The 42867-nt window shown below is 45.5% G+C and carries 31 protein-coding genes and 4 tRNA genes (1 of these 35 cut by a window edge); 11 read left to right on the forward strand and 24 right to left on the reverse strand.

Annotated elements, in window-relative coordinates:
• The 15 genes from rpoB to rpsU all read right to left on the reverse strand — a co-directional run.
• Positions 1-2939, reverse strand: the 5' portion of a protein-coding gene (gene rpoB / locus DW039_RS09775; RefSeq protein WP_120381894.1) for a DNA-directed RNA polymerase subunit beta. It extends 874 nt beyond the left edge of the window; 2939 of the gene's 3813 nt are visible here — the first part of the coding sequence; the start codon lies at positions 2937-2939; its stop codon lies beyond the left edge, outside the window.
• Between the two features lie 105 nt (positions 2940-3044).
• Entirely contained in the window at positions 3045-3422 is a 378-nt protein-coding gene (gene rplL / locus DW039_RS09780; RefSeq protein WP_004291279.1) for a 50S ribosomal protein L7/L12, read from the reverse strand.
• A gap of 61 nt (positions 3423-3483) precedes the next feature.
• Entirely contained in the window at positions 3484-4005 is a 522-nt protein-coding gene (gene rplJ / locus DW039_RS09785; RefSeq protein WP_005825719.1) for a 50S ribosomal protein L10, read from the reverse strand.
• A gap of 15 nt (positions 4006-4020) precedes the next feature.
• Positions 4021-4719, reverse strand: coding sequence for a 50S ribosomal protein L1 (gene rplA, locus DW039_RS09790; RefSeq protein WP_005825721.1), 699 nt, complete (start codon positions 4717-4719; stop codon positions 4021-4023).
• Between the two features lie 15 nt (positions 4720-4734).
• Positions 4735-5178 (reverse strand): 50S ribosomal protein L11, encoded by a 444-nt coding sequence (gene rplK, locus DW039_RS09795; protein WP_005825722.1) that lies wholly within the window; start codon positions 5176-5178, stop codon positions 4735-4737.
• 59 nt (positions 5179-5237) lie between these two features.
• The gene (nusG, locus tag DW039_RS09800) at positions 5238-5780 is read right to left on the reverse strand and encodes a transcription termination/antitermination protein NusG (RefSeq protein ID WP_005825724.1); all 543 of its coding nucleotides are present in this window, start codon (positions 5778-5780) and stop codon (positions 5238-5240) included.
• Between the two features lie 12 nt (positions 5781-5792).
• Positions 5793-5981 (reverse strand): preprotein translocase subunit SecE, encoded by a 189-nt coding sequence (gene secE, locus DW039_RS21470; RefSeq protein ID WP_005825726.1) that lies wholly within the window; start codon positions 5979-5981, stop codon positions 5793-5795.
• Positions 5982-5995: 14 nt separating this feature from the next.
• Positions 5996-6068, reverse strand: a tRNA-Trp gene (locus tag DW039_RS09810).
• A gap of 56 nt (positions 6069-6124) precedes the next feature.
• Positions 6125-7309, reverse strand: coding sequence for an elongation factor Tu (gene tuf / locus DW039_RS09815; RefSeq protein WP_005825727.1), 1185 nt, complete (start codon positions 7307-7309; stop codon positions 6125-6127).
• A gap of 50 nt (positions 7310-7359) precedes the next feature.
• Positions 7360-7431, reverse strand: a tRNA-Thr gene (locus DW039_RS09820).
• 17 nt (positions 7432-7448) lie between these two features.
• A tRNA-Tyr gene (locus tag DW039_RS09825) sits at positions 7449-7531 on the reverse strand.
• A gap of 124 nt (positions 7532-7655) precedes the next feature.
• Positions 7656-7729 (reverse strand) — tRNA-Thr (locus tag DW039_RS09830).
• A gap of 93 nt (positions 7730-7822) precedes the next feature.
• Positions 7823-8122: a ribosome hibernation-promoting factor, HPF/YfiA family gene (hpf, locus tag DW039_RS09835; protein WP_005825731.1), complete on the reverse strand. Its 300-nt coding sequence runs from the start codon at positions 8120-8122 to the stop codon at positions 7823-7825.
• Positions 8123-8140: 18 nt separating this feature from the next.
• The gene (xerC, locus tag DW039_RS09840) at positions 8141-9025 is read right to left on the reverse strand and encodes a tyrosine recombinase XerC (RefSeq protein ID WP_016271996.1); all 885 of its coding nucleotides are present in this window, start codon (positions 9023-9025) and stop codon (positions 8141-8143) included.
• Positions 9026-9098: 73 nt separating this feature from the next.
• Positions 9099-9290 (reverse strand): 30S ribosomal protein S21, encoded by a 192-nt coding sequence (gene rpsU, locus DW039_RS09845; RefSeq protein ID WP_005825735.1) that lies wholly within the window; start codon positions 9288-9290, stop codon positions 9099-9101.
• A gap of 279 nt (positions 9291-9569) precedes the next feature.
• Here rpsU and DW039_RS09850 point away from each other — a divergent pair, with 279 nt between their 5' ends.
• Positions 9570-11363, forward strand: coding sequence for an aminopeptidase P family protein (locus DW039_RS09850; RefSeq protein ID WP_117704072.1), 1794 nt, complete (start codon positions 9570-9572; stop codon positions 11361-11363).
• Between the two features lie 4 nt (positions 11364-11367).
• Positions 11368-11880: a gamma carbonic anhydrase family protein gene (locus tag DW039_RS09855; protein ID WP_009037306.1), complete on the forward strand. Its 513-nt coding sequence runs from the start codon at positions 11368-11370 to the stop codon at positions 11878-11880.
• 92 nt (positions 11881-11972) lie between these two features.
• On the opposite strand, the gene DW039_RS09860 is transcribed toward DW039_RS09855, so the two are convergent.
• Both DW039_RS09860 and gltX read right to left on the reverse strand, forming a co-directional pair.
• On the reverse strand, positions 11973-13193 hold the full coding sequence (locus DW039_RS09860; protein WP_005825739.1) for a 3-deoxy-D-manno-octulosonic acid transferase: 1221 nt from the start codon (positions 13191-13193) through the stop codon (positions 11973-11975).
• Between the two features lie 31 nt (positions 13194-13224).
• Positions 13225-14751 carry a glutamate--tRNA ligase gene (gene gltX, locus DW039_RS09865; RefSeq protein ID WP_016271998.1) on the reverse strand — a complete coding sequence of 509 codons (1527 nt, stop codon included), beginning with the start codon at positions 14749-14751 and terminating at the stop codon, positions 13225-13227.
• Positions 14752-14848: 97 nt separating this feature from the next.
• On the opposite strand from gltX, the gene DW039_RS09870 reads away from it, so the two are divergent.
• From DW039_RS09870 to DW039_RS09895, 6 genes are all read left to right on the forward strand, one after another.
• Positions 14849-16909 carry an HD family phosphohydrolase gene (locus tag DW039_RS09870; RefSeq protein WP_009037308.1) on the forward strand — a complete coding sequence of 687 codons (2061 nt, stop codon included), beginning with the start codon at positions 14849-14851 and terminating at the stop codon, positions 16907-16909.
• 5 nt (positions 16910-16914) lie between these two features.
• A complete protein-coding gene (locus DW039_RS09875) occupies positions 16915-17688 on the forward strand; it encodes a hypothetical protein (protein ID WP_117689231.1) in 774 nt (257 codons plus the stop codon).
• A 133-nt stretch (positions 17689-17821) separates the two neighbouring features.
• Positions 17822-18775: a site-specific integrase gene (locus DW039_RS09880; protein ID WP_117704071.1), complete on the forward strand. Its 954-nt coding sequence runs from the start codon at positions 17822-17824 to the stop codon at positions 18773-18775.
• Between the two features lie 435 nt (positions 18776-19210).
• On the forward strand, positions 19211-21715 hold the full coding sequence (locus DW039_RS09885) for a PL29 family lyase N-terminal domain-containing protein (RefSeq protein ID WP_120381895.1): 2505 nt from the start codon (positions 19211-19213) through the stop codon (positions 21713-21715).
• Positions 21716-22196: 481 nt separating this feature from the next.
• Positions 22197-24662: a primosomal protein N' gene (gene priA / locus DW039_RS09890; protein ID WP_119957675.1), complete on the forward strand. Its 2466-nt coding sequence runs from the start codon at positions 22197-22199 to the stop codon at positions 24660-24662.
• A gap of 21 nt (positions 24663-24683) precedes the next feature.
• Positions 24684-25145, forward strand: a complete 462-nt coding sequence (locus DW039_RS09895; RefSeq protein WP_061411691.1) for a low molecular weight protein-tyrosine-phosphatase — start codon at positions 24684-24686, stop codon at positions 25143-25145.
• Here DW039_RS09895 and DW039_RS09900 read toward each other — a convergent pair.
• Entirely contained in the window at positions 25142-27232 is a 2091-nt protein-coding gene (locus tag DW039_RS09900) for a BT4734/BF3469 family protein (protein WP_119957732.1), read from the reverse strand. The two genes, DW039_RS09895 and DW039_RS09900, sit on opposite strands and share 4 nt — an antisense overlap.
• A 400-nt stretch (positions 27233-27632) precedes the next feature.
• Between DW039_RS09900 and DW039_RS09905 the strand changes: the two genes are divergently transcribed.
• Positions 27633-28256 carry an HU family DNA-binding protein gene (locus DW039_RS09905; protein WP_120381896.1) on the forward strand — a complete coding sequence of 208 codons (624 nt, stop codon included), beginning with the start codon at positions 27633-27635 and terminating at the stop codon, positions 28254-28256.
• A 217-nt stretch (positions 28257-28473) separates the two neighbouring features.
• Here DW039_RS09905 and DW039_RS09910 read toward each other — a convergent pair whose 3' ends face one another.
• Positions 28474-31167 (reverse strand): hypothetical protein, encoded by a 2694-nt coding sequence (locus DW039_RS09910; protein ID WP_227980277.1) that lies wholly within the window; start codon positions 31165-31167, stop codon positions 28474-28476.
• 364 nt (positions 31168-31531) lie between these two features.
• A complete protein-coding gene (locus DW039_RS09920) occupies positions 31532-32485 on the reverse strand; it encodes a site-specific integrase (RefSeq protein ID WP_044469077.1) in 954 nt (317 codons plus the stop codon).
• Positions 32486-32647: 162 nt separating this feature from the next.
• On the opposite strand from DW039_RS09920, the gene DW039_RS09925 reads away from it, so the two are divergent.
• Positions 32648-33751, forward strand: coding sequence for an ATP-binding protein (locus tag DW039_RS09925; RefSeq protein ID WP_044469078.1), 1104 nt, complete (start codon positions 32648-32650; stop codon positions 33749-33751).
• Positions 33752-33995: 244 nt separating this feature from the next.
• Here DW039_RS09925 and DW039_RS09930 read toward each other — a convergent pair whose 3' ends face one another.
• The 3 genes from DW039_RS09930 to DW039_RS09945 form a co-directional block, all read right to left on the reverse strand.
• Positions 33996-34337, reverse strand: a complete 342-nt coding sequence (locus DW039_RS09930; RefSeq protein ID WP_117704066.1) for a hypothetical protein — start codon at positions 34335-34337, stop codon at positions 33996-33998.
• Between the two features lie 85 nt (positions 34338-34422).
• Positions 34423-37764, reverse strand: a complete 3342-nt coding sequence (locus DW039_RS09935; protein WP_117704067.1) for a hypothetical protein — start codon at positions 37762-37764, stop codon at positions 34423-34425.
• A 436-nt stretch (positions 37765-38200) separates the two neighbouring features.
• A complete protein-coding gene (locus DW039_RS09945; RefSeq protein ID WP_117703771.1) occupies positions 38201-39154 on the reverse strand; it encodes a site-specific integrase in 954 nt (317 codons plus the stop codon).
• A gap of 167 nt (positions 39155-39321) precedes the next feature.
• Here DW039_RS09945 and DW039_RS09950 point away from each other — a divergent pair, with 167 nt between their 5' ends.
• Positions 39322-39825: a winged helix-turn-helix transcriptional regulator gene (locus DW039_RS09950; RefSeq protein WP_120381897.1), complete on the forward strand. Its 504-nt coding sequence runs from the start codon at positions 39322-39324 to the stop codon at positions 39823-39825.
• 123 nt (positions 39826-39948) lie between these two features.
• On the opposite strand, the gene DW039_RS09955 is transcribed toward DW039_RS09950, so the two are convergent.
• Positions 39949-42789, reverse strand: coding sequence for a DUF4988 domain-containing protein (locus tag DW039_RS09955; protein ID WP_243635021.1), 2841 nt, complete (start codon positions 42787-42789; stop codon positions 39949-39951).
• Between the last annotated feature and the right edge of the window lie 78 nt (positions 42790-42867).

Raw genomic sequence — 42867 nt, forward strand, 5'->3', positions numbered from 1 at the left:
ACAGCGGTGAAGTCCAAATCGCTGAAGTCGGAAGCAGAGAATCTGGCGCCTTTGGAAATAATGTCGGCACCCATGTAATCCTTCACACCTTCCGATGTATAATTTTCTGTAAGCTTCAACAGCTTGTTTATCAACACTTTCTTGAGGTCACCAATCTTAGCGTCGAACTCATCGTCAATCTTCGGTAACAGAGCCTTGTCGGCCAGCTTGGAGCTGCGGGTCTTGACAACACGGGAGAACAGACGCTTACCGATAACAACACCCTTCAAAGAAGGAGAGGCTTTCAAAGAAGCATCCTTCACATCACCGGCCTTGTCACCGAAGATGGCACGGAGCAGTTTCTCTTCCGGAGAAGGATCCGATTCACCCTTCGGAGTAATCTTACCGATAAGGATATCACCCGGTTCGATGCGGGCACCCACACGAACAATACCGTTTTCGTCAAGGTCTTTAGTCGCTTCCTCACTTACGTTAGGAATGTCAGAGGTCAACTCTTCCATACCACGCTTCGTTTCACGAACTTCCAAAGAATATTCTTCTACGTGTACAGAGGTCAAAAGATCCTCACGAACCACACGTTCGTTCAGTACGATAGCATCCTCATAGTTATAGCCCTTCCACGGCATGTAAGCAACCAGCAGGTTCTTACCCAGTGCAAGCTCTCCGTCTTCGGTTGAATAACCTTCCGTCAGGATTTGACCTACAGTCACGCGCTGACCCTTCTCGCAAATCGGACGGAGGTCAATCGTCATGTTCTGGTTGGTACGGCGCCACTTCGGGATATTATATTCTTTCAATGCAGGCTCGAAGCTTACGAACTCTTCCTCCTCCGTACGGTCGTACAGAATACGGATAGTCGTTGCATCCACGAATTCAACCACACCGTCACCCTCGGCAGTAATCTGCGTACGGGAATCGCGTGCCAGCTGGCGTTCGATACCGGTACCTACAATCGGAGCTTCGCTCTTCAATAAAGGAACAGCCTGGCGCATCATGTTTGATCCCATCAATGCACGGTTGGCGTCATCATGCTCCAAGAACGGAATCAAAGAAGCCGCAATAGAAGCAATCTGCTGGGGAGATACGTCCATCAATTCCACCTCGGAAGGAGGAACCACCGGATAGTCGGCATCCTGACGGGATTTTACTTTATCACGTACAAAAGTACCGTCATCGTTCAAAGGAGCATTACCCTGAGCAATAATCTTGGCTTCCTCTTCTTCTGCGGTGAGGTAAACCAAACCTTCGTCAGAAAGATCAACCTTACCCTCTGCCACCTTGCGGTACGGAGTTTCAATGAAGCCAAGCTCGTTGATTTTCGCGAACACACAGAGTGAAGAAATCAAACCGATGTTCGGACCTTCAGGAGTCTCGATAGGACAAAGACGTCCGTAGTGAGTATAGTGTACGTCACGAACCTCGAAGCCTGCACGCTCGCGTGACAGACCGCCGGGACCCAGGGCAGACATACGGCGCTTGTGAGTAATCTCGGCCAGCGGGTTGGTCTGGTCCATGAACTGTGACAAAGCATTCGTTCCAAAGAATGAATTGATAACGGAAGAGATTGTCTTGGCGTTAATCAGGTCAATCGGAGTAAAGACTTCATTGTCACGGACGTTCATACGCTCGCGGATAGTACGCGACATACGTGCCAGACCGATGGCAAACTGATTGGACAACTGTTCGCCCACTGTACGCACACGACGGTTGCTCAAGTGGTCGATATCGTCCACATCCGCTTTCGAGTTAATCAACTCGATGAGATATTTGATAATTTCGATAATATCTTCCTTGGTAAGGACACGCACGTCCATATCGGTCGTCAAGTTCAACTTTCTGTTGATACGATAACGGCCTACATCACCCAGGTCATATCTCTTCTCTGAGAAGAACAGGTTATTGATAACCTCGCGTGCACTGGCATCATCGGCAGGGTCTGCATTACGCAACTGGCGGTAGATGTAGAGTACAGCTTCTTTTTCCGAGTTACTCGGATCCTTCTGCAGAGTATTATATATGATAGAATAGTCAGACTGGTTCGGTTCTTCCTTGTGTACGAGGATATTCTGAACGCCCGACTCTAATATAATGTCAACATGTTCCGGCTCGATTACAGTTTCACGGTCAATAACGACTTCGTTACGCTCGATGGAAACAACTTCACCGGTATCTTCGTCTACAAAATCCTCAATCCATGTTTTCAACACACGTGCGGCCAACTTACGTCCCACCATCTTCTTGAGGTTCGTCTTGTTCACCTTCACGTCTTCCGCCAAATTAAAAATCTCGAGAATGTCCTTGTCATTCTCAAATCCGATGGCTCTCAGCAAAGTGGTAACCGGCAATTTCTTCTTACGGTCAATGTACGCATACATGACGTTGTTGATGTCGGTGGCAAACTCAATCCACGAACCCTTGAACGGGATGATACGGGCTGAGTACAACTTGGTACCGTTGGCATGTACGCTCTGTCCGAAGAATACGCCCGGTGAACGGTGAAGCTGGGATACAACCACACGTTCCGCACCGTTGATGACGAATGTTGCCTTATCCGTCATGTAAGGAATAGGACCGAGGAACACGTCCTGAATGACCGTGTCAAAATCTTCGTGGTCGGGGTCGGTACAATATAATTTCAATTTTGCCTTCAAAGGCACGCTATATGTAAGCCCTCGCTCTATACATTCATCAATGGTATAGCGCGGCGGATCAATATAGTAGTCCAAAAACTCAAGAACAAAATTATTTCTTGTATCGGCAATGGGGAAGTTTTCAGCAAATACTTTATACAGTCCCTCGTTCTTACGTTTCTCGGGTGGGGTGTCCAGTTGTAGAAAGTCTTTGAATGACTTCAATTGTACTTCCAGAAAATCCGGATATTCAAGCGGATTCTTAGTCGAAGCAAAATTAACTCTTTGATTTACAGTATTTGAAGACATCTGTTAATGGATTTGTAGAACTTAATTTTAAATATATACACAAAAAGGTTAAGAACCCTTTTCACGAAGGGTTCCTAACCGAATTACCTGATTTACAGGCTAATGTTATTTAAGTTCAACTTCAGCTCCAGCTTCTTCCAATGTTTTCTTCAATGATTCTGCTTCGTCCTTAGCCAAACCTTCTTTTACTACGCTAGGAGCACCGTCTACCATGTCCTTAGCTTCCTTCAAGCCAAGACCGCAAGCTTCCTTAACGGCTTTAACTACCTGAAGTTTAGCTGAGCCAGCGCTCTTCAATACTACGTCGAAAGAAGTCTTTTCTTCTGCGGCAGCAGCACCACCGGCTGCAGGACCAGCAGCAACAGCTACAGCTGCAGCAGCAGGTTCAATACCATATTCTTCTTTCAAGATTGTTGCAAGTTCATTAACTTCTTTTACTGTCAAGTTAACTAATTGTTCTGCAAAAGCTTTCAAATCTGCCATTTTTGTATGATTTTTAATTGTTTAAATACTAAATAAATTGATATAATTCTTTTTCCGAAATTTACGCTTCGGGACGTTCACCAAGAGTCTTGAGAACTCCGTGGAGGGTGTTACCACCTGATTGCAGAGCAGAAATAACATTCTTGGCCGGTGACTGCAGCAATGCAACGATATCGGCAATAACTTCATTCTTACTCTTGATACTTACGAGAGCATCCAACTGGTCAGCACCAACATAGAAGCTTTCTTCTGCATATGCAGCCTTCAGTCCGGGAATACCGTTCTTAGCCTTATCTTTAATCAACTTGGCCGGAGCGTTAGCAACGTTGCTGAACATTACGGCAGTTGTACCTTTCAGAGAACCATAAAGCGGAGAAAAGTCTTCTTCCAGGCTCTCCAATGCCTTGTGAAGCAATGTATTCTTAACTACCATCAATTTGATGTCAGCCTTGAAACATTCTCTTCTCAACATGCTGGTTGTAGCAGCATTCATGGCAGTGGTATCCACCAAATAGAAGTGACCGTATTCCTTCACTGTAGCAGCAATCTGCTCAATAATCGTACTTTTATCTTCCTTTCTCATTATTACTCCGTTTTATTAGATTTCTTCTACTGTTTTCGGGTCAATCTTGATGCCCGCACTCATCGTGCTAGAAAGATAAATACTCTTAATATATGTACCCTTGGCTGCAGTCGGTTTCAATTTATTCAAAGTAGAGATGAATTCTTTCGCATTGTCGCGAATTTGCTCAGCGCTAAATGAAACTTTACCGATAGAAGTATGAACAATACCGCTCTTGTCAACCTTAAAGTCGATTTTGCCTTGTTTTACTTCTCTTACAGCTTTAGCAACATCCATAGTTACAGTGCCACTCTTGGGGTTAGGCATCAATCCACGAGGACCGAGCACACGACCGAGTGCACCAATCTTACCCATGATGGACGGCATAGTGATAATCACATCAATATCAGTCCATCCACCTTTGATCTTTTCAATATATTCGTCAAGACCAACATAGTCAGCTCCGGCTTCTTTTGCAGCAGCTTCAGCATCTGGTGTACAAAGCACCAAAACGCGTACAACCTTACCAGTACCGTGAGGAAGTGATACAACACCTCTCACCATCTGGTTGGCCTTACGCGGGTCAACGCCCAAACGTACGTCGATATCCAGAGAAGCGTCAAACTTGGTATAAGTGATTTCCTTTACCAACTGAGCAGCTTCCTTGAGAGAGTATGCTTTCCCTGCTTCAATTTTTTCTGCAGCCAACTTTTGATTTTTTGTCAGTTTACCCATTCTAATTGAAGTTTATTAATTATTAACCGGGAACTCCCCTTTTACAGCGATACCCATACTTCTAGCTGTACCGGCAACCATTTTCATGGCAGCTTCTACAGTGAAACAGTTCAAGTCAACCATTTTGTCCTGAGCAATCGTACGAACCTGTTCCCAAGTAATCTCGGCAACTTTCTTACGGTTAGGCTCAGCAGAACCACTCTTTTGCTTCGTCACTTCCAACAACTGGATAGCCACGGGAGGAGTCTTGATTACAAAATCGAAAGACTTGTCTGCGTAGTAAGTGATAATCACAGGAAGAATCTTTCCTGCTTTGTCTTGGGTTCTGGCGTTGAATTGCTTGCAAAACTCCATGATATTGATACCCTTGGAACCCAATGCAGGTCCTACTGGGGGTGATGGATTTGCCGCGCCTCCTTTAATCTGTAATTTGATTAGTCCAGCAACTTCTTTAGCCATTTTCTAATTGATTTATATATATAAACATTAATGAAGAATACTACAGCGTAACACCTGCACTATTCTTTTTCAACTTGCATAAAGCCCAATTCGAGCGGAGTCTTCCGTCCGAATATCTTGACCATGACCTTCAGTTTCTTCTTCTCGGTGTTCACTTCTTCAATGATTCCACTGAATCCACTGAACGGACCGTAATTCACCTTTACAGTCTCGCCGACTACATACGGGATACTCAAGTCTTCACCTGATTCCTGCAATTCGTCGACCGTACCAAGTATGCGATTCACTTCCGACTGTCTCAGAGGTACGGGTTTTTCCGAACCACCCAAGAACCCTATCACATTAGGAGTATTTCTCAGATGATGAGCAACCTCACCCACCAGAGCAGCCTCCACCAAAACGTAACCAGGGAGATAACTTCTCTCTTTCACAATTTTCTTACCATTGCGAACCTGATATACCTTTTCGGTAGGAATCAATACCTGAGATACGTAATCACCAAGGTCGCTGTTTTTAATATCAGCTTCAAGGTATTCCTTTACCTTAGCTTCTTTTCCGCTAATAGCACGCAAAACGTACCATTTCTTTTCAATCTCAGACATTTCTCCTTACTTTTAATGTGGATAAACAAATTCCATCAGATGCTGGAAACAGAAGTCCATCGCAAATACTACCACTGCAATTAGTAGGGAAGCATATAAAACAACTACTGCACTGTTAGTAAGTTCAGAATACGTAGGCCACGACACTTTATGAACAAGTTCGTCGTAAGTTTCTTTAAAATAAGCTACAATCTTCTTCATTTCAAAAATATTAGCACGGGAGGAGAGGCTCGAACTCCCGACACCCGGTTTTGGAGACCGGTGCTCTACCAACTGAGCTACTCCCGTTTGTACATAATCAGTTCCCGATGTATACCGGGAACTGATTAAGATTATATTGGTTATTAGTCAAGAATTTCAGTAATCTGACCAGAACCTACTGTACGACCACCTTCACGGATAGCGAAACGCAAACCTACGTTCAATGCTACCGGGTAGATCAGTTCTACAGTGATTTCTACGTTATCACCAGGCATTACCATTTCAGTTCCTTCCGGAAGAGTGATTTCACCTGTACAGTCCATAGTACGCAGATAGAACTGAGGACGGTATTTGTTGTGGAACGGAGTGTGACGACCACCTTCTTCTTTCTTCAAAACGTAGATAGAAGCTTTGAACTTAGAGTGAGGTTTAATCTGACCGGGCTTACAAAGAACCATACCACGTTTGATTTCGTTCTTGTCAATACCACGGAGCAACAGACCTACGTTGTCACCAGCTTCACCTTGATCCAGCAACTTGCGGAACATTTCAACACCAGTTACAACAGACTTCTTGTCTTCACCCAAACCGAGGATTTCAACTTCGTCACCTACATGGATAACACCAGCTTCGATACGACCAGTAGCTACAGTACCACGACCAGTGATTGAGAATACGTCTTCAACCGGCATCAAGAACGGTTTGTCAATATCACGTGGAGGCAGAGGAATCCAAGTGTCGCAAGCATCCATCAGCTCCATAACCTTCTCTTCCCACTTTTCAACGCCATTCAACGCACCAAGAGCAGAACCCTGGATGAACGGAGTGTTGTCGCCGTCGAATTCGTAAGCTGAAAGCAGTTCACGCATTTCCATTTCAACGAGTTCCAACATTTCAGCGTCGTCTACCATGTCACACTTGTTCATGAATACAACCAGTCTCGGTACGTTTACCTGACGAGCCAGCAAGATATGCTCACGAGTCTGAGGCATCGGACCATCAGTAGCAGCAACTACGATGATAGCACCGTCCATCTGAGCAGCACCAGTTACCATGTTCTTTACGTAGTCGGCGTGACCCGGGCAGTCTACGTGAGCGTAGTGACGGTTAGCTGTTTCATACTCTACGTGAGAAGTGTTGATAGTGATACCTCTTTCCTTTTCTTCAGGAGCGTTATCGATAGAATCGAAAGAACGCAATTCAGAAAGACCTTTCTTTGCCAACACTGTAGTGATAGCAGCTGTCAACGTGGTTTTACCGTGGTCAACGTGACCAATTGTACCAATGTTTACATGCGGTTTGGTACGTTCGAATTTCTCTTTAGCCATAGCTTTACTTGTTATTTATTTGATTAATAATCAGCTTTTACATCTTTGTGAGCTGTTACCGGGACTTGAACCCGGGACCTCTTCCTTACCAAGGAAGTGCTCTACCGCTGAGCTATAACAGCAAGGAGAATAAGAGTTGTGGGCAAAGATGGATTCGAACCACCGAAGGCGTAAGCCAGCAGATTTACAGTCTGCCCCATTTGGCCACTCTGGTATTTGCCCCTACATTACAAAAAGAACTCTTTTCCTTACTAAATCATCGCAGAGTGAACTTTACCCGGACGATTTCCGTTCTCATATCATCTCCACCTCGTGAAGAAAGACTCATTCCACTCATCCTTGAGCGAGCCTCTTGTCGGATTCGAACCAACGACCCCGAGATTACAAATCACGTGCTCTGGCCAACTGAGCTAAAGAGGCAAGCTAAAAAATGCAACCGTAACGTTCATAGTGTGAGCGAAACGGCTGCAAATTTAGGCATTTATTTTTTACCCGCAAAATTTTAGCGGAAAATTATTTGCTCCGTTGCTTTTCCTTGTACTTAACCAGCTGTTTTTCCAAAGCTTCCAGGCATAAATCCACTGCTTCTTCAAACGTATCACAAACCTTGTTTGCATAAAACTCGCCATTGGGAACCAATACTTTCACTCCGGCTTCTTTATTTTCGGCTGTTTCTGGTTTTACTACCTTTAATGACACCTCTACTTTCTTTATATCGTCGTAAAATTTCTCCAACTTAGCAACTTTCTTTTGAACGAAAGACTGCAATTGCTCTGACGCATCAAAGTGAATCGATTGAATTCTTACTTCCATACTTACCTCCTTTTTACTTTAGGCTCGGGGATGAGCCTGATTATACACTTTTTTAAGCTCTTCAAAAGTAGTATGCGTATAAACTTCCGTTGTCGCCAGACTCTCGTGTCCGAGGAGTTCTTTTATCGAGCCTAAATCAGCACCATTGTTCAGCATAGCCGTTGCAAAGGTGTGCCTCAGCACGTGGGGACTTCTTTTTTTTACAGTCACTACCTTCGAAAGGTTTCGTTTCACAAGGCATGCTACGATACTGCGGTAAAGCCTCTTTCCATTCTTCCGGACAAAAAAAGCATCCGAGCGAACCGGGACAGCTTCATTCCGCACATTGACATATTCTCGCATCGAGCGTCCCAGCTCCTCATCGAAAGGTATAAGACGTTGTTTATTCCGTTTTCCCGTCACTTTAACGAGAGAAGCCGAAAAATCGACATCCTTATCATCCAACCCTATCAATTCTGAAAGTCGCATGCCGGTAGCATAAAACATTTCAATAATCATATGGTCGCGACACCCTTCAAAACCTTCACCAAAGTCCATATCATCCAGTAACCTATTCATCTCACCCTCTCTCAGAAATACCGGAAGCGGCTTTTTCTTCTTGGGCCCCGTCACTTTCCGCAACGGATCTACCGCGACCTCGCCTCTCCTCAAAAGGAATTTATAGTATGTCCGGATAGAACTCAGCTTTCGGTTTATCGTATTAGAAGCAAGTCCTTTGTCCATCAAGGAAGCAATCCATTCACGAACAAGTTCCGCATCTACATCCGATGGAGTCAAGTCTCCCAACATTTCTTCTCCAAACCTCTGCAGTTCAAGAATATCTGCCCGATAGTACTCAACCGTACCTTTGGAATAGTTCCGCTCGTGCAGAAGATAGTCAAGAAAAGAATCTGTCAACAACATATCGCTACATATCTAAAATCATGCAACGAATGTATGAAAAAGAATTCAATAATTCAAAGGAATTTACGAATTATTAATCTTCTACTTGCTGAAGTTGTTGAACGTAAACAGCACGTTCTTTCTTAAGTCTTTTAGTCACAGACGGTTTATCAAACTGTTGTCTGCGTCTCAATTCCTTAACTGTGCCAGTTTTTTCAAACTTTCTTTTGAATTTCTTCAGCGCTTTTTCAATGTTTTCGCCTTCTTTTACAGGTACTACAATCATTTTCTTTTAATTAAATGTTAATGGTTTAAAAATCTCACGATTAAATTGAGCGGCAAAATTACACATACTTTCTTTATTCACAAAACTTTCTGCAAAAAAATTACCCATGATTCCTAATTATCAAACGAATGAGCAAAGGGAAAGATGTTTTTATTGAGCCAATCCGCTAAAATCCGTGAAGCATAGCAAATTTTTAAAAGAGAATGTGTAACTTTGAAAGCAGAGAATGAAGAGATTATAAACTCATTTACACGCCTACTTAATTACATTTATAAAAATATGGCTCAGACAATCAATCAACGTATAGATGCTCTACGGGCATTGTTAAAAAGAGAAGGCATAGACGCTTTCATTATCCCCAGTACCGACCCGCACCTAAGCGAGTACGTAGCACCGTACTGGAAATCAAGAGAATGGATATCAGGCTTCACCGGTTCGGCAGGCACGGCGGTGATTACCACCGACAAGGCGGGACTGTGGACAGATTCCCGCTATTTTCTCCAAGCCGAGCAGCAGCTGGAAGGCAGCGGCATCGACTTATACAAGGAAATGCTGCCCGAAACGCCCAGCATCCTCGATTTCCTGCGGGAGAACCTTACAGCGAATTCAGTTGTAGGTATAGACGGAAAGGTATTTTCCACCACACAAGCCATAGCCCTGCAAGAGGATCTGGCAAAAAACGGCATCACCGTAAAGAGCATTGCCGACCCGATGAATGAGATATGGACAGACCGCCCTCCCATGCCCGAAGCACCCGCCTTTATCCACGAGATGAAATACGCCGGGAAAAGCTGTCCGGACAAACTGGCTGCTATCCGCCGGGAGATGAAGAAGAGTGAAGCGGACGTATTATTGGTGTCGGCATTGGACGAGATAGCATGGACACTCAATATACGCGGCAACGATGTGCATTGCAACCCCGTAGTAGTAAGCTACCTGATAATCAACGAACAAGAAACACACTTTTTCATCCAGCCCGAGAAAGTAACGGAAGAGCTTTCAGCCCATCTGGAAGAAGCCGGCGTCACCATCCATGCTTATGGGGACACCGAATCCTTTGTGACAAGAATACCGGACGGCAGCATCATGCTCGACATGGGAAAGACGAATTATGCCGTTTATTCCGCCCTCCCCCCTTCCTGCCGGGTACTTGACGAGCGCTCACCGATAGCCTTGCTGAAAGCGGTCCGCAATGACCGGGAAATAGCCGGCATCCACGCAGCCATGCAACGCGACGGAGTGGCACTGGTGAAGTTCCTGAAATGGCTGGAGGAGGCCGTTTCCGCAGGCAACGAGACAGAAATCAGCGTAGACAAGAAACTGCACGAATTCCGTGCCGCACAGCCACTCTACATGGGAGAAAGCTTCGACACCATTGCCGGGTACAAGGAACATGGAGCCATCGTACACTACGAAGCCACTCCGGCAACGGACGTGCCACTGAAACCCGAGGGATTCCTGCTGCTGGACTCGGGTGCGCAATACCTGGACGGCACTACCGACATCACCCGCACCATCGCACTGGGGAAACTGACCGAAGAAGAGAAGACGGACTACACCCTGATACTGAAAGGACATATCGACCTCGCCATGGCTGTCTTCCCGGAAGGTACGCGAGGAGCGCAACTGGATGTACTGGCCCGCATGCCGATATGGCAACACCACATGAACTTCCTGCATGGTACCGGGCACGGCGTAGGCCATTTCCTCAATGTGCACGAAGGTCCGCAAAGCATCCGCATGAATGAGAATCCGGTAACCCTACGGCCGGGAATGGTCACTTCCAACGAACCGGGCGTTTATAAAGCCGGAAGCCATGGAATACGCACGGAAAACCTGGTGCTGACCGTGAAGGACGGTGAAGGCATGTTCGGAAATTACCTGAAGTTCGAAACCATTACCCTCTGCCCCATCTGCAAGAAAGGTATCATCAAAGAGATGCTGACGGCAGAGGAAACGGCATGGCTGGACAACTATCACCAGCATGTATACGAGACACTTTCGCCAAGCCTGAACGAAGGAGAACGGGAATGGCTGAAGGAAGCATGCAGTAACCTAACCACTAATCACTAAAAAAATGGCATTAATAAAATCAGTAAGAGGATTCACTCCCGAAATCGGGGAGAATTGTTTTTTGGCGGACAATGCGGTTGTCATTGGCGACGTCAAGATGGGACGGGATTGCAGCATCTGGTTCAGCACCGTGCTGCGGGGTGACGTAAACTCAATCCGCATAGGGAACGGAGTAAACATCCAGGATGGAAGCGTGCTCCACACCTTGTACGAGAAATCGACCATAGAGATAGGAGACCACGTATCCGTGGGGCACAACGTGACCATCCACGGAGCCACTATCAAGGACTATGCTTTGGTAGGGATGGGTTCCACCATCCTTGACCACGCAGTAGTGGGCGAAGGGGCTATTGTCGCCGCTGGTTCCCTGGTATTGAGCAATACGGTCATCGAGCCGGGAAGCATCTGGGGAGGAGTCCCCGCCAAGTTCATCAAGAAAGTAGATCCGGAGCAGGCCAAGGAGCTGAACCAGAAGATTGCACACAACTATCTGATGTATTCCGACTGGTACAAATAAAGGGAGACAAGGCGCCCCAAAAAGGCAGGGCGATAAAGGGATGCCATTCCATCACCTTTACCGCCCTATCGCTTTTATCACTCTTTACTTTTCTAAAAGTTTATCATACTCATTATCTTATCCGTCGCACCGGCGTTGCCGGTCACATAATTGCTTGCATTCATGCCTGATTCTCGCAAAAAGACTTCATCTGTCAGCATACGGTCGAGCAAAGTTTTCAGTTCCTCATAATCCTTCACCGAGAAAGCGCCTTTTGCCTCCAGCAACTGGATGGCCTCCTGGAATTTCTGATACTTCGGTCCGAAAATCACCGGAATGCCATAAACTGCAGCCTCAAGGGTATTGTGGATTCCCACCCCGAAACCACCTCCGATATAGGCAATCTCGCCATAGCGGTAGATGGAAGAGAGCAACCCGAAGCAGTCGATAATCAGGCAGTCGGCCTTACGGACATTCTTCTCGTCGGCACGGGTATAGCGCACGTAGGGGCGTTTCAGTTTACGGATAATCTCTACCAGATGGTTTTCGTCGATAACGTGCGGAGCGATAACCAACTTCACCTCCGGATGCTGGTTAAAGTATTCAATAAACAAATCCTCGTCCGGCTGCCAGGAGCTTCCTGCCACGAAAGTCATCGTGTTGTTCTTGAAAAGCTCCACCAAAGGCAGATGTTTGGCCTCCTCACGAATCTGCAGCACACGGTCAAAACGGGTATCCCCCACCACCGTGACACGGCTGATACCTATCTTCGCCAGATAGCGTTTGGAGCGTTCATTCTGCACAAACAAATGGTCGAAGTCGCGCAGCACATGTCTGTACGTACCGCCATACCACTTGAAGAATACTTGTCCGCGGCGGAAAATGGAAGAAATGCTGTACACCGGAATACGGCGCTTGTGCAGTTCGTCCAGATAGTTCTTCCAGAACTCGTACTTGATAAAGAATGCCATGCAGGGATTCACGATATCCAGGAACTTCTTCACATTGCGGGACTTGTCGAAAGGCAAGTAACAGACAACGTCTGCCCCCCTATAATTCTTGCGGACCTCATAGCCCGACGGCGAGAAGAAAGTCAGCAGAATACCGTAATCCGGATATTTGGCACGAATTTTCTCAATCAACGGCCGTCCCTGCTCGAACTCCCCCAAAGAAGCGGCATGGAACCATATATAGCGCACGTCCTTCTCCAACTGCTGCCGGAGAAGTTCATAGACCACCCAGTGTCCCTTCATCATTTTTCGGGGCTTACGGCTAAATGGAGCAGCCAAATGCACCAGAATATCGTAGATGGCTATTGCCAAGTCATATAGCATACTATATGGATTAAGGATGAAGAAGATTTATTCACTTTAAAGCATCAACAGCACGCTGTATACGGGCCAACGTCTCTTCCTTGCCAATCAGCTCGGTAATGTCGAACATGTGCGGGCCTTTACACTCGCCCACCACTGACAAGCGGAAGGCATTCATCACATTTCCCATGTGATAGCCACGCTCAGTAATCCAACCAATCACAATATCTTCGGAAGGCTTGGAGGAGAAATCCCCGATGCCGCGCAACACATCCATCAATTCGGTCATGATGCGGGGAGTATCTTCCGACCAACGCTTCTTCACATCCTTTGCCGCATATTCCGTGGGGGCTACGAAGAAAAAACGGGTCTGGTCCCACAGTTCCTTTACGAAGTTGACGCGTCCCTTCACCAGTGAAACCACTTTCGTAAGGAACTCGTCGCTATAGTTGGAGGCGTCTATGCCGTTGGACTCCAGCACCGGTCTGAAAAGACAAGCTATCTCCGCATCCGGTTTCATCATGATGTACTCATGGTTGAACCAGATACCTTTCTTATAGTCGAATTTGGCACCCGACTTGCTGCAATGGCTCAAATCAAACAATTTCACCAATTCATCCATAGACATCAGTTCCTGGTCATTGCCCGGATTCCAGCCCAGCAGAGCCAGGAAATTAATGACCGCTTCGGGCAGATAACCAGATTCCCGGTAGCCTGAAGAAACATCTCCCGACTTGGGGTCATGCCACTCCAACGGGAAAACCGGGAAGCCCAGACGGTCGCCGTCACGCTTACTCAATTTGCCGTTACCCTCGGGCTTCAGCAACAAGGGCAAATGCGCAAAGGCAGGCATGGTATCCTCCCACCCAAAGGCACGGTAGAGCAATACATGCAACGGCGCGGAAGGCAACCATTCCTCACCGCGTATCACATGGGACACTTCCATCAAATGGTCGTCCACAATATTGGCCAGATGGTAAGTAGGAAGTTCATCTGCCGATTTATAAAGAACCTTGTCATCAAGAATGGAAGAGTTTATCACTACTTCCCCACGAATCAGGTCGTTCACATGCACATCTTCGTTCGGCTCTATCTTGAAACGCACCACGTACTGCTTACCGGCAGCAATCAGCGCGTCTACCTCTTCTTTAGGAAGGGTCAGTGAATTGCGCATCTGCAAGCGGGTAGAAGCATCGTACTGGAAATTCGCAATCTCCGCACGCTTTGCTTCCAGCTCCTCAGGAGTATCGAAAGCGATGTAGGCTTTTCCGGCCTCCAGCAGAATCTGAACATACTTCTTGTATATTTCCCGACGTTCCGACTGACGGTACGGGCCATGGTCTCCACCGAAACTCACGCCCTCGTCAAACGGGATGCCCAACCACTTGAAAGATTCCAGGATATATTCTTCCGCACCCGGCACAAACCGGTTGGAATCAGTATCTTCAATACGAAATATCAAATCTCCTCCATGCTGACGCGCAAAGAGATAATTGTATAAAGCTGTACGCACACCGCCGATGTGCAACGCCCCCGTAGGACTCGGGGCAAAACGGACTCTGACCTTTCTTTCTGTCATAATCTACCTTACTTATGAATATTTTAGACGGCAAAATTAAACCTTTTTTTCCACACTAATGTTTTTTTTTGTACTTTTCGCAAAAATTTCAGCCGATATGAGTTATTTCAATACCAAAAAAGAGTTCTCGCTCAGAGATTTGCTATACAGAGCACTGATATTCATCGGCACTGTGGGGATTATTGTCTATTTTCTGCCACGTGACGGTAAATTCAACTACCAGTTCGACATTGACAAGCCCTGGAAGTACGGACAGCTCATGGCCACCTTCGACTTCCCCATCTATAAGGCCGATGAAGTGGTGAAACGCGAGCAAGACAGTATCCTCGCCGCCTTCCAGCCGTATTTCCAGCTGGACAAAAGCATTGAGAAAAGTGTGCTCGCCAAGTTGAAGGCAGACTATCAGACCCACCTGCGCGGCCTGCTTCCCTCCACCGACTACGTCCGCTTTCTGGAAAGAAAACTCTCTGAAGTATATCGCGCCGGCATCGTTTCTACCGAAGAGCTGAACCAACTGCATAAGGACAGCACAACCGCCATCATGGTCATTAACGACAAACTGGCCAACCAGCAGGACATCAACAAGGTATATTCGGTGAAGGATGCCTATAACTATATACTCACGGCCGATACCGCCCACTACCGCCCGGACATTCTACGGCAATGCTCGCTGAACGAATATCTGTTCCCTAATCTGACCTATGACGAGCAGCGGACCGAAACCGCTAAGAAGGAGATGCTCGACAACTATTCATGGGCCAACGGCATCGTACTGAGTGGACAGAAAATCATCGACCGCGGCGAGATTGTCAGCCAGGAGACATACAACATCCTTGAGAGTCTACGGAAAGAATCCATCAAACGCAGTGAGTCCATCGGGCAAAAACGGTTGATGCTGGCGGGGCAGGTATTGTTTGTCAGTATCTTCATGCTGTGTTTCATGCTCTACCTCGACTTGTTCCGTAAAGATTACTACAAGCGCAAGGGCAGCCTCTCCCTGCTCTTCGCCCTCATCATGTTCTATTGCGTGGTGACGGCCATCATGGTTGCCAACAACATATTCAATGTCTATATCATCCCGTATGCCATGCTGCCGGTCATCATCCGGGTGTTCCTCGACTCACGCACGGCCTTCATCGCACAAGTCACCACCATACTGATATGCTCCATCTGCCTGCGCTATCCGCATGAATTCATTCTTCTGCAACTCTCGGCGGGGCTGGTTGCCATCTTCAGTCTGAGGGAACTTTCACAACGGTCGCAACTGTTCCGGACAGCCTTCCTCGTCATATTGACCTACGCTGCCGTCTACTTTGCTTTCGAGCTGATTACAGAAAACGACTTGACAAAAATCAACGGAAGCATGTACACCTATTTCGTCATCAACGGAGTGTTGCTGCTGTTCACCTATCCCCTGCTCTTCCTGGTGGAAAAGACGTTCGGCTTTACCTCCAATGTCACTTTGGTCGAATTGTCCAACATCAACAACAGCCTGCTGCGCCGCATGTCCGAGACAGTTCCCGGCACCTTCCAGCATTCCATGCAGGTTGCCAACCTTGCGGCGGAAGCGGCCAACCGTATCGGAGCCAAAAGCCAGCTGGTACGTACCGGAGCGCTGTATCATGACATCGGCAAGATGGAGAATCCGGTGTTCTTCACCGAGAACCAGTCGGGTGGAGTCAATCCGCACAAGAATCTGGGCTATGAGCAAAGTGCCCAAGTCGTCATCAGCCATGTGACGGACGGGCTGAAGCTGGCCGAGAAGAACAATCTCCCCAAAGTAATCAAGGATTTCATCACCACTCACCATGGCCGTGGGAAAACGAAGTATTTCTATATCTCCTGGAAAAACGAGCACCCCGGTGAAGACCCTAACGAGGAGGCATTCACCTACCCCGGTCCCAACCCGTTCACCAAAGAGCAGGCTATCCTGATGATGGCCGATTCGGTGGAAGCCGCTTCACGCAGTCTGCCCGAATATACGGAAGAGAGTATCAGCAACTTGGTAGACAAGATTATCGATTCGCAAGTGGCAGAAGGCTATTTCAAGGAATGCCCCATCACCTTCAAGGATATTGCCACCGTGAAGAACGTATTCAAGGAGAAGCTGAAGACTATATACCATACCCGCATCAGTTATCCCGAACTTAAAAAATAAGAACTATGGAAGTGACCAGTAAAGAACAGAAAAGAGCCGAACAACTGCTGCAAAGCCAGCACATCGGACTGCACCAAATCAAGAGTTTCAGTTTCATGAAGCGTTACCACCAGGTTCCCCGCAAAAGCAACTTGGCTGCGAAAGACAAATATGGTCCGGGCATACTGACTTTACATCTAAAGGAAGGGAAAGAAAAAGTAATCTATCTGCCTCCTTTCCGTCACCCTTCCTCGGTCATCCGCTACCTGGTCTCCCAAGAAATCCCCTTCGACAACCACGCACCGAGGGAACGGACAGTCGCAGAGATTCCCACAGAAACATACCAGCGTCCGTCACTCTATATGTTCTGGTTCTTTGTCTTATTCCTGATGTTCCTTATATTGGGATATTATTCCATCAGTAGCAACGTATGGTGGGGCTTCATCCCGGCTATCATTTCGTTTGCATTAAGTCTTTTTTTCATCAGCATGCTGATGACCCGCTTCTGCTACCTGACGTTGGACAATAACGGCCTCATCATACACAGCGTAGGCAGGACCATCCGCTATCCGTACCAGAACCTGAGAAAAGTAAACTTCGACTTTGCCCGCGAACAGAATTTCACACACGTCATGGAATTGCTGGACAACGATTACCGCTACCGTCTGTTCTATATCGGAAGGGTTTCGAGGAAGAAGCTGAATGAGATTGCCGAACGCCTGCAACAAGCCGGAGTGGATGCCACTTGCAGTCTGAATGACAACAAGCGGTTCTTCCAGGATACGTATATCAGCCACTAAACAGACGTTAGCCAACAAATAAGCTACCGGATACGGCATCATTCCCGTTTCGCAGATTTCAGAATGATGCCTTTGCACTTGCTCTCAATTTATTTATAATTGCAGGATAAACCTTTTTATAAATAATTTGGAAATGAGCAGAAATGAAATTACCTTACAAGAGATGTTCTCCTCAATCATCGGGGAACTCCGGGAAAGCGGCAGGTGGGGGACGGCACACATCTACCAGTCAGCGGTGAATGCATTCTCGGCATTCACCAAATGGCAACCGATGCCCATGCGCAAGCTGAGCCCGACCGTGCTGAAGAGATTCGAAAACTTCCTCAGGCAGAGGAATTGTAGTTGGAATACGGTATCCACCTATATCAAAGCGATACGTTCGGTTTACAACCGGGCGGTGGACAAAAAGCTGGTGCGATATGTACCCAGGCTGTTTGAGCATGTGTATACCGGCACACGGGCGGATAGGAAAAAGGCGCTCGAAGCTTCCGACATAGGCTGCTTGGTACGGGAGACAGAGATGAGCCTGCAGGCCGGTAATTCTTCCAACACCCGACAGAAAACAAAAATTTTCTTTGTATTGATGTTTATGCTAAGAGGGATTCCTTTTGTGGACCTGGCCTATTTGCATAAGAGGGATTTACAAGGAAATACCTTGTCCTATAGGCGCAGGAAGACGGGACGGGCACTGACCGTCTCACTGACGCCGGAGGCTATGCAAATGGTGAGAATGATAGCAAACAAGGACAAGGACTCTCCTTATTTATTCCCCATATTACAAAGTGAGGAAGGCACGGAAGCGGCATACCGGGAATACCAGTCGGCACTCAGGGCATTCAACCAACGTTTGGCAGTACTCAGACAATGCTTGGGAATGCAGTCGGCACTCAGTAGTTATGCGGCACGCCATACTTGGGCGACCATGGCTTACCACTGCGAGATACATCCTGGAATCATATCAGAAGCCATGGGGCACTCTTCCATCACAGTGACGGAAACTTATCTGAAGCCTTTCAGCAACAGAAAGATTGACGAAGCCAATCAAAGGGTAATTTCTTTTGTAAAAAACGAAGGATATCCAGTATAAAAGAGATTACTTCTTTTGAGGAAGTAGAGCAAACTTGTTGTTTCTTTTTTATAGTCTTCAAACAAAGTTTTGAGGAGCGGATTGATATTGGCTTTACAAAAAGTTTCCCAACGTAAGCAATAAACTGAAAGATAGAATCTTATATTGAAAATTAGAGACTTTTTCACTTCATAATTTCTATTGCAGCTTTTCTATAATGTTGGAGATTAAGACTATATATCATCTTTCCAATATCCCAACGGACTGATTTCTACTATTCCAAACAAAACCGGTCTATTTTCTCCTTATCTCCTGATTATTAACGAAATTAACAAGATTTCATTACCTGCGAAGTAACGGAAAATCATATAACAAAACAGATATGGGAAAGGAATATAAAATGAGAGATTATTCACTTTTTTATTTTTTAAATTTATAAATTTAAAGTTTTCAATTATGAACAAGAAGTTTCTAAGTGTAATCCTGTTCAGTACTTTAATGGTAGGTACTGCAGGAACGTTTACGTCTTGTAAGGACTACGATGATGACATTGAACAGATCAACAACGAGTTGTCTGGCATCAAATCTCAAATCGAAGCCTTGGAAGGCAAAATTAAAGATGGCAAGTGGATCACAAGTGTGGCTCAGACTGCCAACGGTTTGACAATCACGTTGTCTGACGGTACTACTTACGACGTTACTAATGGTAAGGACGGTGCTGCTGGTACTCCGGGTGCTGCCGGAACAGAATGGACTATCTCTGAAGATGGTTACTGGGTATGCAATGGCGAAAAAACAGACGTTAAGGCTGTTGGTCAAGATGGAGAAAAAGGCGAGGCTGGCCAGCAAGAAGTGAAGTTTGAGAACGGTAAGTGGTTCTTGTGGAACGGCACTGAATTTGTAGAATTCAAGGGTGCAACAACTTCTGGAAATATTCCTTACTATTACACTGATCCGAATGACAACAACTACACGATTTTGGTAGTTTATAGCCAAGATGGACAGACTAAGAAGGAGATCCGTTTGCCGATGAATGAAGGTTTGGCTCAATTGACAGTGTTGGATGCAAACTTCTCTCAAGGTGCTGCTAATATCGTGGTAAATTATGCTTTGAGAAAAGTTAGTACAGAATGGGATGGTGAGAGAGAACTGCCTGCTGTTGGTGAATACATGGTAGCAACTAATACACAGTCCATCCTTGTTCAGGTAACTCCTGCCAACTATGATTTGGCTACTTTAGATTTGAAATTTGTTAATGGCAAGGGAGAAGAAGTTCCTGTTACTGTAGGTAAAGCTACTCCGACAACCATTACAAGACAATCTTCAATAACAGGTGTTTATGAGATTCCAGTTACCGTAAATCCAATTAAGGAAAACGAAGAGTTAGTTAACTTCTATCAAGGGAAGAAACAGATTTCGCTGGTAGCAAATGAAAGTGTACGTTCTACTTATACTTCTACACTGCAAATGGTAAAAAGTAATCAACCGGTTGGAAATGTAGCTTATCAGGTATGGCAGTGGAATCCCATTACACAACAAGAAGAATGGATGTCTAAGTATACTACAGTTGCTGCCGAGGATCTTTTAGTGACTCCTAAAGATGATGTTGCTGCCAAGATTTATGACTCTTATTTAACCATCAAGGATGACCAGACAAATAACGCCAAAGCCATTAAATATGGTATTTCTGTTGATGGAATGACTGTAAAGAGTGCTGAAAATGCACAAGGTCAAAGTATTGTATTGATAGCTCATTACGTAGATGTTATTGGAAAAGTATACAAACAAGAAATTACTGTTACATTCCAAGGTGAATATGTAGAGCCTGAGACCATTGACTTGACAGCGTCTGAACATACAATTGCATTTGTTAAGAGCGCTGAATCCCCATCTCTTATTGCAAACTTCGATGAATACTTCAAGGATATTCAGGGAGATGACCGTATTGTTTGGAACTCTGAACATGAAATCTTTGTTCCTAAGTATTATCCTCAACAGCAATATGTAGTGAACTATGTATATACAGATCCAGAGGATTATAGCACTCACGAAGGTCAACTGTTTGGCTTTGTTGCTGCTGTTGAAGCAAATGAAGAAGGCGCAACACTTAATACTGAAGAAGGTTTAGCTAAGTTCAAGAATTTGAAAATTTCTTTGGATTATACTAAAGCATTCGATGGAAATGGCATTGATTTGCTGAACTACGATGTTACATATACATTGCAAGTTCTAGTACAGAACACTGCAACTGGTGCCGTTGATTATGTAAATGTACCGTTCACCGTAGAGCAACCTGCCGCTGCTGAAATTGCTAAACAATATGCATTCGATGCCATTGCTTACGATGCAGCAACTAACGCATTTACTGTATTTGGAACAGAGGCAACTTTGAGTGATTTGATTAAAGTAAGTGCCAAAGGCTTTGAAAACGGTGTAAGCATAGCCACTAACGAGGCAGCAAAACCTGCAGGTGTAACAACAGAAGATTACAAGGTAGCAAATGGTAAGGTAACATTGAGTAATATCGATAAGTATGGTACAGCCTACTCTGTAACTGGTGTTTATGTAAAATATGCCAACCATAAGTTTGCAGTTCCTGCATTCAATGTAATCTTCAAGAAGGCTGCAACAGAAGCAACTTACACATTCTCATTGAAGAAGGCTGTTAGCGTTGTTCGTGGTGGTAGCGCAGTTACTCTCAAGGTTGGTACTGACTTGACTATTGCGGATGCTGCAGGTAACCCGATGAAGGACATTGTGGTTACAGCAGTGGATCTTGAGACTGCAGCAAACAACTATGTATCAGCAGGAACAACAGATGGCAAATCTATTATAATTACTCCTAAGGATATACAAATTGCTAAAGATACTGCATTCAAGGCTAAAATTAAATTTACTTATGATAGTGGTAAAACAGGAGAGACCGAAGCTAATGTTCTTGTAACAGTAAAAGCTATCTAATATCCAAAGCTAACCTAAGGAGAGACAAAGAGCATTCTAAACTCTCTCCTTAGTACGGATAATCCTCAAGTAGGGAAAGAAGTTATTTCTTTCCCTACTTTTTTATTTCAAATCTTCTCCAGAATATTCTTTCCTATTACTTTGCTTCCACACTTCCACCCACTTCCTGCATCTCTCTATCCATCGGCATTTGCCCCTCTGTGGAAGCACCCTCCAAAGGTGGAAGCAAATTTTGCTTCCACCTACTCAAAACGCCATGGTTTTACTGCAACTCACTCATTTTTATTTTAATACATCGAACAAATTTTATAAAACACTGACGCCAGTTTCCCCATACTTCTACACCCATCCTACCCATAAAATCTGCAATACCTCTCCCTTATCTTCATCCAAATCCACAACAGCCTCCTCCTCTCCTCAGCATAAAAAATGCCCCGTTCATTTCATTCTCCCTCCACTTTCCACTATCTTTGTCCCCACGATGAAAAAGTTCGCCGACGTCATATTGCCTTTGCCCTTGCACAGCTGCTTCACCTACTCCCTGCCCGACGAGTGGGCGGATGAAGTGCAAACCGGTTGCCGGGTGGTAGTACCATTCGGGCGGAAGAAATACTATACGGCCATCGTGCGTAACGTGCACTATTGTGCCCCCACCGGATACGAAGTAAAGGAAGTGTCTGCTTTGCTGGATGCCTGCCCGATACTGCTTCCGCGGCAGTTCAAGTTCTGGGAATGGCTCTCCGATTACTATCTCTGCACGCAAGGAGACGTCTACAAAGCCGCCTTACCCTCTGGCTTGAAGCTGGAAAGCGAAACAATCGTAGAGTACAACCCCGATTTCGAATCCGATGTCCGCCTGCCGGAGAAGGAACAGAAGATACTGGACGCGCTCTCTACCGACCCGGAGCAATGCGTGACCAAACTGGAGAAGGAGACCGGCATCAAGAACATACTTTCTGTCATCAAGTCACTGCTCGACAAAGAGGCCATCTTCGTAAAGGAAGAACTGCGCCGTACCTATAAGCCCAAGACCGAAACCCGCGTACGCCTCACCGCCGTTGCGCGCAACGAACACCGCCTGCATATCTTCTTCGACGAATTGCAGCGCCGTGCCCCCAAGCAATTGGACCTGCTGATGAAGTACCTGGAACTCTCCGGCTACCTCAGCGGACGAGATATAAAAGAAGTCTCCAAAGCCGAACTGCTGCAACGCACCTCCACCACCCCTGCCGTATTCAACGGTCTTATAGACCGTGGTGTATTCGAAGTTTATCAGCAGGAAATAGGCCGCATAGATAAAGCGCTTCTCAAAGAAGTCGTCCCCGTCAATCCGCTGAACGAACACCAGCAACGCGCCTATCACGCCATCTTGGAGAATTTCCAAAGCAAGAACGTCTGCCTGCTGCACGGCATCACGGCAAGCGGCAAGACAGAAGTCTATATTCATCTGATAGAAGAAACCATCCGGGAAGGAAAGCAAGTGCTCTATCTCCTGCCCGAAATAGCCCTCACTGCGCAAATCACAGAGCGCCTGCAACGTGTTTTCGGTTCCCGTCTGGGCATCTACCACTCCAAATTCCCCGATGCGGAACGGGTAGAAATCTGGCAGAAGCAGCTGTCGGAAGCAGACTATGACATTATCCTCGGTGTCCGCTCCTCCGTCTTTCTTCCTTTCCGCAACCTCGGTCTTGTGATTGTGGACGAGGAGCACGAAAACACCTACAAGCAGCAAGACCCTGCCCCTCGCTATCATGCTCGCAATGCAGCCATTGTACTCGCCTCCATGTACGGCGCCAAAACTCTGTTGGGTACGGCAACCCCTTCTGTAGAGACTTGGCACAATGCCACATCCGGTAAGTATGGCCTCGTGGAACTGAAAGAACGCTATAAAGAGATACAACTGCCGGAGATTATCCCCGTAGACATCAAGGAGCTGCACCGCAAGAAGATGATGAACGGTCCGTTCTCTCCACTGCTCCTGCAATACATCCGCGAAGCGCTGGAACAGAAAGAACAAGTCATCCTCTTCCAGAACCGCCGCGGCTTCGCCCCCATGATAGAATGCAACACCTGCGGCTGGGTACCCAAGTGCAAGAACTGCGACGTCAGCCTCACCTACCACAAGGGGCTGAACCAACTGACCTGCCACTACTGTGGCTACACCTACCAACTGCCCCGCATCTGCCCCGCCTGCGAGGGCACTGACCTGCGCAACCGCGGCTTCGGCACGGAAAAAATAGAAGATGACATCAAAGCCCTCTTCCCCGACGCCCGCGTAGCCCGTATGGACTTGGACACCACCCGCACCCGTACCGCCTACGAGCGCATCATCTCCGATTTCCAGCAAGGCAAGACGGACATCCTGATAGGCACGCAAATGGTGTCCAAGGGTCTGGACTTCGACCACGTCAGCATTGTGGGCATACTCAATGCCGACACCATGCTGAACTATCCCGACTTCCGCGCCTACGAGCGCGCCTTCCAGCTGATGGCGCAGGTTGCCGGACGCGCCGGACGGAAGAACAAGCGCGGCAGGGTGGTGCTACAAACCAAAAGCATCGACCATCCCATCATCCCGCAAGTCATTGCCAACGACTACGAAGCCATGGTAGGCGGGCAGCTTGCCGAACGCCAGATGTTCCACTACCCGCCCTACTACCGCCTGGTGTATGTCTACCTGAAGAACCGGAACGAGACCCTGCTCGACCTCATGGCACAGACTATGGCCGCCAAGCTCCGCACCGTCTTTGGCAACCGTGTGCTGGGACCGGACAAGCCGCCCGTAGCACGCGTACAGACCCTGTTCATCCGAAAGATTATCTTGAAGATAGAAACCAATGCCCCAATGGCACGTGCCCGCGAGCTGCTCGTCCAGGTGCAAAAGGAGATGGTGGCGGAAGACCGCTTCAAGTCGCTGATAGTGTATTATGATGTAGACCCGATGTAAATAACTCGTAACTAAAGAAATATGAAGAAGATACTTTTCGTTTGCCTCGGCAACATTTGCCGTTCCTCCTCGGCAGAGGGAGTCATGAAACATCTGATAGAAGAAGCCGGACGTGCGGATGAGTTTTTAATCGATTCTGCAGGCATTCTGTCCTATCACCAGGGCGAACTGCCGGACAGCCGGATGCGTGCCCATGCTGCCCGCCGTGGATACAATCTGACGCATCTTTCGCGACCCGTACGTACCGAGGATTTTTACAACTTTGACCTGATTATCGGTATGGACGACCGCAACATCGACGACCTGAAAGATCGTGCCCCTTCAACCGCCGAATGGAGCAAGATACACCGCATGACGGAATACTGTACAAAGTTTACCCATGCCGACCATGTACCGGACCCCTATTACGGCGGTTCCGAAGGTTTTGAGTATGTGCTAGACATTCTGGAAGATGCTTGTGCGGGGTTACTGCATAGCATTTAATCCAGCGGCATTACATGATACAGTGTCCCCTGCCTTGACTTCTTGTTCGGTATTTCAAGCTTCTTGAGCGTCCGCCCGAATACGGCAACCTTGTTGATTGCCAGACGGTCACGCGTCTTTGTCTGTAAAGCGGAAAGAATCTGCATGGGCATCACCCATTGCCCCTCTTCATCCTCTTCTGCCGCGCGGAAATGGCTGTGGAAGAGTTGTTCCAGTGGGGTGAGCTGTTCAAATTCCCGGTTCGTCCGCTTCAAGATGGCTTCATCGGCATCATCCAGCCAGTAACGCTCACCTTTGGCTACGGCATTCAGAGCCTGCGCATAGAGCTGGCGGTAGTTGATGGTGACATTCGTATCGATGGGACCGGTGACCTCAATGCAGATGAAACGGCGGCTGCCACTGGGATCGGACAGCAAGTCCTTCTGATTGCTGGTACCGATGAAGGAGGCATACCGCCGCATCTCACGGATGGTGCTGCCGTAGGGTTTGCGCAGGTTGGCAACCGGTTTCTGCAGCAGATGCTTCAAGAAACCCTGCTGGTTGATGCTGATTTGGTCGAACTCGTCGATGTTGACGAGCAGAAAGCGTCCCAGGCTGCGCTCCGCTTCCTGCCTGCTCTTGAAGTCGATGCTGTCCGTATAGCCGAAACGCAGCTCCGGTGGCAGCAAAATGCGGCAAAAGGTGGATTTCCGGAACCCTTGAGAACCGACAAGCAGAGGAGAAGTATTGTTTCCGTGTTGCCGGTCCATTCCACGCCAGTGTGCCACCATGCCCAGGAACCAGCGGTAGAACAGCTCCTGCCAATGAGGATTGTGGCACGGAACGAGGTCGGCCAACGCCCGGATGCGGTCTTTCCCGTCCCAGCGGCCGGTGTCGTAAAGGTACTCTTCGACGGGATTATAGAGTGGCACGTAGTCTGAAGTAAGGAAACGGTTGATGTCGCGGTCCCATACGCGGATACCCTCCTTCAGGGCATTCATGGAGACCGTACTGCGGGCACGCTGGTCAGCAGGCTTGAAATAGAAATGGACGGAGTCGCGCTGACGGTATTCCAAATCATCCAGAACGGTGTTGTAGCGGAACTCATACCGGCGGCCCATAAACTCTTCCAGCCGGAAAACGCTCTCCTGCTCTTGCGTCAGACTGCTCTTTTTCCCGAAGCCTTTAAGCTCTTGATATAGGTTATGAATCGTTTGACGAACAATGAATTCATCCGCTTCCCGGTAATAGTGCATCAATGTCTGGCGGACTACTTCCTCTTCGGGGATGCCTGCCTTGAAACAATGTTCGGCCAGAGGCACCAGCAGTATCCGTAAATCCCCCTCCCGTTTCCAGCCGTCCAATTCGCGGAATGCACGGTCAAGGGCTGATTCGAAGAGTATGGCGAAGGTGTCCGAGGCTTTACTGTCCGGATGCAGCCGCAACAGCGGATTCTTTTCTGCGAGTTTTCGTTGCCGGAAGTTCTCTTCCTCGGGCATGCCGAGGGGCTGTTCCAGGCAGAAAGGTACAGCGGCAGGATTGTAGTATGGATATCCGTCCAGAGTCATGCGGCAACTCTGGGTAAGGGAAGGTTCTTTCAATGTAATGGCAAACGGCAGTAAGGGCTGGTAGCACTTCACCGCCATACGGTAGGCGTGGGCATGAAACAAGGTGGCATCGCTCTCCCGCTTCGGCGTTGTGCCGTCGGGCAGGGCAAACAATACCCATATCTTGGCACTCCGTCCGCTGGAACCGCAGAAAGCGGCAAAGGTCTGTGGCAGCAGGGCGGCTTGTTGCTTTACATATTCCGCTTCGGCAATGCCCGACAGACGGTTTACTTCCAGTTGTACGAGTCCGTTATAGTTCTTCATCCGCCGTTCTCCCTCTTGTGTACGGCTATATTCCACGGCAGGGTAGATGCGTGGCAGTTTGTCTATATGTTCGTATTGGGCGCAAGTACCCTCCAGTTGAGGAAGGATGGCCCGGAGGGTCGATACATGTCCGGCTTTGGTTTCGGTTTTCAGTTTTTTAATCAGTGCGTCCGCTTCCAGGGTGCTGAGGGCTTCCTTTCCGCTCTCTTTTTCTGCTCTAATCAAGGTAATTTTCATTCTGTTTGTCAGCTTGTTTGGGTAAATATAATTCTCGTAAAGATACGACATCAGAAGGCGGAAAACAAGTATTCAGCAGAATAATTATTAAATAAATGCCTGCTTCCACAAACTATACAGCGTGGTGTCGGAAACCTTTGGATTTCTTTTTTAAAACATAGGCATTCCTTTGCTTTTCTCCCTTTGTTTGTCTACTTTTGTATAGGGAATAGATGACGCCTAACGACCATGAACAGCTCTGCTTACGGTCATGAAGCAATCGCTTGACGACTGTAAGCAGAGCTGTTCATGGCCGTTAGGCGTTTCTCTTCCCAAAGCTTTTACGGATGAAGTACGTAACCCGCACCTATTCCGCATAGGGCGCGAACGTATTGTACAACAACTTAAAAGACATTGAACTATGGCAATTTTATTCGATTGGTATGAGCTCCCAGAACCTAAAGACAAACAGCGGGAAGAAAAGATACTTCATCCGCGCATCCGCTTGAACGGCTCTACCACTACCGACGAACTGCGTCGCAGAATTCAGGAACGCAGCTCGTTGACGGAGACTGATGTCTCGGCGGTACTGGATGCCTTGTCGCACGTCATGGGGGAAGACCTCGCCGAGGGGCGGCAGGTACATCTGGACGGTATCGGCTATTTTTATCCCGTACTGACGAGCACGGAGCCGGTGACTGCCGCGACCAAACGTAAAACCACCAAGATTAAGCTGAAGGGCATCAAGTTTCGTGCCGACCAGGTGCTGAAGAATGAGATAGGCGCTATCAAAGCTAAACCGCTGGGGCTGAATGAGCATTCCCAAAAGCTGAGTGACAAGGAGATTGACAGGCGGCTGACGAGCTACTTCTCTACGCATCAGTTCCTTACACGCAGTGATTTTCAGAGCCTCTGCGGAATGATACGCTCTACTGCACAGCTTCATATTCGCCTGCTTCGCAGCGAAGGCAAACTCGAGAATGCAGGAAAACTCAACCAACCGATTTATGTACCTTGCACGGGGTATTATGGTAGAGACGAGTAGGTTACGGTAAAACTATAGCGTTTTGAGTAGGTGGAAGCAAAATTTGCTTCCACCTTTTTTTGTTGCTTCCACAGCAGCTCAAATGCCGATGGATAGGGGGATGCAGGAGGTGGGTGGAAGTGTGGAAGCAAAGTGATGGAAAATAAATTTCTGGAGAAAAAAAGAGGGCATTCCGTTTTATCGGAATACCCTCAAGTCTATCTATGTACTATATATCTTACTTCTTCAAAGTAATTGTTACAGTAGTGGTTGTGGTAGCACCCCACTTATCAAGTACAACGAGAGAAACCTTACATGGAACATCGTTCTGCAATGCAGTTTCTGCGCTCTTCTTCACTACTGAGAAGTAAGAGTAAGCATCAGTCTCAGTCGGAGCAAACTGACTTCCACTATGGTCTTCAATAGCCAGATATTCTTTGGCATTGTCATCAGCCAAAACAACTCTCACGCTTTGGATTCTACTATCCATAGGCTCAGTTGTATCCGCTACATAATTAGCACCTGATTTCTTATACATCTGAGTCAAGTTATAAGCCTCTCCGTAAACATCCTTAGCAGTGATGTTCTTCAAGCTAACCTTGATAGGACTAACACCATTGCCAGAAGCATTTGCAGCTGCAGTAGCTTCCAAGGCACCTTCCTTGATTTCAGACTTAACTGTCAAGTTGAATTTATCTACAATCTTAGCGATGTGAACGTTGCCGAATACAGTGTAAGCAGCCTGGATTTCACGAGTTGAGTAAACATTGTCTCTGTTGTCTGCATTCTGAGCATTGTCGTATACCTTAACGCTGATATCACCCGCAACACCGGTTGTTGTAATCCATGGTGTACAAGTGTGTCCATCAATTTCGTGAAGCGTTTCAGTAAACGCTACATTGGTCTTTTCAGCACCCATGTCTTTGTACAGCTTGAACAAGTTATAAGTAACATCTGTACCATCTGCTGAACCGTAAGCTACAGCGTTGTCACCAACGAAGTAAGCAGACAGTCTGCTGAACGGAGTTACAGCTGACTCAGCCGGAGACTTGATAGTAACCTTAACAGGAATTTCAAAGGCGTTTACTGTGGCTCCCTTCTTCTTCAAGCCCAATACAATTTGATAGCTTTCTTCTGCTGGGAATGCTTTAGTGTAATCGAAACTGAACTTGATGTACAACGGGGTCTGAATCTTAGAGCCAGCCGCTGAAACATATTGACCTGCACTGTTTTTAACATAAAGAGTGCTTGCATCAATTGTTGTAATCCAGCTTTCATCGAATGCAGTTCCATCCTTACCATATTTCACACCGTTTACTGTGATTGTCTTTTCAGTAAGAGCCTTGCCGTCTGCCCAAGTAATGCTTCCAACCTTTACAACAGAAGGCAGGTCAGTGTCAGTTGAACCAGCCAAAGCTGCTTGAATATCACCCAATGGCAAGAAGAAATCAGCATTAGTTTTATTTACTGTCCATTCTACATCACCTAAAGTTGTTGAAGGAGCAACATATTTAAAGGTTACTGCAATAGTCTTGGCAGTTGTAGCTTCTGCGACAGTTCCATTCACTAACAGATAATTTACTTTAATATCAAGAAGACCAGCCTTTTCAGCCTTAATCGTATTTCCTGATATAGTTGCACCAAGATTTGCTGCAGCAGTCTTATCGGCAATTTCAAAATAGTAATCAACGATATAAGGAGTCAAATCGGCAACAGCAACACCATTAACAGTAGCAACATTAGCATTTTTGAAACATCCGATTAAATCAAGTTCCTTATTGATGTCAACAGAAAGAGCTTTCAGGTTAGTTACAGCAATTGTATTAACAGCCTTTTCTGTCACTTTTACATCATATGCGGAAGCGACCAAACCGTCGGCAGTTTCAGTCGTTAAAGCATAAGTTCCTGCAGATTTACCACAATTTGCTGTAGAAAGATACTCTACAGTCATATCGAATACACCCTTGTTCACTGAAGCTGCACGAGTCAATGCATCTTCAGTCATGTTAGCTACCGGATTAGTCACCTTGAAAGGCATATTACCTTTTGAATCGGACAAAACATAAGCATATTTAGTGGCATCGGCATCCTGAGGATTTACAATGGCACTTAATGTACTAGTCTGTGAAAGCAAAATAGCGTCTTTCTTATATGTTACATTATTAAATTTCACATCAGCACCCAATGCCTTACCATAGCTCATTGTAACATTAGCAGCTTTAATCTGACCGTCATCAATAGAAACCGCTTTCAAGCTTGTAATAGATGCGGCTTTGGGTAATTTGATGACAGCAGGTTCGCCTTCACCATTTTCACTCGTTGCAACGTGCAGTTCCCAGTAGCTGGTCTTATCTACGACATAAGTACTTGCTCCCATGGCAGAAATGCCAGTATCAGTGCCGACATAGTCATTCTTTTCAGCATCCCATTCGTAAGTCACCCAATTACCGGTTTCCTTACTGATAGAAGGAGCTTTAGCATTGATGCCATTTACTCCATTCTTACCTTCAGAGCAAATACCGGTATCTTCGTTGTTGATGATGAAATTTTTAGTAACTGGATCGATGGTGATTGTAGCAGCATCACCCTTATCCCCTTTATCACCTTTAATGGTTCCAATGGTGCTAGTAGTATTATCACTCCAAGTGATTGTAATACCATCACCATTTTTCACAACGTTGGTAACAAACTTACCATCGCCCACTTTTGCCTGCAAGTCGCTGATTGAAGCCTTGATACCAGTCAACTCATTGTTGATCTGATCAATGTCATCATCATAGTCCTTACAAGACGTGAAAGTTCCTGCAGTACCAACCATTAAGGCACTAAACAGGATTACACTTAGAAACTTCTTGTTCATAATTGAAAACTTTAAATTTATAAATTTAAAAAATAAAAAAGTGAATAATCTCTCATTTTCATTCCCTTTCACATAGTTGTTGATTATATGATTTTTTCCGTTACTTCGCAGGTAATGAAATCTTGTTAATTTCGTTAATAATCAGTGGATAAGTAGGAAACAGGCCGGTTTTGTACAGAATAGTAAAAAACAGCCCGTCAGGATATTGGAAAGCGGACAGTGACTCGTGAAAGATGACAGGGTGAAAGTGGCGGAATGAAGGTTTCAAGGAATAAAAATGCATGTTTTTCGGTTCAAAAGATTGTATGACAGCGTATTGGCATCACCGCTGTGAACTCCGTAAAGGCAACACCGCCCCGCCCCTCAAAACTCCCTTTGAAGATTCCGGAAAATGTGTGACAAACCTATTCTATCCCACCCGAAGAAGTAACGTCTTTTATATCGTGCACCCTCCGCTCCTTACAAAAGAAATTACCCTTTGGTTGGCCTCGTCAATCTTCCTGTTGCTGAAAGGCTTCAGGTAGGTTTCCGTCACCGTGATTGATGAGTGGCCCATGGCCTCCGATATGATTCCGGGGTGTATCTCGCAATGGTAAGCCATTGTGGCCCAGGTATGTCGTGCCGCATAGGTGCTGAGTGCCGACTGCATCCCCAGGCATTGCCTGAGTATACTCAGCCGCCGGTTGAATGCCCTGAGTGCCGACTGGTATTCCCGGTATGCCGCTTCCGTGCCCTCCTCGCTTTGCAAAATGGGAAACAGATAGGGCGAGTCGGGGTTCCTGTTCGCCACCATCCTTACCATCTGCATGGCCTCTGGTGTGAGCGACACGGTCAGCGCCCGCCCCGTCTTCCTGCGCCTGTAGGACAGGGTGTTCCCCTGCAAATCCCTCTTATGCAGATAGGCCAGGTCCACAAAAGGAATCCCCCTGAGCATGAACATCAGTACAAAGAAGATTCTTGTTTTCTGTTGCGTATTGGGCCGTGAACTCCCTTGCAGGCTCTTTTCCGTCTCCCTCACCAGGCTGCTGATATCCGCTGTTTCCAGCGCCTTCTTCCTGTCTGCCCGCGTCCCGGTGTACACATGCTCGAACAGCCTGGGCACGTACCTTGTATACTTCCTGTCCACCGCCCGGTGATAGACCGAGCGTATCGTCTTGACGTAGGTCGACACGGTGTTCCAGCTGCAATTCCTCTGCCTGAGGAAGTTCTCGAACCTTTTCAATACTGTCGGACTTAGCCTGCGCATCGGCATGGGTTGCCCCTTGTTGAATGCCGAGAATGCATTCACCGCCGACTGGTAGATGTGCGCCGTCCCCCACCTGCCGCTTTCCCGGAGTTCACCGATGGACTGGGAGAACATCTCCTGTAAGGTAATTTCATTTCTGTTCATTTCCATTTTTATTTATAAAGTGGTTACCTTACAAGTATATACAATAAAATGAAGAAAAACAGAAACTTATAATGTATTTCTTCATTTTGACCAGTCTTTCAGAATGAACTCAAATATATTTCTTATATTTGCGAAAAAAGTCGCATCGAAAAAAATCGCAATATGAATAATCCATTTAAATTCGGTACCATTGTAGACGGTGAATACTTTACGGATAGAGTAGCGGAACAGGAAAAAGTAAGAGAGATACTTGCAAGTGAGAATCACTTGATACTTATCAGCCCACGGCGTTTCGGCAAGACCAGCCTCGTCCAAAAAGTAACGAAAGGATTGTCACGTCCTGCTTTTCAGTTGAACCTGCAACTGGTAACAGATACTGCCGACTTTGCTGCACGATTATTGCGGATTGTGCTTCAGCAATGCCCTATGGAACGTTTGAAGCATCTCATTACCCACTTTCGTTTTATTCCCACCATTTCAACCAATCCTATGACAGACGGCATAGAAGTTTCATTTCAGCCGTCAATGGACGGGTTCATTCTGTTAGAGGATGTATTCACACTGATTGATAAATTGGGAATGAAGAATCCACACAAGAAACCGATTGTAGTACTGGATGAATTCCAAGAAATACGCACATTGGACAAGAATCTGGATAAGAAATTGCGGTCTATTCTACAGGCTTACAACCATGCCAACTACATTTTTTTAGGTAGCCAGGAATCAATGATGCAGGAAATCTTCGAAAAAAAGAAATCTCCTTTCTATCATTTTGGATATTTGATGAAGCTGGGTAAGATTCCTCAAGATGACTTCTATGAGTTTCTTAAGAATGGCTTTCTTCTCTTGGGTCAAGACATGGATGCTGAAACGATAAGCCGCAGTGTTCTGTCGTTCACTAATTGCCATCCCTATTACACCCAGCAACTGGCTTACCAGACATGGAATAACTGGAAACAAAACGGTTACAGTGATACCTTGGTGGAAACTGCCATTACAGAGTTGACCCATGTACACGATATGGATTATGAACGGTTATGGAGCACTTTCAATAAAACAGATAAAAAAGTTTTGATAGGCTTAACTATGCAGATGGGGACTCCGTCCAGTCTTCCTTTTCTACAGGGGGTCGGTATTGATTCTCCAAGTACCGCTTTCAGCAGTTTGAAGCGACTTGGGCAACAAGGATATGTGATACGTAACGAGGGATATGAACTGGATGATCCTTTCTTCAGAAGGTGGATTGAGGTAAAGAGAGAAGGATAATAAAAAGAGGAAATCCTTTTGGGGTTTCGTATCATTTTATCAACAGAAATATTTCGGTGACACATAACCGTTTGTAACGAATGGATTTTTCAGATGATTATTGAGTTTACACGCAAATATGAGGAAAATATCACGATAATCATAAAACGATTATTATTGGAAATGTGTGGTTGAGTGTCATATGAAGTGGCTATTCTTTTCCCCATCCAACAGAATAGAGGAATAGTAATAGCCATTTTCTGTTTTAATCTTGATATTTAATTTCTTCACCAAGAACTTGACGTTTCATGTTATGCTCATTGCGATAGAGTTTACCATTGCGCAGATAATAATAATTAAAGTAACCGGCAAACTCAATAGTGGCATACTTTAGTGTATCTCCTTGATTATAGACCTTCCATGTACCCTCGTAAGAACTGGAATCATCATATTGAATCAGGGTGGTGGAGTCTGCACGAAGGTCGAATCGTATACCGGTTTCCGTGACGAATTTTCCATGAAATGGATGTGCTGCTTTCGGATTTTTGCAGGAAGACAGGTAAGCAGTCCCAAGGGAGATGATTGAAATATATAGTATTCTTTTCATATCAAAACATATTATAGAATTGAAAAAAGGACGTCCTTGACGGACGTCCTTTTAATTTAGGGTTATATCAAGAATTTCTTCTTAATCATTTAGTGCTTGGAGTACCTTCAGCCTTCTTGACGAGTACTTTCAGGTTTTCTTTATCCAAAGAGCCCCACTTGTAGTCAACGTTTACAGTTACAAACAAGTTGTAATCGACATTAACCGGGGTTCCGTGGTTGTTGAAGTATGCCAAGTGAGTCGGGTTAGACTCAGCAGGAGTTGCTGTAGATTTTGCTTGATTTTCATTCCAAGTCATCATCTTCAACGAAGCGTTAGTCGGCATCTTGCCATCGGTTGTACCTTCCTTGTGCTCATATGTCTGAGTTTCCTCATTCCAAGTCAAGCTGGTCTTGGTATCCTCAGTCAAGAATCTAACCTTGTCTACGCCATAGTAGTCATACAACGGATGTGCGTAAACGTCATTGCCTGTAGTACCGGAAATTGCAGCTACTTTATAGCCATTCCAGTCGGTGAATGTGAAGTTCTTGCCTACATTCAAGAAGCTACCGTCAATTTCTGCATCAACGAAGTTGTCGCTGATAGTACCGTCAATCTTCAACGGTTCAATGAAGAATACATCAAAGTCAAGAACTTGAATTTTGTTGTAGTCATTGTATTCAACAACCAAACTTACAGGAACTTCCGTATCTATCAACTCTTGAGCAGCTGCAGTACCATGGAACTTGTCTGTTTCGTGCAAACGGATGATACTTGAGCATTGGTCTTGAGTATTACCCAAGGTTTCATCGTAATTCCAAAGCAGGTTCGTTTTGTTTTCATTTGCACTAGCTCCCATCAAGTTGTTGATAGTAGCAGCCAAGTTGTTATCAGTTTGTATGTAATCATAGATACCCTTGTCTGACATACCAATGTTATGATTTACCTCAGTCGTAGTGGCATCCTTCTCAGCATCAGTCAACGCACCACCTACAGTTGTCTTCCACAATTGCTCACCATCATTGCTAACTTTAAATTTAGCCAAGTGCGGATATTTTTCTGCATTTTTCATACGTTCTGCATCGAAGATAAACTTAACTTCTGCACAACTACGGATGTATTTGATGAATTGAGCCAGGTTCTTCGGTTTTTCTTTAGTGCCAGCATAAACGAAACCGTTAACCAAGTCAGCTTCGATGTGGCTATAGTCTTTCAGTGAACAGCCGTTAGCAGTACCCGGATATACATGCGGGGCTTTCTGTGTTCCACCGTCATCTGTTGTGTTGTAAACAATCGGGTTCACATTGAAGACACCTGCACCGGTACCACCCTTCCAGAATGTACCTTGGTATGCAAATTTCTGTTCCGGAACCACAATCTTCTGCTTGAATGTCTGTTTAACATCACCATTCAAACCGGCTTCATCAAGATATCTAACTGTAATTTCGAATTCAGAAGCATAAGTTTTGGTAGCCGCATCGTAAGCCAAAGTACCTACAGTCTTCGGGTTCATCGCCCAAACCAGGTTGTAAGAAGTGTTGTCAAGAGCATCCGACAAGAATCCGAATACAAGGTCAGGTGTTATGTCTTTGTTCTCCACCTTAACTGTCTCAATCGCTTCTTTTCCATCCTTAACTTGAGGAGTGGTTCCTTCATTCCAATATGTTCCTGCATCAGTAGCAATTGTCAATTTAGTGAGGTCTACCACTTTTTTGTCTTTCTTCAGTTCTACGATTTCTATCTTTTTGTAGATAGCATGGAATTGAGTTTTGCTGATACTCTGTCCACCGTCAAACTTAACCATATGGTAAATCTTCTCGTTCATCTCCTTAGAGAACAATTGTTGGAACATATCCTTGCAAGTTACAGTATCGTTCGGGAATGTGATAGCAGCAATCGTTTGGTCCTTTTCACCGGTCCAACGCACCTTGATGTAACGAACCGCAATCATGTTACCCTTATTCTTATCCCACAACTCTGCACGAATGATAGGCTCACGACCGATAGAAGTCTTGGAGAATTCATCATCTTTCAAATCAACATCGTAGACTTCTGATTTCAGGGTATAACCGTCAGCCAAGATGCGACCGAACTCCTGTTCGTCAGTCTTGCGGTCACCTTGCAGATACTTGGCTTTTGCCAAAGCAAAACGGAATTCCAAACCGTAATCCGGATATTCTTCCAATTTCTTGTGAGAGGAATGATCCTTTTCATCGTAACTGTAGCATACGGTAACCAAGGTTCTCAAGTCAAGCGGCTTATCAAATGGCTGCTTAACGTCTACCAGTTCTTCATTACCTGATCTGTACAAGCACAGAGAGTCATGATAGTGAACGTAAAGATCGCCTTGCTTTTCTTCTGCAAAATCTGTGCTGATAGTTGTTCCATCAAACTTAACCTTCGCATTAGCCAGGTAAGGATATACATTGGATTCTTCAATACGACTGTATTCGGAACTTACATATACATCTTTGCCTGCTTCTTTTTCCGCATCTGTAAAATTTTTCTCAGCAATAGGGGTCTTCAAAGAAGCCATCCAGAAAGTTTCAGATTTGCTTGACCCGTGAGCGCTACCGGTTGTACCGATATTCTCATTTACATTTTTCTTGTATTTCACGGTCAGAATGCCTCCGTCTACTTCATAATCCACAACCTGAATAGGTTTATTCAGCGAAAGTTCAGGAGCAGCTTTTGTGATGTTCTGAGATTTGAAACATTCAAACATAGGAAGTTCGATATCCTCCTTCATCACACCGATACTCGGACTCATCTTGAAGCTTACTTCATTCTTTTCTGTAGAAATGCTGAGGTATTCAGCATTAGCCGCTGCCACGTGGTCCAAAACAGGATGTGTCTTGTGCTTTCCATCAGTTGTTGTTTCATGTACATTTGCCTTGAAAACCTGAGGCTTATACTTCAGTGTTAACAACTCGATAGAAGGAATACCATTGATATGTGTAGTCGGAATCAGCGTAAGGCTCGTCAAACGATGTCCGATAATTGCCATAACCTTAGTACTCAATGTTTCGACTTCCTTAGCAAGCTCTTTCAATTCTTTGTCAGAAATGAACTGGCTTTCCAAAGACTTTTTCAGATCAGCGATTTTTGTCTCTACCGCCTCCAAAGAAGCCAGCTTGTCGATTTGGTCTTGCAGTTCTTTCTTCAGAGCTTTCAAGTCGTCATCAGAAACACCACCTTCTGCCGAACCGGCCTTGTCCAAAGCTTCCTGAGCCTTGCCCTTAGCTTCGTTGGCAGCTGTTTTAGCATCGTTGATAGCCGTCTCCAAAGTCGAAACTTTTGCAGTCAGCTCTTCAAGTGAAGCTTTCTTGTCCAGTTGTTCCTGCAAGTTCTTGATGTCGTCATCATAGTCCTTACAAGACGTGAACGTTCCTGTCGCACCTATCATCAAGGCACTGAACAGGGTCACACTTAGAAACTTTTTGTTCATAATTGAAAAACTTTAAATTTATAAATTTAAAAAAATAAAAAGTGAATAATTTCTCATTTTGAATCCCTTTCGCATACTTCTTTTGTTACTAAGTATTCCGTTACTTCGCAGGTAATGAAATCTTGTTAATTTCGTTAATAATCAGGGAATAAGGAGAAAATAGACCGGTTTTGTTTGGAATAGTAAAAAACAGTCCGTTGGGATATTGGAAAGAGGATTGGAAGTCCAGAAAGATGACAGTTGGAAAGGGATGAAATGAGGCTCTCAAAGAATGAAAGTATGTATTTTTCAGTTCAAAAGGTTGAATGACAGTCCATTGATAGCACCAATGGGAGCTCCGTAAAGACAACACCATTCCGTTCCTCAAAACTCATTTTGAAGACTCCGGAAAATGCGCAACAAATCTATTCTATCCTATCAAAAGAAGTAACGTCTTTTATACTGTACACGCTCCGCTTCTTACAAAAGAAATTACCCTCTGGTTGGCCTCGTCAATCTTTCTGTTGCTGAAAGGCTTCAGATAGGTTTCCGTCACCGTGATGGAGGAGTGTCCCATGGCTTCCGATATGATTCCGGGGTGTATCTCGCAATGGTAAGCCATTGTGGCCCAGGTGTGTCTGGCTGCATAGGTGCTGAGTGCCGACTGCATTCCCAGGCACTGCCTGAGTACTGCCAGCCGCTGGTTGAATCCCCTGAGTGCCGACTGGTATTCCCGGTATGCTGCTTCCGTACCTTCCTCGCTCTGCAGAATGGGAAACAGATAGGGGGAATCGGGATTCCTGTTCGCCACCATCCTGACCATCTGCATGGCTTCGGGTGTGAGTGACACGGTCAGCGCCCGTCCCGTCTTCCGCCTTCTGTAAGACAGCACATTCCCCTGCAGGTCCCTTTTGTGCAGGTACGCCAGGTCCACGAAGGGTATGCCCCTGAGCATGAACATGAGTACGAAGAAAATCCTTGTTCTCTGCTGTGTGTTTGGGAGCGTCCCTCTTTGCAGGCTCCTTTCCGTCTCCCTTACCAGGCTGCTGATGTCGGATGCCTCGAGCGCCTTCTTCCTGTCCGCCCGTGTGCCGGTATACACATGCTCGAACAGTCTGGGTACATACCGTATGTACTTTCTGTCCACCGCCCGATGATACACCGAGCGTACCGTCTTGATGTAGGTGGATACGGTGTTCCAACTGCAGTTCCTCTGCCTGAGGTAGTTTTCGAATCTCTTCAGTACGGTCGGGCTCAGCCTGCGCATGGGCATCGGTTGCCATTTGGTGAATGCCGAGAATGCATTCACCGCTGACTGGTAGATGTGTGCCGTCCCCCACCTGCCGCCTTCCCGGAGTTCCCCGATGACTGAGGAGAACATCTCTTGTAAGGTAATTTCATTTCTATTCATTTCCAATTTATTTATAAAAGGTTTATTCTGCAATATAAATAAATTAGATGAATATAAGGGAGACGAATATATTTCTTATATTTGCGAGAAACTTCGCATTGAAAATTGCAATACGAATACACCATACTGACTATACTCATTGGTGGAATTAAATAATTGAACACTATATGTCACTGCCAATAAACATAGAAGACCTGCTGCATCGTAATAAAGTGGAAAGTAATCGGGATTTCTTGAAAGAATTGGACTTGACAGAAGGTCGCTGCACCGGAATTCCTACAATCCAAGATGGGCTGGCTAAAAACGGTTCACCACGTGCTTCTATCGAAACCGATGAGGAACGCAGTTACTTCCTCATGTTCATACCCGTACATGAAGGATGCGGTAATGTAGTCAGAATGAAGGACAATACCGGAACATCACTGAGTAATATGGGGCAGGATGAAACTAATGTTGCCCAAAGATTGCCCAAAGATTGCCCAAAGATTGCCCAAAGTACATTGGAAGCAATTATACAAGATCCATATATAACCATTGGACAGTTGAGTGAAGTGCTAAAACTTTCTGAGAGAACAATAAAAAATAGAATAGTGCTGCTTAAACGGGAGGGACTGATAACTCGGATTGGCAGTAGAACATCGGGGTACTGGGAAGTGTTTAACAACGTGTAATAGTCAAGACTTGTTCTGACAGTTGGTTTATTATTGGAGGCACAATAAAAGAAGAGTGGATATAATCTTTTGTAAGACTATATCCACTCTTTTATTTATTATCTTCTAATAACTTGTTTACTTTTAGTTATTAGTGATAGTAGAGCTTACAGGAACTGTAATGAAATCAGTCTTGATGGTACCCCAACCATATTCTACGGTAACTTTAACGTAGATATTGAATGCTGAAACTTTAGTACCATTGTTCTTGTAAGTGATGAAACCATACTGAGAAGTCTTAGCATCATCACCGCTACCCATTGTGGTATTTGTGTTAGCTTTCAACTCTACCGTTACAGGAACAGCCTGACGAACACCGTTCAAGTCACATTCTGCATTATCCACATCGGCAGTAATTGTGAATGGTCCGTAGAAGCCCCAGTAATTAGCATAGTCACTGAAGTAGCGATCACGCCAGTCGTAAGGAGCAATCAAGTCTTCCAAGCGGATGAATGAACCCTTTTCACCAAAGTCAACAGCGTCGATGAAGTTATCAGCAGCTTGTTCAGCAATGTTGACCGGACGGATGAAATTAGCCTGGAAGTGATCTTCATTATCAAATGTAATAGTAACTACCTTAGTCTCATCATCGCATACACGACCAGTAGCACCAATATAAGTGTACATAGCGCCAGTATTCAACAATTGCTTGGCAATAGCACTATTCTTGTTATAGGTTACAGTGTTAGGAGCGGTAGAACCAGCATTGTTAATAACAGCTATCTCTTCTTTTACGCCGCCTACTGTAGCGTATAATGTCGTACCATCTGCATCTGTTGTGAAGACTACATTAATATCACCAATCTTAGTGATATTCTTGATGTCATCAGCGCAGAAGAAGTATTCTATACCAGTCACTGCTTTGTCAAGTTTCAGTACGCCCGGAGTTCCTTCCGTACTATTCTTTGCCCAAGTTGTGAACGGAGAATTCAAATCATTAACAAATGTACAGTGAGTTGGGTCAGCATCTGTCGTGCTACTTGGTACGGCAACATTAAACTTGGTATAAGTTTTGTCTGCATCCCAATAGTTGGAGATGAAGTCGGCTTTTGCTACATTGTAAGACTTCTGGATATCTTCTACCGTAGCTTTCAGTACCAATTCAACATAAGCACCTGTTTGATTTTCACCTGCATAATATCTTACACGGTGAGTCAGCTGCTTGCTGGCATTTTCCCACAAAGCGTCTTTAGAGATAGTCCATTTGATTACGTGAGTAGCTTGAGTTTCTGCATCTGTTGTTTCTTCACAAGTACCCAAATCTGCCGGAGTCTGGTTTGCACCATAGTCGTAGAAATACGGATAAGTTGCGTGGAATTGTTCTTTACTCAAACCGATTTCATTGTATACCTGAACGTTCATATCCTTAACTGTTGACAGTTTTGAAGCTGCAGCATCATCGCAATCATACTTGAAGTTTTCGATAGTCAGTTCATATTGGTTAGTAACAGGAGCGCTTGTCTCATCTGCAATGAATACCTTGATGTAAGCTACCTTTACAAGGTTCTCGCCATCCATCAAACGAACACGTACGATAGGAGTACGGCCAATAGCTGCACGGCCTTCGGTTTCATACACTTTCGGGGTCAAAACGCCATCAGCCAAAGTCACGAAGTCTGCCTGATCGGTTACAGGATTACCTACCTTATAGTTCTTTACCACATCAAAAGCAAAGCTCAGGCCAAGTTTCTCCAAATCAGCAACCTTGATTTTGTCACCACCTTCACATGCCAATTCATGAGCTTCTACGCATTTCGTCAAGTCTAAGCTCTGGTTGTAAACAACAATGGTATCACAGTATGTTTTAGATTCTGCCTCAGTATTTCCTTCTGCCCAAACAACCTTTTGATTGTATGCGTCAGCATCTACAGCAGCAATTTTAGTTCTATAGTGCTCGTCTTTATCAGCGATACCTTTCTTTGCAGCTTCGGCAGCCGGGTCAGCGATAGCCAAGTCACTCAAATCTTTCTTGAATACTGTAGCATAATCAGAAGTAACATCTTCACCATTTTCTTTCTCTACATTCAATGCAAACACAGAAATCTTTTCTTCTGTAGCGGCTATTCCCTTGATATTGACTTTGACCTTCAAAATACCGTCCGTAAAGGAAACGAATTCGGGAGTCATTGCAAAATCATTGGAAGCAGCAGCACGTGAACTGATATAATCCACGTTCGGTTTCACCATGAATGAAAGTTTGTCTTTCAGTTCATTAACGTTGGCATTGGCCGGATTTACATGATATTCGGCATAGACAACCGGATTGATAGTGGTGCTGGTAGCTGCAGCTGTCGTTTTTTCCGATTTAGAATCCTTTTCAGATAAAGTCAGTGCTTTATAAGCATAGGAATCATAAGTCAACCCCTGCACACCATCAACATACACTTGCGGGATGAAAACCAAGCTACGCAAATTGTTGGTCTTTGAAATTGTAACACTGCCTGTCGTTCCATCAGCCTTTGTCACATTGTATAGAATCACATCATTGCCATCCTCTACAGCAGTAATGCCCGTACCTTTCCAAGAGATATTGGTAGATTCCTTTAAGGTACCATCAGCATTGTAGATGTCAAAGTTCCCAGTTGTTTCATTAGGCTTATAGTAGCAACCATCACCACCTTTTTCGCCAACGGCTTTATAAGCCTGTTTTACGTCATCTTTATACCAATAGCCATCCTCTCCGATGCTCCATACTGCAGCATTTGTGCCATTTGAGCCATTGGTAATTTCATAAGAATTACCATTGCTAAGAGTAATAGTGATGCCATTTGCTCCCTTGACTACCCCTGTTATTACGCTACCGTCTGAAATCAGCTTATTAATCTGATCTATAGCCTTAGCGTTTTCATCAATTTGCTTCTGTAAGTTTTCGATGTCATCATCATAGTCCTTACAAGAAACAAATGTACCTGCAGCACCAACCATTAAGGCACTGAACAGGATCACACTTAGAAACTTTTTGTTCATAATTGAAAACTTTAAATTTATAAATTTAAAAAAATA

It is taken from the genome of Bacteroides sp. AF39-16AC (assembly GCF_003602735.1).
GTDB lineage: Bacteria > Bacteroidota > Bacteroidia > Bacteroidales > Bacteroidaceae > Bacteroides > Bacteroides uniformis.

Excerpts from the sequence above, each read along its gene's own strand:
- rplL (WP_004291279.1), bottom strand. The coding sequence starts at position 3,422 with ATGGCAGATTTGAAAGCTTTTGCAGAACAATTAGTTAACTTGACAGTA.
- rplJ (WP_005825719.1), bottom strand. The coding sequence starts at position 4,005 with ATGAGAAAGGAAGATAAAAGTACGATTATTGAGCAGATTGCTGCTACA.
- rplA (WP_005825721.1), bottom strand. The coding sequence starts at position 4,719 with ATGGGTAAACTGACAAAAAATCAAAAGTTGGCTGCAGAAAAAATTGAA.
- rplK (WP_005825722.1), bottom strand. The coding sequence starts at position 5,178 with ATGGCTAAAGAAGTTGCTGGACTAATCAAATTACAGATTAAAGGAGGC.
- nusG (WP_005825724.1), bottom strand. The coding sequence starts at position 5,780 with ATGTCTGAGATTGAAAAGAAATGGTACGTTTTGCGTGCTATTAGCGGA.
- secE (WP_005825726.1), bottom strand. The coding sequence starts at position 5,981 with ATGAAGAAGATTGTAGCTTATTTTAAAGAAACTTACGACGAACTTGTT.
- tuf (WP_005825727.1), bottom strand. The coding sequence starts at position 7,309 with ATGGCTAAAGAGAAATTCGAACGTACCAAACCGCATGTAAACATTGGT.
- hpf (WP_005825731.1), bottom strand. The coding sequence starts at position 8,122 with ATGGAAGTAAGAATTCAATCGATTCACTTTGATGCGTCAGAGCAATTG.
- xerC (WP_016271996.1), bottom strand. The coding sequence starts at position 9,025 with ATGTTGTTGACAGATTCTTTTCTTGACTATCTTCTGCACGAGCGGAAC.
- rpsU (WP_005825735.1), bottom strand. The coding sequence starts at position 9,290 with ATGATTGTAGTACCTGTAAAAGAAGGCGAAAACATTGAAAAAGCGCTG.
- DW039_RS09850 (WP_117704072.1), top strand. The coding sequence starts at position 9,570 with ATGGCTCAGACAATCAATCAACGTATAGATGCTCTACGGGCATTGTTA.
- DW039_RS09855 (WP_009037306.1), top strand. The coding sequence starts at position 11,368 with ATGGCATTAATAAAATCAGTAAGAGGATTCACTCCCGAAATCGGGGAG.
- DW039_RS09860 (WP_005825739.1), bottom strand. The coding sequence starts at position 13,193 with ATGCTATATGACTTGGCAATAGCCATCTACGATATTCTGGTGCATTTG.
- gltX (WP_016271998.1), bottom strand. The coding sequence starts at position 14,751 with ATGACAGAAAGAAAGGTCAGAGTCCGTTTTGCCCCGAGTCCTACGGGG.
- DW039_RS09870 (WP_009037308.1), top strand. The coding sequence starts at position 14,849 with ATGAGTTATTTCAATACCAAAAAAGAGTTCTCGCTCAGAGATTTGCTA.
- DW039_RS09875 (WP_117689231.1), top strand. The coding sequence starts at position 16,915 with ATGGAAGTGACCAGTAAAGAACAGAAAAGAGCCGAACAACTGCTGCAA.
- DW039_RS09880 (WP_117704071.1), top strand. The coding sequence starts at position 17,822 with ATGAGCAGAAATGAAATTACCTTACAAGAGATGTTCTCCTCAATCATC.
- DW039_RS09885 (WP_120381895.1), top strand. The coding sequence starts at position 19,211 with ATGAACAAGAAGTTTCTAAGTGTAATCCTGTTCAGTACTTTAATGGTA.
- priA (WP_119957675.1), top strand. The coding sequence starts at position 22,197 with ATGAAAAAGTTCGCCGACGTCATATTGCCTTTGCCCTTGCACAGCTGC.
- DW039_RS09895 (WP_061411691.1), top strand. The coding sequence starts at position 24,684 with ATGAAGAAGATACTTTTCGTTTGCCTCGGCAACATTTGCCGTTCCTCC.
- DW039_RS09900 (WP_119957732.1), bottom strand. The coding sequence starts at position 27,232 with ATGAAAATTACCTTGATTAGAGCAGAAAAAGAGAGCGGAAAGGAAGCC.
- DW039_RS09905 (WP_120381896.1), top strand. The coding sequence starts at position 27,633 with ATGGCAATTTTATTCGATTGGTATGAGCTCCCAGAACCTAAAGACAAA.
- DW039_RS09920 (WP_044469077.1), bottom strand. The coding sequence starts at position 32,485 with ATGAACAGAAATGAAATTACCTTACAGGAGATGTTCTCCCAGTCCATC.
- DW039_RS09925 (WP_044469078.1), top strand. The coding sequence starts at position 32,648 with ATGAATAATCCATTTAAATTCGGTACCATTGTAGACGGTGAATACTTT.
- DW039_RS09930 (WP_117704066.1), bottom strand. The coding sequence starts at position 34,337 with ATGAAAAGAATACTATATATTTCAATCATCTCCCTTGGGACTGCTTAC.
- DW039_RS09935 (WP_117704067.1), bottom strand. The coding sequence starts at position 37,764 with ATGAACAAAAAGTTTCTAAGTGTGACCCTGTTCAGTGCCTTGATGATA.
- DW039_RS09945 (WP_117703771.1), bottom strand. The coding sequence starts at position 39,154 with ATGAATAGAAATGAAATTACCTTACAAGAGATGTTCTCCTCAGTCATC.
- DW039_RS09950 (WP_120381897.1), top strand. The coding sequence starts at position 39,322 with ATGTCACTGCCAATAAACATAGAAGACCTGCTGCATCGTAATAAAGTG.
- DW039_RS09955 (WP_243635021.1), bottom strand. The coding sequence starts at position 42,789 with ATGGTTGGTGCTGCAGGTACATTTGTTTCTTGTAAGGACTATGATGAT.